Source organism: Neisseria sp. HMSC065C04, from assembly GCF_001815375.1.
GTDB classification, from domain to species: Bacteria; Pseudomonadota; Gammaproteobacteria; order Burkholderiales; family Neisseriaceae; genus Neisseria; species Neisseria flavescens_D.
This window is the reverse complement of the sequence record NZ_KV820396.1, coordinates 189172-232508: the sequence shown is the minus strand read 5'-3', so window position 1 is coordinate 232508 and position 43337 is coordinate 189172. Positions and strand designations below refer to the sequence as shown.

The 43337-nt window shown below is 49.6% G+C and carries 40 protein-coding genes, 1 tRNA gene and 2 pseudogenes (1 of these 43 running past the window's edge); 30 read left to right on the top strand and 13 right to left on the bottom strand.

Annotated elements, in window-relative coordinates; translation table 11 throughout:
- Window positions 1-315: 315 nt before the first annotated feature.
- Together HMPREF3022_RS03510 and HMPREF3022_RS03505 are read right to left on the bottom strand one after the other, a co-directional pair.
- Window positions 316-391 (bottom strand) — tRNA-Asn (locus HMPREF3022_RS03510).
- A gap of 138 nt (window positions 392-529) precedes the next feature.
- The gene (locus HMPREF3022_RS03505) at window positions 530-1021 is read right to left on the bottom strand and encodes a hypothetical protein (protein WP_049330947.1); all 492 of its coding nucleotides are present in this window, start codon (window positions 1019-1021) and stop codon (window positions 530-532) included.
- Window positions 1022-1201: 180 nt separating this feature from the next.
- On the opposite strand from HMPREF3022_RS03505, the gene dapF reads away from it, so the two are divergent.
- The 4 genes from dapF to HMPREF3022_RS03485 all read left to right on the top strand — a co-directional run bounded on the left by dapF (window position 1202) and on the right by HMPREF3022_RS03485 (window position 4346).
- Window positions 1202-2053 (top strand): diaminopimelate epimerase, encoded by an 852-nt coding sequence (gene dapF, locus HMPREF3022_RS03500; protein ID WP_049330948.1) that lies wholly within the window; start codon window positions 1202-1204, stop codon window positions 2051-2053.
- A complete protein-coding gene (locus tag HMPREF3022_RS03495; RefSeq protein WP_049330949.1) occupies window positions 2050-2652 on the top strand; it encodes a hypothetical protein in 603 nt (200 codons plus the stop codon). Before dapF ends, HMPREF3022_RS03495 begins: the two co-directional genes overlap by 4 nt.
- Window positions 2653-2758: 106 nt before the next feature.
- The gene (gene cysK / locus HMPREF3022_RS03490) at window positions 2759-3691 is read left to right on the top strand and encodes a cysteine synthase A (protein WP_141756489.1); all 933 of its coding nucleotides are present in this window, start codon (window positions 2759-2761) and stop codon (window positions 3689-3691) included.
- Between the two features lie 145 nt (window positions 3692-3836).
- Window positions 3837-4346, top strand: coding sequence for a membrane lipoprotein lipid attachment site-containing protein (locus HMPREF3022_RS03485; protein ID WP_049330952.1), 510 nt, complete (start codon window positions 3837-3839; stop codon window positions 4344-4346).
- 821 nt (window positions 4347-5167) lie between these two features.
- Here HMPREF3022_RS03485 and HMPREF3022_RS03480 read toward each other — a convergent pair.
- Complete coding sequence (locus HMPREF3022_RS03480; RefSeq protein ID WP_049329785.1) at window positions 5168-5551, bottom strand: YkvA family protein; 384 nt, start codon at window positions 5549-5551, stop codon at window positions 5168-5170.
- A gap of 463 nt (window positions 5552-6014) precedes the next feature.
- Between HMPREF3022_RS03480 and sdhC the strand changes: the two genes are divergently transcribed.
- The 16 genes from sdhC (at window position 6015) to HMPREF3022_RS03400 (ending at window position 21970) form a co-directional block, all read left to right on the top strand.
- Window positions 6015-6392: a succinate dehydrogenase, cytochrome b556 subunit gene (gene sdhC / locus HMPREF3022_RS03475; RefSeq protein WP_003686156.1), complete on the top strand. Its 378-nt coding sequence runs from the start codon at window positions 6015-6017 to the stop codon at window positions 6390-6392.
- Window positions 6386-6727, top strand: a complete 342-nt coding sequence (gene sdhD / locus HMPREF3022_RS03470; protein ID WP_003678837.1) for a succinate dehydrogenase, hydrophobic membrane anchor protein — start codon at window positions 6386-6388, stop codon at window positions 6725-6727. Before sdhC ends, sdhD begins: the two co-directional genes overlap by 7 nt.
- A 2-nt stretch (window positions 6728-6729) precedes the next feature.
- The gene (gene sdhA / locus HMPREF3022_RS03465; RefSeq protein ID WP_003686011.1) at window positions 6730-8493 is read left to right on the top strand and encodes a succinate dehydrogenase flavoprotein subunit; all 1764 of its coding nucleotides are present in this window, start codon (window positions 6730-6732) and stop codon (window positions 8491-8493) included.
- 119 nt (window positions 8494-8612) lie between these two features.
- On the top strand, window positions 8613-9320 hold the full coding sequence (locus tag HMPREF3022_RS03460; protein ID WP_003678833.1) for a succinate dehydrogenase iron-sulfur subunit: 708 nt from the start codon (window positions 8613-8615) through the stop codon (window positions 9318-9320).
- 3 nt (window positions 9321-9323) lie between these two features.
- Window positions 9324-9572: an FAD assembly factor SdhE gene (locus HMPREF3022_RS03455; RefSeq protein ID WP_003678830.1), complete on the top strand. Its 249-nt coding sequence runs from the start codon at window positions 9324-9326 to the stop codon at window positions 9570-9572.
- Window positions 9573-9696: 124 nt separating this feature from the next.
- Window positions 9697-10980 carry a citrate synthase gene (gene gltA / locus HMPREF3022_RS03450; protein WP_003686103.1) on the top strand — a complete coding sequence of 428 codons (1284 nt, stop codon included), beginning with the start codon at window positions 9697-9699 and terminating at the stop codon, window positions 10978-10980.
- 209 nt (window positions 10981-11189) lie between these two features.
- Window positions 11190-14018 carry a 2-oxoglutarate dehydrogenase E1 component gene (locus HMPREF3022_RS03445; RefSeq protein WP_070765140.1) on the top strand — a complete coding sequence of 943 codons (2829 nt, stop codon included), beginning with the start codon at window positions 11190-11192 and terminating at the stop codon, window positions 14016-14018.
- A 99-nt stretch (window positions 14019-14117) separates the two neighbouring features.
- Window positions 14118-15299: a 2-oxoglutarate dehydrogenase complex dihydrolipoyllysine-residue succinyltransferase gene (odhB, locus tag HMPREF3022_RS03440; protein WP_070765139.1), complete on the top strand. Its 1182-nt coding sequence runs from the start codon at window positions 14118-14120 to the stop codon at window positions 15297-15299.
- A 258-nt stretch (window positions 15300-15557) separates the two neighbouring features.
- The gene (lpdA, locus tag HMPREF3022_RS03435; RefSeq protein ID WP_049330955.1) at window positions 15558-16991 is read left to right on the top strand and encodes a dihydrolipoyl dehydrogenase; all 1434 of its coding nucleotides are present in this window, start codon (window positions 15558-15560) and stop codon (window positions 16989-16991) included.
- A 124-nt stretch (window positions 16992-17115) separates the two neighbouring features.
- Window positions 17116-17403 (top strand): hypothetical protein, encoded by a 288-nt coding sequence (locus tag HMPREF3022_RS03430; protein ID WP_004519272.1) that lies wholly within the window; start codon window positions 17116-17118, stop codon window positions 17401-17403.
- 17 nt (window positions 17404-17420) lie between these two features.
- Window positions 17421-18641, top strand: coding sequence for an ADP-forming succinate--CoA ligase subunit beta (sucC, locus tag HMPREF3022_RS03425; RefSeq protein ID WP_004519273.1), 1221 nt, complete (start codon window positions 17421-17423; stop codon window positions 18639-18641).
- A 10-nt stretch (window positions 18642-18651) separates the two neighbouring features.
- A complete protein-coding gene (gene sucD / locus HMPREF3022_RS03420) occupies window positions 18652-19542 on the top strand; it encodes a succinate--CoA ligase subunit alpha (RefSeq protein WP_002221113.1) in 891 nt (296 codons plus the stop codon).
- 191 nt (window positions 19543-19733) lie between these two features.
- The gene (locus HMPREF3022_RS03415) at window positions 19734-20168 is read left to right on the top strand and encodes an ElaB/YgaM/YqjD family protein (protein ID WP_036491523.1); all 435 of its coding nucleotides are present in this window, start codon (window positions 19734-19736) and stop codon (window positions 20166-20168) included.
- A gap of 109 nt (window positions 20169-20277) precedes the next feature.
- Window positions 20278-20685, top strand: coding sequence for a phage holin family protein (locus HMPREF3022_RS03410; RefSeq protein ID WP_070765138.1), 408 nt, complete (start codon window positions 20278-20280; stop codon window positions 20683-20685).
- Window positions 20666-20932, top strand: a complete 267-nt coding sequence (locus HMPREF3022_RS03405) for a hypothetical protein (protein WP_070765137.1) — start codon at window positions 20666-20668, stop codon at window positions 20930-20932. Before HMPREF3022_RS03410 ends, HMPREF3022_RS03405 begins: the two co-directional genes overlap by 20 nt.
- A gap of 225 nt (window positions 20933-21157) precedes the next feature.
- Complete coding sequence (locus HMPREF3022_RS03400) at window positions 21158-21970, top strand: phosphatidylserine decarboxylase (protein ID WP_070765136.1); 813 nt, start codon at window positions 21158-21160, stop codon at window positions 21968-21970.
- Between the two features lie 84 nt (window positions 21971-22054).
- On the opposite strand, the gene znuD is transcribed toward HMPREF3022_RS03400, so the two are convergent.
- The 3 genes from znuD to HMPREF3022_RS03385 form a co-directional block, all read right to left on the bottom strand.
- Window positions 22055-24343, bottom strand: a complete 2289-nt coding sequence (gene znuD, locus HMPREF3022_RS03395) for a TonB-dependent zinc receptor ZnuD (RefSeq protein WP_070765135.1) — start codon at window positions 24341-24343, stop codon at window positions 22055-22057.
- A 218-nt stretch (window positions 24344-24561) separates the two neighbouring features.
- A complete protein-coding gene (locus tag HMPREF3022_RS03390) occupies window positions 24562-25044 on the bottom strand; it encodes a cupin domain-containing protein (RefSeq protein ID WP_070695332.1) in 483 nt (160 codons plus the stop codon).
- Window positions 25045-25144: 100 nt separating this feature from the next.
- The gene (locus HMPREF3022_RS03385; protein WP_070765134.1) at window positions 25145-26554 is read right to left on the bottom strand and encodes a leucyl aminopeptidase; all 1410 of its coding nucleotides are present in this window, start codon (window positions 26552-26554) and stop codon (window positions 25145-25147) included.
- Between the two features lie 158 nt (window positions 26555-26712).
- On the opposite strand from HMPREF3022_RS03385, the gene lptF reads away from it, so the two are divergent.
- From lptF to hflX, 4 genes are all read left to right on the top strand, one after another.
- Window positions 26713-27828, top strand: coding sequence for an LPS export ABC transporter permease LptF (gene lptF / locus HMPREF3022_RS03380; RefSeq protein WP_004519285.1), 1116 nt, complete (start codon window positions 26713-26715; stop codon window positions 27826-27828).
- On the top strand, window positions 27825-28895 hold the full coding sequence (lptG, locus tag HMPREF3022_RS03375; RefSeq protein WP_049330965.1) for an LPS export ABC transporter permease LptG: 1071 nt from the start codon (window positions 27825-27827) through the stop codon (window positions 28893-28895). The genes lptF and lptG overlap by 4 nt, the downstream gene beginning before the upstream one ends.
- 119 nt (window positions 28896-29014) lie before the next feature.
- Window positions 29015-30235 carry a glycosyltransferase gene (locus HMPREF3022_RS03370; RefSeq protein ID WP_283119037.1) on the top strand — a complete coding sequence of 407 codons (1221 nt, stop codon included), beginning with the start codon at window positions 29015-29017 and terminating at the stop codon, window positions 30233-30235.
- Window positions 30236-30279: 44 nt separating this feature from the next.
- Complete coding sequence (hflX, locus tag HMPREF3022_RS03365) at window positions 30280-31440, top strand: GTPase HflX (protein ID WP_070632119.1); 1161 nt, start codon at window positions 30280-30282, stop codon at window positions 31438-31440.
- A 68-nt stretch (window positions 31441-31508) separates the two neighbouring features.
- On the opposite strand, the gene HMPREF3022_RS11860 is transcribed toward hflX, so the two are convergent.
- The gene (locus tag HMPREF3022_RS11860; RefSeq protein ID WP_003678791.1) at window positions 31509-31634 is read right to left on the bottom strand and encodes a hypothetical protein; all 126 of its coding nucleotides are present in this window, start codon (window positions 31632-31634) and stop codon (window positions 31509-31511) included.
- Window positions 31635-31995: 361 nt separating this feature from the next.
- Here HMPREF3022_RS11860 and HMPREF3022_RS03360 point away from each other — a divergent pair, with 361 nt between their 5' ends.
- The gene (locus HMPREF3022_RS03360) at window positions 31996-34482 is read left to right on the top strand and encodes a heavy metal translocating P-type ATPase (RefSeq protein ID WP_070765133.1); all 2487 of its coding nucleotides are present in this window, start codon (window positions 31996-31998) and stop codon (window positions 34480-34482) included.
- Window positions 34483-34519: 37 nt separating this feature from the next.
- Window positions 34520-34960: a DNA polymerase III subunit chi gene (locus HMPREF3022_RS03355; protein ID WP_070765132.1), complete on the top strand. Its 441-nt coding sequence runs from the start codon at window positions 34520-34522 to the stop codon at window positions 34958-34960.
- 78 nt (window positions 34961-35038) lie between these two features.
- On the opposite strand, the gene HMPREF3022_RS03350 is transcribed toward HMPREF3022_RS03355, so the two are convergent.
- Entirely contained in the window at window positions 35039-36259 is a 1221-nt protein-coding gene (locus tag HMPREF3022_RS03350) for an aspartate kinase (protein ID WP_070765131.1), read from the bottom strand.
- A gap of 171 nt (window positions 36260-36430) precedes the next feature.
- Window positions 36431-37159: a ribonuclease PH gene (rph, locus tag HMPREF3022_RS03345; protein ID WP_070765130.1), complete on the bottom strand. Its 729-nt coding sequence runs from the start codon at window positions 37157-37159 to the stop codon at window positions 36431-36433.
- Window positions 37160-37298: 139 nt separating this feature from the next.
- Here rph and HMPREF3022_RS03340 point away from each other — a divergent pair, with 139 nt between their 5' ends.
- Together HMPREF3022_RS03340 and HMPREF3022_RS03335 are read left to right on the top strand one after the other, a co-directional pair.
- Window positions 37299-38186: a YicC/YloC family endoribonuclease gene (locus tag HMPREF3022_RS03340; protein WP_283119036.1), complete on the top strand. Its 888-nt coding sequence runs from the start codon at window positions 37299-37301 to the stop codon at window positions 38184-38186.
- Between the two features lie 205 nt (window positions 38187-38391).
- A complete protein-coding gene (locus HMPREF3022_RS03335; RefSeq protein WP_070765129.1) occupies window positions 38392-39342 on the top strand; it encodes a bile acid:sodium symporter family protein in 951 nt (316 codons plus the stop codon).
- Window positions 39343-39410: 68 nt separating this feature from the next.
- On the opposite strand, the gene HMPREF3022_RS03330 is transcribed toward HMPREF3022_RS03335, so the two are convergent.
- Window positions 39411-39956, bottom strand: coding sequence for a TIGR00645 family protein (locus tag HMPREF3022_RS03330; RefSeq protein WP_049330893.1), 546 nt, complete (start codon window positions 39954-39956; stop codon window positions 39411-39413).
- Window positions 39957-40151: 195 nt separating this feature from the next.
- Here HMPREF3022_RS03330 and HMPREF3022_RS03325 point away from each other — a divergent pair.
- Together HMPREF3022_RS03325 and HMPREF3022_RS11245 are read left to right on the top strand one after the other, a co-directional pair.
- Window positions 40152-40712, top strand: a pseudogene (locus HMPREF3022_RS03325) (TSUP family transporter); the annotation flags it as partial.
- Between the two features lies 1 nt (window position 40713).
- Window positions 40714-40875 (top strand): annotated as a pseudogene (locus HMPREF3022_RS11245) (IS3 family transposase); the annotation flags it as partial.
- 24 nt (window positions 40876-40899) lie between these two features.
- Here HMPREF3022_RS11245 and HMPREF3022_RS03320 read toward each other — a convergent pair.
- From HMPREF3022_RS03320 to HMPREF3022_RS03310, 3 genes are all read right to left on the bottom strand, one after another.
- Window positions 40900-41283, bottom strand: coding sequence for a CopM family metallochaperone (locus HMPREF3022_RS03320; protein WP_036491551.1), 384 nt, complete (start codon window positions 41281-41283; stop codon window positions 40900-40902).
- Window positions 41284-41524: 241 nt separating this feature from the next.
- A complete protein-coding gene (locus HMPREF3022_RS03315) occupies window positions 41525-43120 on the bottom strand; it encodes a peptide chain release factor 3 (RefSeq protein WP_049330894.1) in 1596 nt (531 codons plus the stop codon).
- A 213-nt stretch (window positions 43121-43333) separates the two neighbouring features.
- A protein-coding gene (locus tag HMPREF3022_RS03310; protein WP_049330895.1) for an NADH-dependent flavin oxidoreductase crosses the window boundary here: on the bottom strand, window positions 43334-43337 show its end. The gene runs 1139 nt beyond the window's last position; 4 of the gene's 1143 nt are visible here — the last part of the coding sequence; its start codon lies beyond the right edge, outside the window — the gene reads right to left on this strand; its stop codon occupies window positions 43334-43336.

Below are 43337 nucleotides of genomic sequence, written 5' to 3'. Positions count from 1 at the left end.
AGCCGAACGCAATGTCTCGGTCGTTTTAGACAATCCGTGTGTGAAATGATGTGCCAAATTTGATGGACAAGGCCGTCTGAAAAGATGCCGTTTATTCAAAAAACGAAACAGCCCGAAACCTGATTGAAAAAGGTTTCGGGTTGTTTGCACCTGTTCGCCAGACGAAGTGAGTAGGGCGCAAGGCGTGCCAGTTTGGCGGATAGAGACCTTGGCAAAGGTCTCATGAGGATTCAGGGCTTTCTTTGGGAAAGAACAATCGTTCCTTATTCTTATTGATGTAAAAAAGCCTGAACAGGAGTTCAGGCTTTTAAAATTTGGCTCCCCGACCTGGGCTCGAACCAGGGACCTGCGGATTAACAGTCCGTCGCTCTACCGACTGAGCTATCGGGGAATGGGGCGTATTATAATGGCTGGAAAAAATGTGTCAATCCATATTTTCAAGAAAATGGTGCAAAATATTTCAAATGTTTGAATGTTAAAAATATTTTGTAATCAAGTTTCACAGGCTTCCAGCCGTTTCAGACGGCCTTTAGTATTTGGCGTTAACCAATTTGCCGTTTTGGAATACTTGTTGCTGCATCACGGTGCCGTTGTAGGCGTAAGTGGTCAGCGAGCCGTTGCTTGGCGTGGCGCGGAACTGCATCAGTTGGTTGTGGCTGAGGACGTAGGGGTCCGTACGTTTTTGGCTGTTGTCGCTGTAAAAGTCTTGGACAACGTATTCGTTGTTGCGTTTGCTGATCAGTTGGCGATGGAAGCCGCCTTTGACTGCGCTGTTGCTGGGCGTACCGTGTGCATCAAAATAGGTCACAATTTGTTCTTCTGAGATACGGATGCCGTCTGAATCTGTGCCTTTGGTGGTTTTGGTTTTATCCAAGCCGACAGGGATGTTGATGGATGTACCCAGACCGACATGGCGGCCGATGCCGGTGCCGACGCCTAAACCGACGGAAACGCCGGGCGTGCCGACTGTACATGCGCTGAGTGAAGCGGCCAAAAGGGCAGGTAGGAGAACTTTTTTCATAATGTGTATCCTTGTAATAAGAAATGTTTGTAATGTTGGAAGTATAGTATTTTTGCGGGGTGGCTGGTGTTAGTATTGGTAAAAGGGCGCAAGGCCGTCTGAAAAACAAGATAGAAACGGATATATCATTCTGGTGTAGAATGTGCCGGAATAATGATTTAATAAGAATGTGAATGAATAATGAAAACTTTAAAATTTACGAAGATGCACGGCTTGGGCAATGATTTTATGGTGGTCAATGCCATCGAGCAGGATTTTGATCCGTTGGCTGCGCCGCTTGCCCAATGGGCAGACCGCTATCGCGGCGTGGGATTTGATCAGTTTTTGGTGGTGGAGAAGCCTTCTTCTGATGCGGTCGATTTTCGGTATCGTATTTTCAATGCGGATGGTCGGGAAGTAGAGCAGTGCGGCAATGGTGCGCGTTGTTTTGCGCGTTTTGTCGCGGATAAGGGTTTGACGGATAAAACGGAAATTTTGGTCGAAACGGCCAAAGGAATTATTGTGCCGAAGCTGTTGGATAACGGTTTGGTTACCGTCAATATGGGTAAACCGCGTTTCATGCCGTCTGAAATTCCGTTTGTGCCTGCGCATGGTGAAACGGAAGATGCGCTGACACATATTGTCTTGGTCGGTTTGGAATCTGTACCGGTAAGCTGCGTGAATATGGGTAATCCGCATGCGGTGATTTTGGTTGATGATGTTGAGGCTGCGCCGGTGGAGCATTGGGGCAGTGCCATTGAATCGCACGAGCAGTTTCCTGAACGGGTCAATGTCGGTTTTATGCAGATTGAAGATGAGTTGTCCGTCCGGTTGCGTGTGTTTGAGCGCGGGGTGGGGGAAACTCAGGCTTGCGGCACTGGAGCGTGTGCGGCCGTGGTGGCCGGCGTGCGCAATGGCCTGCTGAAAGCGGGTGCGCCTGTGCGTGTTACTCTGCCTGGGGGCGAACTGTTTATCAGTTGGGAAGAAGGCGGCGATGTGCAAATGACCGGCCCTGCTGAAACCGTTTTCGAAGGCGAGTTGCAGTATTCATGATGGTTTCTTTGGATTTTTGGTTTGCCATCGCGTATGCTGCGGTATCGTTGGCATTTATTTTTCGCGCACAGCGGTTTCAATGGCTTTGGGCTACGGTGTTGTTGTGGCTGGGGATTTCGGCACTGGGCGCGCGCTTGTTGCCCGGAATGTGGGGTTTTACGCATACAGGCCCTTTGTTCATCCCTCATTTTTATCTGACAATCGCCAGTATTTTCTTCTTTATTGATGACTGCAGTAAAACGGAAGACAAAAAGTTTTGGTCGGCAGGCGAATATGCCGGTTTGACCTTATTTGCAGTTTCCAATGTCGTCATGACTTTGGCTTTTGTTTTCTTGGCAGGCGTGGTTTATTTCATCTTGCCGCTGGCTGGCGCGTTTTTTGCATGGGCGGCCTTGCTGAAAATTTATGCCTTGAAACCGATTTATTGGTTTGTTTTGCAGGGCGTGTTGATGCTGGTGTTTTATCTGCACCGTGTGGTTGTTTGCAAGCAGCCTGCCTCTCTTTTCAGTATGCGGCAGATGTGGGCAGGCTGGATGGTTGCCGTCGTGATGCAGGCTGTGGTTGCTGTTGCATTGATTTTTGAGCGAAGTGGATATTGACCGCGCTTGAACCAAAAGTTATAAAGAAAGAAATTTTCGATATTGGTTTTTCAGACGGCCTGAGTTTAATATGCAGGCTGTATTACATCTAAATCAGGAGCAGGAAATGAAAATTGCAAATAATATTACCGAGCTGATCGGCAACACACCTCTGGTGAAACTGAACCGCCTGACCGAAGGTTTAAAAGCGCAAATCGCCGTAAAACTTGAATTTTTCAATCCGGGCAGCAGCGTGAAAGACCGTATTGCCGAAGCCATGATTGAAGCGGCCGAGCAAGCCGGTAAAATCAATAAAGATACCGTTATCGTCGAGGCGACCAGCGGCAATACCGGTATCGGTTTGGCAATGGTGTGCGCGGCCCGCGGTTATAAATTGGCGATTACTATGCCTGAAAGCATGAGTAAAGAACGCAAAATGCTGCTGCGTGCGTTTGGTGCAGAATTGATTTTGACTCCTGCTGCCGAAGGCATGGCAGGCGCTATTGCCAAAGCCCAATCTTTAGTGGACGAACATCCGGGCACTTATTTCATGCCGCGCCAATTTGATAATGAGGCCAATCCTGAAGTTCACCGTAAAACCACTGCCGAAGAGATTTGGCGCGATACAGACGGTAAAGTGGATATTTTCGTGGCCGGTGTGGGTACGGGCGGTACGATTACCGGCGTGGGCGAAGTGTTGAAAAAATACAAACCCGAAGTTCAAATCGTGGCTGTCGAGCCTGAAGCTTCCCCAGTATTGAGCGGTGGCGAGAAAGGCCCGCATCCGATTCAAGGTTTGGGTGCAGGCTTTATCCCCAGCGTTTTGAATACGACTGTTTACGATAGCATTTCCAAAGTACCTAACGAGGCAGCGTTTGAAACTGCGCGCGCTATGGCCGAAAAAGAAGGCATTTTGGTGGGTATTTCTTCAGGTGCCGCGGTATGGAGCGCATTGCAACTGGCCAAAAAACCTGAAAACGAAGGTAAGCTGATCGTTGTCTTGTTGCCATCATATGGCGAACGCTATCTTTCTACACCTCTGTTTGCCGATTTGGCATAATATAGGATTGTCGTTAAAAGGCCGTTTTCAGACGGCCTTTTTTGCGTATGGGCTTGAGATATCGTATGAAATCTGTTGTAATTCAGTTAATGAGCTTTGAATACCATTATTCAAAAGTTGGTTTCTTCAACGAATCATGCTTATAATGCGCATTATGAAAAAATACATTCTTCCTATCCTTGCTGTAGCGGCACTTGCCGGTTGTGAATCGATTTATGTTCCGACTTTGAAAGAAGTGCCAGTTCGACCAACCAACGTCAAAAAGCCTAAGGCTGATTCACAAGTTTCAGCTACCGGTTATCATTTGGCTCCTTCGCATTGGGCAGATGTTTCCAAGATTCATGATGAAGCACGTCGCTTGAGTACCCAAGTGAGCCAAGGTAGTCTGACCAAAGTTCAGGCTGCACAATATTTGAACCGCTTCCGTATCCAACAAGTGGGACGCAACTCTGTCGATGACAGTATGTACGAAGTTTATCTGCGTTCTGCCGTTGACAGCCAACGTGGTGAAATTACTACCGAGCAATCCAAACAGTATATCCAAGGTGCTTTGCGCGATTGGCAACAACGCTGGAAAAACATGGATACTAAGCCAAGCAATCCTGCGTTTACCAACTTCCTGATGGAAGTTATGGGTATGCAACCTTTGAAATAAAAAAGTCATAAACTGAGAAGGCCGTCTGAATATTCAGGCAGCCTTCTTTTTATATGTATGTGTGTCGTTGAATTCTATTTAATATTATGTTTTTAAAATTTCAAAACAAACAACAGCGTTTTTTCTATTTATTGACTACGGCTGTTTTTATTTCGGTCGTTATGGTTATATGGTCTTATGCATGGTCGAAATATTTTGATTTAGGAGCGAATGAGTCAAGAGAGGCTGTAGAGATTGCAGGATTGAGTCTGTTATTGCAGTTTTTTTTATGCCTACCCTATTTTTGTTTCAAGAGATATATTTTTACTTCTCTTGCGATTACATCGATTATTAATGGAGTATATCTGTATTTGTATTGGATGTCTTCTACGTCTCCCTGTTGCGGAGATATGGGGCAGGGTTTGATTACTATGCCGTATATGTTTATTTCAAGTGTATATTTCGTTGTTTCATGTGGGATTATTATTGACTATTTGTATTCTAAGAAGGTTCAAAAAATAGGAATTCATCATAAGTTGAGATATGATGGAGAAAAGGCCGTCTGAAACCTAGATTTTAGGTTTCAGACGGCCTTTTATTTTGCTGTATTGTAAACGTTGTTTGCCGATGCAACACAAGTCTGTCTGTTCTAGTGGTGCACGATATCGCCAGTAATAAACCTATAAGGTTTTTCGAAGTGAAACTCTTACACTGTGAGAGCTAAGGTCAGGGATTCACCCTAGCTGTTGTTAAGGTAGGCTGAAAGTGCAGAGTGGTTTTTCATAGGCGATTTAGGTGTATTTGAAGAAAAAGTGTGTCCGACTTGTGGTCGGTGCATGTTGTTAAGAACCAAACAGCTTGTCAGCCGCTTGACGGGCTTTTTCTTGAATATCTTCGGTCAGATAGTTTTTCATCTGAGAATAAACCAGCGCAATGACGGCAATGTCATCGCTGAAGCCAAATGGAATCAGAAGGTCGGGAATGCTGTCGATAGGGCTGAGGAAATAAACCAGTGCGCCGACAATAATCATTTTAGCCCGTTTGGGCGTGTGTTCGGATTCCCAAAGGTAATAAAGTGCATAAAGCTGTCGGACGACAGGTTTGCCCAAGCGGCCGGCAAAGCGTCCGAGTTTTTTCATAAAGCCGGATGTGTCCAAGTTTCGACGGCGGAAGGAGGGGATGTAGTCTTCCGGATCGGGTGTGTTTTGATGAGGGGAGTGTGTCATGATGCAGCTTCCTTATAAGGTATGGAAACATTGTTGTGTTGTGCTGTATTTTAGTCCATCTAGAGATGGATGAAATGTCTTTGAATGTATAACTATGTAAGAGTAGTGGTGATAATGCAATGGTAATAAGTTAAGAATGGCTTATGCCTTTGTAAAGATTAGGTATCAAGAGTGAGAATTTATCTCACAATAGATACAATTCTCAAACAATAATGATGTTGTCTTAAGTGCTTTGATGGGGAGATGGCTTAATTGCAGGAAAGTAACAGAAAAGGCTAAGCACACAAAAAAAAAAATCTAAGAATGATTGTTTGATTTTATTAGTCTTTTGGTAAAAATCATTAGAGCATTCATAAATTGCACTGTTCAAAATGAGATAAAACAGGTAAATTATGGTTTATGTAGCTTATTGTAGTGCTGAGCTATAGGTTTTGAGCTGATAATAAATCTAGAGGAACTGACCATGTCCGCCAAATCACGCCCGGTATTTTTGGAAATTCCGAATATCCGATTGCCCATACCGGGGATTGTATCTATTCTTCACCGTATCAGCGGCGTCGGCTTGTTTGTGATGCTGCCTGTTCTCTTGTATTTCTTCTCTGGAACGCTGGATCGCGAAGCGTCGTTTGAAGCATATCGTTCTGCTATCTCCAATCCGTTTGTGAAGCTGATCCTTATCGGTCTGTTGTGGGCATATCTGCACCACTTTTTCGCCGGTATCCGCTTTCTGTTTTTGGATGTACACAAAGGCTTGGAATTAAATACTGCCCGTGCTACTGCTAAAGTTGTATTTGCTTCTGCTTTGATTCTGACCGTCGTTTTGGGAGCTTTGTTATGGTAGAACGTAAATTGACAGGTGCGCATTACGGTTTGCGTGATTGGGCAATGCAACGTGCAACTGCGGTCATCATGCTGGTGTACACCGTGGTTCTTTTGGTTGTTTTGTTTACGTTGCCTAAAGAATATTCGGCATGGCAGGCATTTTTTGATCAAACTTGGGTAAAAGTATTTACCCAAGTGAGCTTCTTGGCTGTATTCCTGCATGCATGGGTAGGTATCCGCGATTTGTGGATGGACTACATTAAGCCTTTCGGTCTGCGTTTGTTTTTACAAGTTGCCACCATCGTTTGGTTGGTAGGCTGCTTGGTGTATTCAGTTAAAGTAATTTGGGGGTAAATATGGGTTTTCCTGTTCGCAAGTTTGATGCCGTGATTGTTGGCGGTGGTGGTGCAGGTTTACGCGCAGCCCTCCAATTGTCTAAATCCGGCCTGAATTGTGCTGTTTTGTCTAAAGTGTTCCCAACCCGTTCTCATACTGTAGCGGCTCAAGGTGGTATTTCTGCTTCATTGGGTAATGTGCAGGAAGACCGTTGGGATTGGCACATGTACGATACCGTAAAAGGTTCCGACTGGTTGGGTGACCAAGATGCGATTGAGTTTATGTGTCGCGCCGCGCCTGAAGCCGTAATTGAGTTGGAACACATGGGTATGCCTTTTGACCGTGTGGAAAGTGGCAAAATATACCAACGTCCTTTCGGTGGCCATACTGCCGAACATGGTAAACGTGCGGTAGAACGTGCATGTGCGGTTGCCGACCGTACCGGTCATGCGATGTTGCATACTTTGTACCAACAAAACGTCCGTGCCAATACACAATTCTTTGTGGAATGGACAGCGCAAGATTTGATTCGTGATGAAAATGGCGACGTAGTCGGTGTAACTGCCATGGAAATGGAAACCGGCGAGGTTTATATTTTCCACGCTAAAGCTGTGATGTTTGCTACCGGTGGTGGCGGTCGTATTTATGCTTCTTCTACCAATGCTTATATGAATACCGGTGACGGTTTGGGTATTTGTGCCCGTGCAGGTATTCCGTTGGAAGACATGGAATTCTGGCAATTCCACCCGACTGGTGTAGCCGGTGCTGGTGTATTGATTACCGAGGGTGTGCGCGGTGAGGGTGGTATTCTGTTGAATGCCGATGGCGAACGCTTTATGGAACGTTATGCTCCAACCGTAAAAGACTTGGCTTCCCGTGACGTGGTTTCCCGCGCAATGGCAATGGAAATCTACGAAGGTCGCGGTTGCGGTAAAAACAAAGACCACGTATTGCTGAAAATCGACCATATCGGTGCAGAAAAAATTATGGAAAAACTGCCGGGCATCCGCGAGATTTCCATTCAGTTTGCCGGTATTGACCCGATTAAAGACCCGATTCCTGTTGTGCCGACTACCCACTACATGATGGGCGGTATTCCGACCAACTACCACGGCGAAGTTGTTGTTCCGCAAGGTGAAGATTACGAAGTGCCTGTAAAAGGCCTGTATGCAGCAGGTGAGTGTGCTTGTGCTTCCGTACACGGCGCGAACCGCTTGGGTACCAACTCCCTGTTGGACTTGGTGGTATTCGGTAAAGCTGCTGGCGACAGTATGATTAAATTCATCAAAGAGCAAAGCGACTGGAAACCTCTGCCTGCTAATGCCGGTGAATTGACCCGTCAACGTATCGAGCGTTTGGACAACCAAACCGATGGTGAAAACGTTGATGCATTGCGTCGCGAACTGCAACGCTCTGTACAACTGCATGCCGGCGTGTTCCGTACCGATGAGATTCTGAGCAAAGGTGTTCGAGAAATCATGGCGATTGCCGAGCGCGTGAAACGTACTGAAATCAAAGACAAGAGCAAAGTGTGGAATACTGCGCGTATCGAAGCTTTGGAATTGGATAATCTGATTGAAGTAGCGAAAGCGACTTTGGTGTCCGCCGAAGCGCGTAAAGAATCGCGTGGCGCACACGCTTCAGACGACCATCCTGAGCGCGATGACGAAAACTGGATGAAACATACCCTGTATCATTCAGATACCAATACTTTGTCTTACAAACCGGTACATACCAAGCCTTTGAGCGTGGAATACATCAAACCGGCTAAACGCGTTTATTGATGAGTTTTCAGACGGCCTTTATCTTAAAGGCCGTCTGAAACCTAACCATACCCACATTGAACTGCTTGAATTCATAATACAAAATCATTGGGCAGTTTATGAGAAAAGGAACACTTCTCATGGAAAAAATGAGTTTTGAAATTTACCGTTACAACCCGGACGTTGATGCCAAACCTTATATGCAACGTTACGAGTTGGAATTGGAACCAACCGACGTTAAACTTTTGGATGCTTTAGTGCGCCTGAAAGCACAAGACGATACATTGTCGTTCCGCCGTTCTTGCCGCGAAGGTATTTGCGGTTCTGACGGTATGAACATCAACGGTAAAAACGGCTTGGCATGTCTGACCGATCTGCGCAGCCTGAAACAGCCGGTTAAAATCCGCCCTCTGCCAGGTCTGCCTGTTATCCGCGACCTGATTGTGGATATGACCCAGTTCTTCAAACAATATCACTCAATCAAACCTTACGTTGTAAACGACAACCCTATCGATGCGGACAAAGAGCGTCTGCAAACTCAGGAAGAGCGTAAAGAGTTGGACGGTTTGTACGAGTGTATTTTGTGTGCCTGCTGTTCGACTGCCTGCCCGTCATTCTGGTGGAATCCTGATAAATTCGTTGGTCCGTCTGGCTTGCTGAATGCTTACCGTTTCATTGCGGATAGCCGTGATACCATCACTAATGAGCGTTTGGATAATCTGAACGACCCATACCGTTTGTTCCGTTGCCACACCATTATGAACTGCGTAGACGTATGTCCTAAACACTTGAATCCGACCCGAGCCATCGGTAAGATTAAAGAGATTATGTTGAAACGAGCCGTTTAAGAAATGATGGTTTTTGACGATATTGCCAAACGGAAAATCCGTTTTCAAACCCGCCGGGGATTGTTGGAATTAGACTTAATCTTCGGTAGGTTTATGGAAAAAGAATTCGAGCACCTGAGTGATCAGGAGTTGTCCGAATTTTCCGAAATCCTCGAATTTCAAGACCAAGAGTTGCTTGCCTTGATTAACGGACATTCGGCAACGGACAAGAAACACCTGATTCCCATGCTTGAAAAAATCAGACAGGCATGACGTGTTATAGAGCTTGTTTGCGATGCCAATCCGAACAAGCTCTTTCCATACTGAGACCGTCTGAAAAAAAGGACCGTGCCGCTTGAGCGGCAACGAAAGCCCCAACTTACAAAGGAGTTTAAGAATGTCTAAATCAGTCAAGCTCACCACCCCAAATCAAGAGACCTTGGAACTGCCAGTATTGGAAGCAAGTATCGGCCATGATGTGGTTGATATTCGTACTTTGACTAAAAATACAGGTCTGTTTTCCTTCGACCCCGGATTCGTGTCAACCGCAAGTTGCGAATCCAAAATCACTTATATTGATGGCGATGAAGGTCTGTTGTATTACCGTGGTTATCCTATCGAGCAGCTGGCCGAAAAATCTGATTACTTGGAAGTTTGCTACCTGTTGATCTACGGCGAGCTGCCTACGCCCGAACAGAAAAAAGAATTTGATGCTACAGTCAGTCGCCATACTATGCTGCATGAACAGCTGACTTGGTTCTTCCGCGGTTTCCGTCGCGATGCGCATCCGATGGCGATGATGGTTGGCGTGGTTGGCGCTTTGTCTGCTTTCTACCAAGACAGCTTGGATATTGCTAATCCTGAACACCGCAAAATTGCGATTTACCGCTTAATCTCCAAAATTCCGACCATTGCGGCAATGTGTTACCGTTATTCCAACGGTTTGCCGTTCAATTATCCAAAAAATAACCTTTCCTATGCTGAAAACTTCTTGCACATGATGTTTGCCACACCGTGTGAAGAATACAAACCTAATCCAGTATTGGCCCGCGCGCTCGACCGCATCTTTATTTTGCATGCCGACCACGAGCAAAACGCCTCTACTTCGACTGTACGTTTGGCCGGCTCTTCTGGTGCGAATCCATTTGCCTGTATCGCTGCCGGTATCGCCTGTCTGTGGGGTGCTTCACACGGCGGTGCAAATGAAGCTGTGTTGAAGATGCTGGACGAAATCGGCGATGTGTCTAATGTTGCTGCATACATGGAAGGTGTGAAACAACGCAAATACCGTCTGATGGGCTTCGGTCACCGCGTATACCGCAATATGGACCCACGAGCCAACATCATGCGCGAAACCTGTTATGAAGTCTTGAAAGAATTGGGCTTGGAAGACAGTCCTAAATTCAAGCTGGCGATGGAATTGGAACAAATTGCACTGAAAGATCCATTCTTTGTTGAGCGCAAGCTGTATCCAAACGTCGATTTCTACTCCGGTATCGTCTTGTCCGCATTGGGCATTCCAACTGAAATGTTTACCGTTATCTTCGCATTGTCGCGCAGTGTAGGTTGGATTTCTCATTGGCATGAAATGATTAGCGATCCGGCACTGAAAATCGGTCGCCCACGTCAACTGTATACCGGTGCAGAACGTCGCGATTACGTTCCGGTAGATAAACGCTAATAGACAATACATTAATATATTGTTGAAAAGTCGTTTGAAAAAATCGAATTGCCGTTTTCAATGAGGTTGGTCGTAATTAATTAAGTTGATAGCAGGTAATTTGATTTGAAATAGGGTAGAATAAAGTGTCATTTCAGACGGCCTGAATTCCGTTCGGAGAACACGGGATTCTACCCTTTGTTTATATTTTAAAGAAAAGAGCTCACGCCATGATGGACGAAAAACTCAATTTCTCTTATCTGTTTGGTTCTAATGCGCCATACATCGAGGAGTTGTATGAAAAGTTTCTGGATAATCCGGAATCTGTCGATGAAAAATGGAAACAGTACTTTACCGATTTGAGTAAACAGCCGGGCGCAGTCGCTGTCGATGTTGCCCATACACCGATTCGTGAATCATTTGCCACTTTGGCTAAAAAGAAAATTGCCGCAGCCGTCGCAGGCGGTGTGGATGAGGCGATGATGAAAAAGCAAGTCAGCGTTTTGCGACTGATTTCTGCCTATCGTATCCAAGGCGTGGGTGCAGCCCAACTTGATCCGCTCAAACGTATTCCTCCTCAAAATATCGAAGCTCTCGATCCTAAATTCCACGGTCTGTCAGATGCCGATATGGCGCTTCAGTTCAATATGGGCGAGGGCGATTTTTCCGGTCAGAGCAAACTGCCTCTGTCCCAAATCATCAGCAACCTCAAACAAACCTACTGCGGTCATATCGCGGTAGAGTACATCTACATTCCAAATACCGAAGAGCGTCGCTGGGTTCGCAATTATTTTGAAAGCGTACTGTCTACACCAAGCTACAACGTTGAACAAAAACGCCGTATCTTGAAAGAAATGACTGCTGCCGAAACTCTGGAACGTTACCTGCATACCAAATATGTCGGTCAAAAACGCTTTGGTGTAGAAGGCGGCGAAAGCGCGATTGCCGGTTTGAACTACCTGATTCAAAACGCCGGTAAAGATGGTGTGGAAGAAGTCATCATCGGTATGGCACACCGTGGCCGTCTGAATGTTTTGGTTAACATTTTGGGCAAAAAACCGGCTGATCTGTTTGCCGAATTCGAAGGCCGAGCCGAAATCAAATTGCCTAGCGGCGACGTGAAATACCACATGGGCTTCAGCTCCGACATCGCCACTCCGCACGGCCCAATGCACGTTTCTTTGGCATTTAACCCGTCACACTTGGAAATTGTTAACCCAGTAGTGGAAGGTTCTGCGCGCGCCAAACAAAAACGTTTGGGCGAAAACGGCCGCGATAAAGTTTTGCCAGTATTGATTCACGGTGACTCCGCATTTATCGGTTTGGGTGTTAACCAAGCAACATTCAACCTGTCTAAAACACGCGGCTATACCACCGGCGGTACTGTTCACATCGTGATCAACAACCAAATCGGCTTTACCACTTCCGATACCCGCGATACCCGTTCTACCGTATACTGTACCGATATCGCGAAAATGGTTTCCGCTCCGGTTATCCACGTGAACGGCGATGACCCTGAACGCGTTTGCTTTGCCATTCAAGCCGCTTTGGATTACCGCAAAAAATTCCATAAAGACATCGTGGTCGACGTTGTCTGCTACCGTAAATGGGGCCACAACGAGGGCGATGATCCGACCTTGACCCAACCGATGATGTACAAAAAAGTATCGCAACACCCAGGTGCGCGTGCTTTGTACACCGAGCAACTGATTGCCGAAGGCGTGGTAACTCAAGCTGAGGCTGACGGTTACATCCAAGCCTACCGTGATGCTTTGGACAAAGGCGAACATGTTGAACAAACAACTTTGAGCAACTTCCAACGCACACAAATCGACTGGAGCAAATACCAAGGTAAAGATTGGCGCGAACACATTGAAACTGGTTTGCCTGCTGCAGATATTGAGCGTCTTACTGAGAAATTCACAGCCGTACCAGAAGGCTTTGCCCTGCATCCGACTGCAAAACGTGTGATTGAAGCGCGTAAAGCCATGGCATCCGGCAAACAAGCCATCGACTGGGGTATGGCCGAAACCCTCGCATACGCAAGCCTGCTGACTAAAGGTCATGGCGTGCGTATCTCCGGTGAGGACTCCGGCCGCGGTACATTCTCACACCGTCATGCCGTTCTGCACGATCAAAAACGCGAAAAATGGGACGACGGTACTTATGTTCCTCTGCGCAACATGGGCGAAGGCTTGGGAGAGTTCCTGGTTATCGACTCTATCTTGAACGAAGAAGCCGTGATGGCGTTCGAGTACGGCTTTGCCTGCTCCGCTCCTGACAAGCTGACCATTTGGGAAGCTCAATTCGGTGACTTCGCCAACGGCGCGCAAGTGACTATTGACCAATTCCTGTCTTCAGGTGAAACCAAGTGGGGGCGCTTGTGCGGTCTGACCACCATTCTGCCGCACGGTTACGACGGTCAAGGCCCTGAGCACTCTTCTGCACGCGTAGAACGTTGGTTGCAACTGTGTTCTGAGAACAATATGCAAGTCATCATGCCGTCTGAAGCGTCGCAAATGTTCCACCTCTTGCAACGTCAAGTCTTGGGTTCATACCGCAAGCCGCTGGTGATTTTCATGTCCAAACGCCTGTTGCGCTTCAAAGGTGCAATGAGCCCGCTGGAAAACTTCACTGAAGGTTCGACTTTCCGTCCGGTTATCGGCGATACAGCCGAACGCGCAAGCAACGACAGCGTGAAACGCGTAGTATTGTGTGCCGGTCAGGTTTACTATGACTTGGAAGCTGGCCGTACCGAGCGTAAACTGGAAGATGATGTCGCTATCGTCCGCGTTGAGCAGCTGTATCCGTTCCCATACGACGAGGTTAAAGCTGAACTGGCGAAATATCCGAACGCAAAATCTGTGGTTTGGGCACAAGAAGAGCCGAAAAACCAAGGCGCGTTCTACCAAATCCGCCACCGCATCGAAGACGTTATCAGCGAAGAGCAAAAACTGTCTTATGCCGGTCGTCCAAGCAGCGCATCGCCTGCGGTGGGCTACTCAAGCAAACACATTGCTCAATTGAAACAATTGGTTGAAGACGCTTTGGCATTGTAAACCAAGTAGCATTCCGTCTGAGTCTGCTCAGGCGGAATGCCCATATGCAGAATTAAAAACACACAACAGGCCGTCTGAAAGGGCCATTGGAGACACAAAATGATTATTGATGTAAAAGTACCTATGCTGTCTGAAAGCGTATCTGAAGGCACGCTCTTGGAATGGAAGAAAAAAGTTGGCGAAGCAGTTGCCCGTGACGAAATCCTGATCGATATCGAAACTGACAAAGTGGTTTTGGAAGTACCTTCTCCACAAGCCGGCGTATTGGTTGAAATCGTAGCTCAAGACGGTGAAACCGTTGTTGCCGACCAAGTTTTGGCGCGCATCGATACAGCTGCTACTGCCGCTGCTGAAGCCCCAGTCGCCGCTCCTGCAGAAGCTGCCCCAGCTGCCGCTCCTGCTGCTGCACAAAATAATGCCGCTATGCCTGCTGCCGCCAAACTGGCTGCCGAGACCGGTGTTGACGTGAACGCATTGCAAGGTTCCGGCCGTGACGGTCGCGTATTGAAAGAAGACGTACAAAATGCCGCTGCCAAACCTGCCGCAGCTGCTGCTCCTGCTGTTGCACTTCCTGCCGGCGCACGTCCTGAAGAACGCGTACCAATGAGCCGCCTGCGTGCCCGTGTTGCAGAACGCCTCTTGGCTTCTCAGCAAGAAAACGCCATTCTGACTACATTCAACGAAGTCAACATGAAACCAATCATGGACTTGCGTGCGAAGTACAAAGAAAAATTCGAGAAAGAACACGGCGTGAAATTGGGCTTTATGTCTTTCTTCGTTAAAGCCGCTGTTGCCGCCCTGAAAAAATACCCGGTTGTGAATGCTTCTGTTGACGGCAAAGACATCGTATACCACGGCTACTTCGACATCGGTATCGCGATTGGCAGCCCACGCGGTTTGGTTGTGCCAATCCTGCGCGATGCTGATCAAATGAGCATTGCCGACATCGAACAAGCAATTGTTGATTACGCGAAAAAAGCCAAAGACGGCAAAATCGCTATCGAAGATCTGACCGGCGGTACATTCAGTATTACCAACGGCGGTACTTTCGGTTCTATGATGTCTCCCCCGATTATCAACCCGCCTCAATCTGCGATTTTGGGTATGCACGCCACTAAAGAGCGCGCTGTGGTTGAAAACGGCCAAGTTGTTGTCCGTCCAATGATGTATCTGGCTCTATCTTACGACCACCGTATCATCGACGGCCGCGAAGCTGTATTGACCTTGGTAGCCATTAAAGATGCGTTGGAAGACCCAGCTCGCCTGTTGTTGGATCTGTAATCGTTTCAGACGGCCTTTTATTTGTTAATGAAAAGGCCGTCTGAATTTTTATTTAGATGTAGCGTAATGTAGTATCGTGCTACAATAGGCTCAACGAACGATTGAGGCCGTCTGAAACATTTGATTCGAATGAATCGACAGATATGGACTTTCAGACGGCCTTTTCTTAAAACCATCAAAACGCAGTCATTCAAAATAAAAAAGAAACAAAAAGTATCGTTTTTATTTTGAGATACTGCAAAAGCAAAGGATGACACGATGTCTCAATATGATGTAGTAGTGATTGGTGCTGGCCCGGGCGGATACGTTGCCGCCATCCGTGCCGCGCAACTGGGTTTCAAAACCGCTTGCGTCGACGCAGGCGTTAACAAAGCAGGCAATGCCCCTGCATTGGGCGGTACTTGCTTGAACGTAGGTTGTATCCCTTCTAAAGCCCTGTTGCAATCCAGCGAACATTTCCACGCTGCGCAACACGAGTTTGCCGAACACGGTATCACTGTCGGCGACGTAAAATTCGACGCGGCCAAAATGATTGAGCGCAAAGATGCCATCGTAACCAAACTGACCGGCGGCGTGAAATTCCTGTTCCAAAAAAACAAAGTAACCAGCCTGTTCGGTACTGCTTCCTTTGCCGGTAAAAATGGCGATGCTTACCAAATCGAAGTCGATAACAAAGGCGAGAAAACCGTTATCGAAGCCAAACACGTCATCGTAGCCACCGGTTCCGTACCGCGTCCGCTGCCACAAGTCGCTATCGACAATGTGAACGTATTGGACAACGAAGGCGCATTGAACCTGACCGAAGTGCCTGCCAAACTCGGTGTAATCGGTTCCGGTGTGATTGGTTTGGAAATGGGTTCCGTATGGAACCGCGTGGGTGCAGAAGTTACCATTCTTGAAGCCGCGCCGACCTTCCTGGCTGCCGCCGACCAACAAATCGCCAAAGAAGCCTTCAAATACTTCACCAAAGAGCAAGGTCTGAGCATCGAATTGGACGTGAAAATCGGCGACATCAAATCTGAAGGCAAAGGCGTTTCCGTTGCTTACGAAACTGCTGCCGGCGAAGCCAAAACCGAAGTATTCGACAAACTGATCGTTGCTATCGGTCGTATTCCAAACACAAAAGGCCTGAACGCCGAAGCCGTAGGCTTGGAAAAAGATGAACGCGGCTTTATCAAAGTAGATGGCGAATGCCGTACCAACCTGCCTAACGTATGGGCAATCGGCGACGTGGTTCGCGGCCCAATGTTGGCACACAAAGCCAGTGACGAAGGCGTTGCCGTTGCAGAGCGCATTGCCGGTCAAAAACCGCATATCGACTTCAACAACGTACCGTTTGTTATTTACACCGATCCTGAAATCGCTTGGGTGGGCAAAACCGAAGAGCAGCTCAAAGCCGAAGGCGTGGAGTACAAAAAAGGTACTTCAGGTTTCGGTGCAAACGGTCGCGCATTGGCAATGGGCAAAGCCAAAGGTACGGTTAAAGTGTTGGCAGATGCCAAAACCGACCGTATCTTGGGCGTACACATGATTGGCCCGGTTGTCAGCGAATTGGTTACCGAAGGCGTGACTGCGCTCGAATTCTTCGCCAGCAGCGAAGACATCGCCCGCATTATCCATGCCCACCCAACCTTGTCCGAAGTGGTTCACGAAGCTGCATTGGCGGCCGACAAACGCGCTTTGCACGGTTGATAGACATTAAGGCCGTCTGAAACTTTTCAGACGGCCTTAAGGCCTCCGACAAATTGAATGTTTCGAGAGCTTCGTTTTCTGATTTATAATTCCGTCAGACAAACAAACAGCATTTACATTCATTATGAACAAAGAAATAGTCGGTATTTTCTTTATACCGATGGGCATCATCAGCATGTGTATGGCCGCATTGTGGCAGATGTATGTGATGATGACCGAAACTTATACGCTCAACCGTTTCAAAGATAAAGAATTGGTTTGGCGCGTGGCATTGTTGTTTATCAGTTTCAGCCTTGCCGTTTATCTGCTCTGCCCGAATTCGCGTAAAAAAGGCATCGTCTTTTTTATTCTCGGGGGAGGCGGCGCAACCATGTATCTGCTGGCGCGGATGTGGTTGCCCTTCAGTAAATAGTAGGGCTGTCTGAAAATATGGGATTGGCCGCAGGGCGATTCCTAAAACCCACTCACCTTAAGGAGAAATCCATGAATTTACACGAGTATCAGGCTAAAGAACTGCTGGCTAGCTACGGTTTGCCCGTACAAGGCGGTATTTTGGCACACAACGGCGAAGAAGCCGCTGCAGCTTACGACAAATTGGGCGGCAAATTCGCTGTTGTCAAAGCACAAGTACACGCCGGCGGCCGCGGTAAAGCGGGCGGCGTAAAAGTCGTTAAAAGCCGCGAAGAAGCTAAAGAAGTGGCTGAAAGCCTGATTGGCACCAACTTGGTAACTTACCAAACCGATGCCAACGGCCAACCTGTCAACAGCGTTTTGGTTTGCGAAGACATGTATCCGGTTCAAACCGAGCTGTACTTGGGCGCAGTGGTTGACCGTTCTACCCGCCGCGTTACATTCATGGCTTCTACCGAAGGTGGCGTGGAAATCGAAAAAGTTGCTGCCGAAACTCCTGAAAAAATCTTCAAAGTAACCGTTGATCCGCTGGTCGGCCTGCAACCTTGCCAAGCTCGCGAAGTTGCCTTCCAACTGGGCTTGAAAGACAAACAAATCAACGAGTTCGTCAAACTGATGACCGGCGCGTACAAAGCGTTTATCGAAAACGACTTCGCCCTGTTTGAAGTAAACCCATTGGCAGTTCGCGAAAACGGCGCGCTGGCTTGCGTAGATGGCAAAATCGGTATCGACAGCAACGCGCTCTACCGCCTGCCAAAAATCGCTGAATTGCGCGACAAATCTCAAGAAAACGAACGTGAGCTGAAAGCTTCTGAATTCGATCTGAACTATGTTGCTCTGGAAGGCAACATCGGCTGTATGGTTAACGGTGCCGGTTTGGCGATGGCCACTATGGACATCATCAAACTGAAAGGCGGCCAGCCTGCCAACTTCTTGGACGTCGGCGGCGGCGCAACCAAAGACCGCGTGGTTGAAGCGTTCAAACTGATTCTGGAAGACAAATCCGTTAAAGGCGTATTGATCAACATCTTCGGCGGTATCGTACGTTGTGACATGATTGCGGAAGCCATCGTGGCAGCCGTTAAAGAAATCAACGTCAACGTTCCTGTCGTTGTTCGTTTGGAAGGTAACAACGCCGAACTCGGCGCGAAAATCCTGAACGAATCAGGTCTGAAACTGACTTCTGCAGACGGCCTGAATGACGCAGCCGAAAAAATTGTTGCAGCCGTAAACGCCTAAGGAGAAAAGAATGAGCGTATTGATTAATAAAGACACCAAAGTATTGGTTCAAGGTTTCACCGGTAAAAACGGTACTTTCCACTCCGAACAAGCTCTGGCTTACGGCACTAAGGTTGTCGGCGGCGTTACCCCAGGCAAAGGCGGTCAAACCCACCTGAACCTGCCCGTGTTCAACACCATGAAAGAAGCCGTTAAAGAAACCGGCGCGGACGCATCTGTAATTTACGTCCCAGCTCCGTTTGTTTTGGACTCTATCGTTGAAGCCGTTGATTCAGGCGTAGGCTTGGTCGTTGTGATTACCGAAGGCGTGCCTACTTTGGACATGCTCAAAGCCAAACGTTACTTGGAAACCAACGGCAACGGTACCCGCTTGGTCGGCCCTAACTGCCCGGGCGTGATTACTCCGGGTGAGTGCAAAATCGGTATTATGCCGGGCCACATCCACACTCCGGGCCGCATCGGTATTATTTCCCGTTCCGGTACATTGACTTACGAAGCCGTGGCACAAACCACCAAACTGGGCTTGGGTCAATCAACCTGTATCGGTATCGGCGGCGACCCGATTCCTGGTATGAACCAAATCGACGCACTGAAACTCTTCCAAGAAGACCCAGATACCGACGCCATCATCATGATCGGTGAAATCGGCGGTACTGCGGAAGAAGAAGCAGCCGAATACATCCAATCCAACGTAACCAAACCTGTTGTCGGTTACATTGCTGGTGTTACCGCTCCTAAAGGCAAACGTATGGGCCACGCCGGTGCGATTATTTCCGGCGGTAAAGGTACTGCTGAAGAAAAATTCGCCGCTTTCGAAAAAGCCGGTATCGCTTACACCCGCAGCCCTGCCGAGTTGGGCACTACCATGCTGGAAGTGTTGAAAGCAAAAGGTTTGGCATAAGATTAAGTCTTTAAGCTGAATGGAAAAGGCCGTCTGAAGTTTTCAGACGGCCTTTTTTAAATTTTATTGGGTTGTTTTCATAATAAGCACTTAATTTTATTTAAATTAACGTTTATTTTGGAATAAACGGTTATAATTTATTAACAGATAAACAGTCTGTAACCATATCAACCTATATCAAGGAGAGAAGCATGAAAAAACACGATTTTGAAGCACGTCGCGAGGCTTTACTGAAAGACATCCGAGAAGTAATGGATGATGTGGAAGAGTTGTACCGCAATGGTGTTGAAGCCGGTTCGGAAGAGGGCAGCAAAGCTCGAGCCAAATTGGAAGAAAAATTGGCCGTGGCCAAAGAGCGCTTGAGCCGTTTTGAAGAAGAGGCCGGCGAACGTTTGCGCCATCATGCCGAGCGTGCGCGTGAAAAATACGAGCAGTTTGAAGAAGCGGCTCAGGAGCGTTTGAAAGAAGGCAAAGAGCGTTTTGCTGAATTTGAAGCTGATGCTGGTGCACGCTTGAAACGAGGTGCCAAACAAGCTGATGAAGTGGTGCATGAAAAACCATATTATGCAATGGGTTTTGCCGCATTGGCCGGTTTGGTTGTCGGTGTGTTGTTGAACCGTCGTTAATGTGAATATGTTAAGGCCGTCTGAACAGGCGTGTACATGAAATCATGGATTTCATTGCGCCGTGCAGACGGCCTTAGCCTTATTTTTCCTGGGAAAAAGGATAATCGAGATGGGAATTCGCCAGCGTTTTGAACATGGCAAGGCTTTGTTGAATCAGGGCGCGGATTTGCTGCTGCTGCGTTTGCAGGTATTGAGCTTGGATTTGACGCGTCAGGCGGAGAATGTGTTTCGTTTGGCGATATGGCTGGTGTTGTCCGGCGCACTGTTGATGGTGGGCTTGGTCGGTTTGCTATTTGGCTTGAACCGTGTGCTGTCGGATGTGGCGGCGTTGTGGGTATTTTTTGGCATTTTCTTCGTAAGCCTGCTGATTATTGCCGTATTGTTCCGCAAAGTATCGGCAGATTATCGGAAGCAGGGCAGTCGTGTGGCTGAAACCTTGCAGGATATTCGATCGGATATTGCGTATTTGCGCGGTGAGATAGATAAGGATGCGGACGATGAAGCAACAGGAGTATGAAGAAGCGCGCGAGCTGCTTCTTTTAGAAGCTAAGCTGGTGCGGCTGCGGATTGAAGCGGAAAATTTGAAACTGCGTAAAGAGGAAGAAAGAAAAATACGACAGGGCAATCAGTTGATTAAGCTCGCAGATGTGGCGTATCAGTTGAGTCAAACGCGTTTGCTGTCTCAACGTGCTTTGTTTTCTACATCGCGCCGTCGGCATTGGATTTGGCTGGTATTGGCGGTCATACTGGGTTTGTCGAGATAATCTAGGGCAGTGGTTTGGTCTAAATGATATTTGCAGCGAGTTGTTGGCTCGTGTGAGCCGCTTGTTGAGGACGCTGCGTCATTGTGTTGCCGAAACTGAAACTTTATCTATATTGAGTATTTTTTACAAAAGACACCGGCCTTCTGAACATTTCAGACGGCCTCAATGTTTGGAGTTTCAGATATAATGGCGGCAATTTTGAAATTATTAAATGAAGGATAAGTGATGAACCGTTTGTATCCCCACCCGATTATCGCCCGTGAGGGCTGGCCGATTATCGGCAGCGGTTTGGCTTTGAGCCTGCTGGTGTCGATGTGTTGCGGTTGGTGGTCTTTGCCGTTTTGGGTGTTTACCGTATTTGCCCTGCAGTTTTTCCGCGACCCTGCGCGTGAGATTCCGCAAAATCCTGAAGCGGTGTTGAGTCCGGTTGATGGTCGTATCGTGGTGGTTGAGCGCGCACGCGATCCGTATCGTGATGTCGATGCTTTGAAAATTAGTATTTTTATGAACGTGTTCAACGTGCATTCGCAAAAATCGCCTGTCGATTGTACGGTAACGAAAGTGGTCTATAACAAAGGCAAATTCGTGAATGCGGATTTGGACAAAGCCAGCACGGAAAATGAACGTAATGCGGTTTTGGCAACTACGGCTTCTGGTCGTGAAATTACTTTTGTTCAAGTGGCCGGTTTGGTGGCGCGCCGTATTTTGTGCTACACCCAAGCAGGTGCGAAACTGTCCCGTGGCGAACGCTATGGCTTTATCCGCTTTGGCTCGCGCGTGGATATGTATCTGCCTGTCGATGCGCAGGCGCAAGTGGCGATTGGCGATAAAGTTACCGGCGTCAGCACTGTATTGGCGCGTTTGCCGCTGACTGTGCCGCAAACTGAATCTGAGCCTAAAGCCGCAGCTCCACAAGCCGCGCCAGTTTCACAAGCTGCTCCAGCTGAAACAGTGGCAAGCCAATCTACCGAACAGCAGCAAATCGAAGCAGCGGCGGCTAAGATTCAAGCGGCTGTGCAAGATGTATTGAAAGATTAATAGTCAGTTTTAAATGATTGGCTAAAACAAGAAAAAGGTTTTCAGACAGCCGTCTGAAAACCTTTTTTGTTTGCCTGTCCGATTTTAAAACTTCACGTTCACGCCGCCGGTAAAGCTGCGGCCCATTTGCGGCGTATCAGAGAGGAAGCTGCTGTGGGCGTAAACGGATTGGTTGAGCAGGTTGTCGGCTTTGACGTACCAATTCCACTCGCCATAGCGCGTATTGCGGCGGTAGTTTGCACCGAGGTTGAGCATATGGTGTCCGGGCGTGCGCGTTTCGTAGCGGGCGAGTTTGTTTTGGGCGAACACGCGGTAGTAGTCCAAATTGGCATCGATACGGTCGGTCAGCGAGGCTTTCAGGTGGAAGCCGAGGCGCGCAGCCGGAACGCGAGGGGCGTTTTGGTCGTCCTGCGCGATGAAAGGACGGTTGCCGTAGGCGTCTTCCCTGCCGGGTAACGACGGAAGGTTTTTCAGACGACCTCTGACGTAGTCGCCGGACAGTCCGATGCGGTAGCGCGGCGTGGGTTTGAAGAAGATTTCGCCTTCCGCGCCGTAGAAGTCTGCGCCGGATTGGTTGTAGCGCACGAGCTTCATTTCGCTGTCGTCTTCGATGGATTTGGGGCCGCGTCCGTCGTTTAAGGTTTGGGCGTAAATGTAGTTGCCGAAGCGGTTGCGGTAGAGTGCCAGATTGTATTGCCAGCGGTCGCCTTCGTAGCCTAGCGCGAGTTCGATATTGTTGGAACGCTCTTTGTTGAGGTGTTTGTTGCCGACTTCAAAGGTGTTGGTGGCGACGTGCTTGCCGTGTGCGTACAGTTCTTGCGTTGACGGCAGGCGTTCCTGATGGGAGGCGGTCAGGCTGAGTTTGTGGTGTGGCGTGAAATACCAGTTGCCCGAAAGTGCGAACGAGCGGGCAGTTTGGCGGTGTGCGCCGAGGTCGGGTAGGGGTTGGTTGTAGTAGTTTTCCCGATCAATCAATGCTTTGTCGTACTGGATGGAGGCTTTTTGTTTTTCCACGCGTACGCCGCCCTCAAGCGTGAAGTTGTCCCAGTTTGCCTGTTCTACACCGAAAAAGCTGTAATGGCGGACATTGTTGTCAATCAACATCGGTTGTTGGACGGTTTCGGGAATGGCAGAAAGCGCGCTGGATTTTTGTCCCAAATATTGCACGCCCCAGCTGCCTTTCAGACGGCCTATGGGTTGGTGGCGCAACTCGATACGGGCGTTGTGTGTTTTGTTGTTGAAGAAGTTTTCTACTGCATCGCCTGCTTTTTCGTCGTGGTGGTAGTCATTGCGGTTCAGATGTACGCGCAGGGCTTCAAAACCGGGGAGAGGCTGCTTCCATTCGGCGCGGAGTTCGTAGCGTTTGTTGCGCAGGTCTATCCAAGGTTTGCCGTTGTGGGCATGGGCGTGTGCATCATCGTCGTCGTGAAAGCCGCAGCTCAAGCCCGGATTGTCGTAATCGACGTCTTCTTCGGTCAATAGGTGCGGATAAAGCTGCAAATAGCGTTTGTTAATCAAGCTCTTTTGCCAGATGATGTCGGCGTGGCAGTCGTCGTAGAGATGGCTGTGGGCAGGCAGGCCGTAGCGGTCGCGACGGTCGCTGTACGCCACGCCGAGGAAACCTTTATCCCCAACCCAAGACAGGCCGATGCTGCCGGTTTTTGAATCGGCATGGCTGTCGGGTAGTCGTTTCAGACGGCCTTCTTCTTTTTGATAGCGCGGTACGGCGTAATCGCCCGATTTGCGGTACAAGCCTTCGGTATGCAGCACGAAGTTGTTGCCCAAACCGATATTGATGCCTGCAGATGTCAGTTTTTCCAAATTGCCGCTACTCAAACGCAATCCGGCTTCGCCCGATACGCCGTTTTCAGGCATTTTTTCGGGGATTTTGCCATCGGCAACATCGACCAAACCGGCCACATTGCCCGAGCTGTACAAAAGCGTAACCGGGCCGCGCAGGATTTCGACCTGTTGCGACAAGGCGCTGTCCACCATCAGGGCATGGTCGGGCGAGAAATCCGCCATGTCGCCCGTTTCGCCGTGATGGTTCAACACTTTAATTCGTCTGCCTGTTTGACCGCGAATAACGGGAGCGGATGCGCCGCCGCCGTATTGCGAGGCATGAATGCCCGGTACGCCGTCTAAAGCATCGCCCAAGTTGACGGCTTTTTGGCGCAAGGTATCGCCGGAGATGATTTTGTCGGAGGCGGTCGAAGTGTGCAACAGCCCCGAAGTGGCGCGCGGACGGCTTTTGCCGACGACGGTAACCTCTTCCAAGTCAACCGACTGCTCGGTTTCATGCGCTTGGGAGAGGATGGGGGTGCTGATTAAAAGAATAGATAAAACAATGGGTTTGAGTGTGGTTTGTGTCATTTTAGTTTCTCATCATATTTCGAAAGGCTGTTATTATATAACATTGCGTCATTTATATGATAAGATTTTTGAGAAAAAAGGCCGTCTGAAAACGAAGCGTGGTTTTCAGACGGCCTTTAGCTTGTATGTAGGTTTAAATGAAAACGGAACAATCTCTCTGCAGCCTGGTTTGGGTAAGGCAGAAAGTCATGGCAGATTGTTTGCTTTCATTGAAAGCATTACTTGGTTTCGGCGGCTTTAGCGCCAGTGGTCTCTGCAATCAGATCAAGGAATACCAACGGTTTTTTGTCGATATTTTTGAGTGCGTGGGACTGTCCAGGGCGGGCGATGGTAATGTCGCCGGCACCGACTTCGGTTTGTTTGCCTTCGCTGTCGGTAAACAGGCCTTTGCCGGATACGATGATGTAAACGTCTTCATTGCCGGTATGTTTGTGCTGACCGATGGAAGCACCCGGCGGTAATGTGAGCCAGCCGATTTCTTTGAATGCGTCTTGGTCGGCGGTTTGATGGCGCGTGAAGGCAAAGTTGCCGAGCAATGGGCCTTGGCCTCCGGCTGCGTTTTCGCGGTTCCATTCTGCTAAGTCGGCTTTTTTGTACACTTGGATGCTGCGGTCGGTGGGGGTGGTTTGTTCGGCAGCTTGGGCGCTTATGGATGTGCCGAGCAGAAGGGCGACAGATAATGCGGCAAATAGTGGTTTCATGGTGGTTCTCCGTTTGTCAGGTTGAGTCAGATAATGCGGATTCCGTTTTCAGACGGCCTGCGGGGTTGAAATGTGTAACCCTGCAGGCTTCCCCCAAGTTTTATTTCACATTGCGCAGATAGTTCAACAATAAAGGAACAGGGCGGCCGGTCGCGCCTTTTTCACCGCCGGATTTCCATGCGGTACCTGCGATGTCGAGGTGTGCCCATGGATAGTCTTCGGTGAAGTAAGACAGGAATGTTGCGGCGGTAATCGTGCCTGCACCCGGCGTACCGATGTTTGGAATGTCGGCAAAGTTGGATTTGAGTTGGTCTTTGTAGGTTTCAAAGAGCGGCAGTTGCCATGCTTTGTCGTCCACGTTGCGGGAAGCGGTCAGCAGGCTGTCGACCAAATCTTGATTGTTGCCCATCACGCCGCTGACGTCATGACCCAAAGCGATGATGCACGCGCCGGTCAGGGTGGCGACGTCGATAACGGCTTTGGGTTTGAATTGTTCGGCGTAAGTGAGTGCGTCGCATAAAATCAGACGGCCTTCGGCATCGGTGTTCAATACTTCGATGGTCAAGCCTTTCATGCTTTTCACGACGTCCCCCGGTTTGTTGGCCGCGCCGGAAGGCATGTTTTCGCAGGTGGCGACGACGGCAATCAGGTTGATCGGCAGTTGCAGTTTGACGGCGGCGCAGAAGGTACTGATGACGGTTGCCGCGCCGCACATGTCGAACTTCATTTCGTCCATGTTCAGGCCGGGTTTGAGGGAAATGCCGCCTGTGTCGAAGGTAATGCCTTTGCCGACCAAGACGACGGGGGCGGCTTCTTTGTCGGCCGCACCGAAATAGCTCAGTTCGACCAAATATGGGTCTTCGACGCTGCCTTTGGCGACAGACCAGAACGAACCCATGTTTTCTTTAATGTAGTCTTTTTCAATGATTTTAGCGTGTGCGCCCAATTTTTCGGCTTCGGCTTTCGCGGTACGCGCGAGGAATTCAGGCGTGCATTCGTTGGGTGCGGCATTGCCCAAGTCGCGGCAGAGGCTTTGTCCGTAAACCTGCGCTTCGGCAACGCGCAGGGCTTCTTTGACGGCGGCTTCGTGTGCGCTGTGGAACACGGCTTCTGCAAATTTGGCCGGTTTGGCTTCTTTTTTGTAGCGGTCGAAACGGTAGGCGGCATTGCCGAACGCAATCGCAAACGCTTCGGCAACGGCTGCTGCTTGCGCTTCTTCAAAGGCGTGAACGTCCACATTGACCGTTTCTTGATTTTGCGCCCATTTGGCGGCTTCGGCTGCGGCTTTGTTCAGCGCGGCGCGGTCGGTTTTTTCGAGGCGGGCGACGGCAATGGCTTGCAAACTGTTGTCCGTCGGGATTTTGGTGTCGGCGAAATTTTGACCTTCTTCAAGGGAAGTGAAGAGGGCGAGGGCAGTTGGGTTGCTCAGTTGTGATGCTTCGGCGCAGACAAATAATTGCGCACCTGCCTGTTGAGCCTGCAAAGTTTCGGCTTTTGTGCTAAATTTCACGTTTATTCTCCTGATTGGAACGGTTGTCGGTTGTTCAGACGGCCTGTTGACCAACCGTCCGAACAGATGAAAATCATTGTACTCCATTTGTGTCATGCCGTCTGAAGCCTTATTAATAAATATAGGTTTCCCATAAACCATATACCACGCTCAATCTTATGATTTACCAAAGAAACTTTATTAAAGAACTTTCCTTTACCGCCGTCGGCATCTTTGTCGTCCTCTTGGCGGTATTGGTGTCCACGCAGGCCATCAACCTGCTTGGCCGCGCAGCCGACGGGCGTGTCGCCATCGATGCCGTGTTGGCTTTAGTCGGCTTTTGGGTAATCGGCATGACCCCGCTTTTGCTGGTGTTGACCGCATTTATCAGTACGTTGACCGTATTGACCCGCTACTGGCGCGACAGCGAAATGTCGGTCTGGCTTTCCTGCGGATTGGCATTGAAACAATGGATACGCCCGGTCATGCAGTTTGCCGTGCCGTTTGCCATTTTGATTGCCGTCATGCAGCTTTGGGTAATGCCGTGGGCAGAGTTACGCAGTCGTGAATATGCCGAAATTTTGAAGCAGAAGCAGGAGTTGTCTTTGGTGGAAGCCGGCGAGTTCAATAGCTTGGGTAAGCGCAACGGCAGGGTTTATTTTGTCGAAACCTTCGATACTGAATCCGGCATCATGAAAAACCTGTTCCTGCGCGAGCAGGATAAAAACGGCAACGACAACATCGTTTTTGCCAAAGAGGGCAATTTTTCGCTGACCGACAACAAACGCACGCTTGAATTGCGCGACGGCTACCGTTACAGCGGTACGCCCGGCAAAGCCGATTACAACCGCGTTTCTTTCCAACACCTCAGCCTGATTATCAGCACTACGCCCAAACTCATCGACCCTGTTTCACACCGCCGTACCATCCCGACCGCCCAACTGATTGGCAGCAGCAATCCCCAACACCAGGCGGAATTGATGTGGCGTATTTCCTTGACCGTCAGCGTTTTGTTGCTGTGTCTGCTTGCCGTGCCGCTTTCCTATTTCAATCCGCGCAGCGGCCATACTTACAATATCCTGATTGCTATCGGTTTATTTTTGGTTTACCAAAACGGGCTGACCTTCCTGCGCAATGCTGTGGAAGACGGTAAAATCCATTTTTGGCTCGGACTGCTGCCTATGCACATCATCATGTTTGTGATTGCCGTCGTCCTGCTGCGCGTGCGCAGTATGCCTAGCCAACCCTTCTGGCAGGCGGTTGCCAAAAGTCTGACATTGAAAGGCGGAAAATGAACCTGATTTCACGTTACATCATCCGTCAAATGGCGGTTATGGCAGTTTACGCCCTCCTTGCCTTCCTCGCTTTGTACAGCTTTTTTGAAATCATCAACGAAGTTGGCGATCTTGGAAAAGGCAGCTATAACGGCGCAAAATTGGGGCAGTATGTTTTAATGCAGATGCCTGCGCGCGCATATGAACTGATGCCGCTTGCCGTTTTGATCGGCGGCCTGATTTCTCTCAGTCAACTGGCCTCCGGCAGCGAGCTGACCGTTATCAAAGCCAGCGGCATGAGCACCAAAAAGCTGCTGTTGATTCTGTCGCAGTTCGGTTTGATTTTCGCCATTGCCACCGTCGCACTTGGCGAATGGGTTGCTCCCACTCTGAGCCAAAAAGCCGAAAACATCAAAGCTGCGGCCATTAACGGCAAAATCAGCACCGGCAATACCGGCCTTTGGTTGAAAGAAAAAAACAGCATTATCAACGTGCGCGAAATGTTGCCCGACCATACGCTTTTGGGCATCAAAATTTGGCAGCGCAACGATAAAAACGAACTGATCCAAGCGGCAGAAGCAGAATCGGCCGTTTTGAATCCTGATGGCAGCTGGCAGCTGAAAAATATCCGCCGCAGCATATTGGGCGAAGATAAAGTCGAGGTTGCCACTGCTGCCGAAGAAAACTGGCCGATTTCCGTCAAACGCAACCTGATGGATGTATTGCTCGTCAAGCCCGACCAAATGTCTGTCGGCGAATTGACTACCTACATCGACCATCTGGAAAAAAACAACCAAAATACCCAGGTCTATGCCATCGCATGGTGGCGCAAGCTGGTGTATCCCGTAGCCGCATGGGTGATGGCGCTTGTTGCCTTCGCCTTTACCCCGCAAACGACGCGCCACGGCAATATGGGCTTGAAACTTTTCGGCGGTATCTGCCTTGGTTTGCTGTTCCACTTTGCCGGACGGCTCTTCGGCTTTACCAGCCAGTTGTACGGCGTGCCGCCATTTTTGGCGGGCGCATTGCCGACGGTTTTGTTTGCACTGTTGGCGGTGTATCTGATACGTCGTCAGGAAAAAAGATAAGGCAAAATAAACTTCAGGCCGTCTGAAAGGCAATCTTCAGACGGCCTGAGTATTTTGTGTGCAAAAAACAAAATGCTAAAGTAAAATAATACCTTTCCAAACCAATGCGGCTATTGAAAATGTCCCAAACCATCTGCTTGAATATGATTGTCAAAAACGAAGCGGCAATCATCGAAGAAACACTGGCCAACATCACAGACCACATCAAACTTGACTACTATGTCATTAGCGACACCGGCTCGACAGATGATACTGCCGACGTGATCCGCCGCTTTTTCGATGCAAAGGGCATCGCAGGCGAGATTCATCATGATGGTTGGCAAAATTTTGCATACAACCGCAATCAGGCGTTGAAACACGCAAAAGGCAAAACCGATTATGTGTTGATTTTTGATGCGGACGACCGCTTTGAAGGCAAATTGGAATTGCCCGAGCTGACAGCCGACCGTTACCGCCTCCGCATGAGAAATGCCATGGGCAGCGTGGTTTATTACCGTCCGCTGTTGTTGCGCAATGACGGTACATTCTACTGGCGCGGCGTGTTGCACGAGTTTATCGAAACCGACAAACAAGATACCAGCGAAGCCACGCTTCATGGCGACTATACGGTTCTCAGCGGCCGTTTCGGCGCACGCAGCAATATGGCGAACAAATACCTGCTTGATGCCGTTTCCTTGGAAAAAGCGTTTTACAGCCCTGAAGATGAAGACCTGAAACCACGTTACGCCTTTTATGCGGCGCGTTCTTATTGGGATTCCGATATGCCCGAGCGCGCGAGTGAATGGTTTAAAAAACGTATCGAGTTGGGCGGTTGGATAGAGGAAGTGACGGTTTCTTACCAACAGCTGGGCGAGTGCTACAAATTAATGGGCAAACGCGATGAAGCCTTGGCAACTTGGTTGGCAGGCTACGATTACAACCCGCGCCGCGCCGAGTGCCTCTACCTTGCGCAAACCATGCTGCGTCAGGAAGGGAAATACCGCATTTCCCATGCAATCGGCCTGATGGCGAAACGTATCCCGTTCCCAAAAGACGATATTCTTTTTGTCCAAAGCAATGTTTATCAGTTGGACATCGATTATGAATTGTCGGTTACCGCTTATGCGGCCGGCGATTTGCGTCAAGGCTATGAGTCTTGCCGACACTTGCTCTTGCTTAATGTACGCGAGGAATTGACCACGGTGACCATGCAAAATATGTGGCTCTACCGCGAACACGCGCAAACAGAAACGCGTGAAGTGTTGGAGCAACTGGTGGCCGTCATGCAGCCTTATGCCGAGCAGGGCGGACGTTTGGCAGAAGTAACCGAATATTTCGCCGATATTTTGAAAAACCGTTAATCAGCACTTTGCCCCGGCCATAAGGCCGTCTGAAAGGAAATTTTTTGAGCAAGCGCAATCTGTTTTCCGTCGATAAATCTTTGGAAAAGCCCGAACGCGTCCTCTTGGTCGGCGTGATGCTGACGGCGGACTATTCCGGCGCAAACGAAACGCGCGAGCGCGGCTTTCAGACGGCCTTGACCGAAGCGGCAGAATTGGTAAACGCGGCCGGCGGTGATTTGGTTTCTATCGAAACTTCACGCCGCGATAAACCGCATCCGGCTTTGTTTGTCGGTACGGGCAAGGCGGAAGAGTTGGCGGCAGTGGTCAAGCAGCATGATGTCGGGCTGGTCGTGTTCAATCACGAACTCACGCCGACACAAGAGCGTAATCTGGAAAAAGAGCTTCAATGCCGTGTACTCGACAGAGTGGGTTTGATTTTGGCGATTTTTGCCAAACGCGCCCAATCGCAGGAAGGTAAGTTACAGGTGGAGCTGGCTCAGTTGAACCATTTGAGCGGACGGCTGGTACGCGGTTATGGACACCTGCAAAGTCAGAAGGGCGGTATCGGTTTGAAAGGGCCGGGCGAAACCCAGCTGGAAACCGACCGCCGCTTAATCGGACAAAAAATCACGGCATTGAAAAAACAGCTTGCCGATGTCCGCAAACAACGCGCCACGCGCCGCAAATCGCGCATGAGCGGCCGTCTGAAAACCTTTGCCATTGTCGGCTATACCAATGCTGGAAAATCCAGCCTGTTCAACCGCTTGACCAAAGCAGACGTATTGGCGAAAGACCAGTTGTTCGCTACTTTGGATACCACTGCGCGCCGGCTTTTCCTGTCGCACGAGGCGAGCGTGATTTTGACCGATACCGTCGGTTTCGTCCGCGATTTGCCGCACAAGCTGGTGTCGGCGTTTTCCGCTACTTTGGAAGAGACGGCGATGGCGGATGTATTACTGCACGTCGTTGATGCGTCCAATCCCGATTTTGAACGGCAGATGGACGATGTCAACGAAGTCTTGGAAGAAATCGGCGCGCATGAAATTCCGCAATTGGTGGTGTACAACAAAATCGATTTGCTGCCGTCGGGGATGCGTGAAGCAGGCATTTTGCGCGACAACTCCGGACACGCCGTCGGCGTGAATGTTTCCGTCGCCGAAAGTTTGGGCTTGGACGGTTTGCGCGAAGCGATGATTGAATTGGCCGTACAGCCAAGTGATTGATAGTATGGAATGAAACAAGGCCGTCTGAATATTCAGACGGCCTTACCGTAAAATTTTAAATCCGAGGATTATGCCGACAGAGGGCTTTTCTTTTTGAACACGCTTTCGTAAAGCATCCAAGCGGCGAGGCTCAGGTATACGGTGCTGGACAAAATGCCGATAACGGCGAAGATAGGCATAAGGCGATCAATCATGGTGAGGTTTCCCAATAAGTTAGTGTTATAAGTAAATGTGTGTTTTTTTATTTCCGTCTTCGCGGAATGCCTAAAGTATGCTGCTCAAATGGATTGAGGTCAATAAAAAATGTATTAGGATTTTTAAAAAAGTTCCATTTTTACATTAAAATAATCGGAAGTTTTTAAAGATAAACGGTATTTATATATTACCGTTCATCATTTGATAAACGGTCAATACTTTGTTTTCCATATTTTTTACAAAGTCCGACAGCCTGTTAATTCAAAATTGAATGAAAAGAGGCGGAAAAACGCTTTTTGCTAAAATGTAACACCCTGGGACGGTTGTTTCAGGCCGTCTGAAAAATAAATCGAATACATTATGACATCTTCCACACATCCCCAAAAAAACTGCTTCCATTGCGGACTTGAAGTCCCGGATCATCTGCATTTGACGGTTCGTTTTGAAGACGAAGAACACGAAACCTGTTGCGCCGGTTGCCAAGCGGTGGCGCAGAGTATTATTGATGCCGGTTTGGGTAATTATTACAAACAGCGTACCGCAGACGCGGAAAAATCTGAATTGCCGCCGCCGGAAGTGTTGTCGCAATTAAAGCTGTACGATTTGCTCGAAGTGCAGGCTGATTTTGTCGAGGTCGGCGCAGGGGATGAGCGCGAGGCGGTCTTGATGCTGGGCGGCATTACCTGCGCCGCGTGTGTGTGGCTGATTGAACAACAGTTGTTGCGCATGAAGGGCGTGGTGCGTGTGGATTTGAATTACAGCACCCACCGCTGCCGTGTGGTGTGGGATAGCGCCCACATCGAATTGTCGGACATTCTGCTAAAAATCCGCCAAACCGGTTATACCGCCGCGCCTTATGATGCGCAAAAAATCGAAGCGCAGGCGCAGAAGGAGCGCAAACAGTTTATCGTCAGATTGGCCGTGGCTGGTCTGGGTATGATGCAGACGATGATGTTTGCCCTGCCGACTTATTTTTACGGCGGAGACATCGAGCCGCTTTATTTGGAAATCCTGCATTGGGGCGGCTTTTTAATGGTGTTGCCCGTTGTGTTTTATAGCGCGTTGCCGTTTTACCGCGGCGCCTGGCGCGACTGGAAAAACCGCCGTGTCGGCATGGATACGCCGATTGCCATTGCCATTGTGATGACCTTTATCGCCGGCATTTACAGCCTGGCCACCAACGCAGGGCAGGGCATGTATTTTGAATCCATCGCCATGCTGCTGTTTTTCCTGTTGGGCGGGCGTTTTATGGAACATATTGCCCGACGCAAAGCAGGTGATGCGGCGGAGCGGTTGGTCAAACTGATTCCGGCATTCTGCCACCGTTTGCCGGCTTATCCGGAAAGCGAAGCCATCGAGGAAGCCGCGGTCGTCCGCCTCAATATCGGCGATACGATTGTTGTGAAACCCGGAGAAGTCATTCCGGTGGACGGTACGGTTTTATCCGGCGAGAGTGAAGTTAACGAAGCCATGTTGACCGGCGAAAGCCTGCCCATTGTGAAAAGGCCGTCTGAAAAAGTAACCGCCGGCACGCTCAACACCAGCAGCCCTTTAATCATCCGCACCGACCATACCGGCGGCAACACGCGCCTGTCCCATATCGTCAAACTGCTCGACCGTGCGCTGGCGCAAAAACCGCGTGCCGCCGAGTTGGCCGAAAAATACGCGTCCAGTTTTGTGTTTAGCGAGCTCTTGCTTGCTATTCCCGTTTTTATCGGCTGGGCGTGGTATGCCGATGCGCACACCGCCTTGTGGATTACCGTTGCCCTGCTGGTCATTACCTGCCCGTGCGCCTTGTCGCTTGCCACGCCGACCGCGCTGGCCGCTTCTACCGGTGCGCTTGCCAAAGACGGCATTCTTATCAGTGGCAAACAAAGCCTGGAAACGCTTGCCCAAATTGACGATATCGTGTTCGATAAAACCGGGACGCTGACCAAAGGGCAGCTTTCCGTCAGCCGTATGTTGTCCGTAGGCCGTCTGAACGAAGCCCAAGCCCTTGCTATCGCCCAAGCATTGGAACAGCAATCCGAACACCCCATCGCCCGTGCCATTTTGAACCATACGCTTTCAGACGGCCCTGTATCCGCGCTTGATGTAAAAGTGCAGCAACGGGTCAACCGTATCGGACACGGTGTCAGCGCGCAAATCGAATTTGATGGCGAAACCCAAGTTTGGACTTTGGGCAAAGCGGCGTTTGTTTCGGAAATTGCCGGTAATCTGCCCGAAGTCTTTGCCCATGTCGACCACACAGGCGGCATTATTTTCTTGGGCAATCAAAGCGGTTTTCAGACGGCCTTTTTGCTGGAAGACCAAATCAAAGACAGCGCCGCTGAAATGTTGCAAAACCTGAAACAACACGGCATCCGTCTGCACCTTTTAAGTGGCGACCGTCAGGCTGCCGTAGCCCAAGTCGCGCAAGAGCTGGGTTTGGACGCTTATTGCGCCGAAGCCACGCCTGAAGACAAGCTGGCTTATGTAGAAAATCTGCAAAAACAAGGACGTAAAGTCATGATGATCGGCGACGGTATCAACGATGCCCCCGTCCTTGCCCAAGCCGACGTATCGGCCGCCGTGGCCACGAGTGCCGATGTAGCGCGAGACGGTGCGGATGTGGTTTTGCTCAATGATGATTTGAACGTTTTGCCCGTGATGATGGAACAGGCACGCCGCACCCATCAAATCATCCGCCAAAACCTGACTTGGGCGAGCGCATACAATCTGGTTGCCGTTCCATTGGCCGTGTTTGGTTACGTGACCCCGTGGATCGCCGCGCTCGGCATGAGTTTCAGCTCGCTGCTGGTGTTGGGCAATGCCTTGAGATTATTGAAAACCAAAAAGGCCGTCTGAAAACGGCAAATCCATTGCCTAAACGAAAGAATACGCCATGCCTAAAGCCACTTTTTATACACACGTCACCCAGCCGGCCGCCTTTGCCTGCCGCCTGATTGCGCGCGCCATACGCGATGGCGGGCAGATTTTGGTGTGGTCGGATTCTGTTGCGGCAGTGCAGCAATTAGACGTTGATTTGTGGCAGCAGATTCCCGAAAGCTTTATTCCGCATGAAGTCTGGCTGCCTACCGACCCCATGCCGTCTGAAACGCCGGTATTGCTTGCATTTGGAAACTCATTGCCGAATATTTCGCAAGATTGCACGGTTTTGAACCTGTCTGCTGATTTCTGGAGTCAAGCCCCGGCCATTCCAAACCGTATCCTTGAAATTGTGGGCAACAGCTTAGAAGATTTGGCCGAAGCCCGAGACCGGTTCCGAGCGTATCGTCAGAGCGGATTTGAGATTGAGCATTTTTCGAGAGAAGGGAAGGATTGAGTATTGAAACAGCAAGGTTTTAATAAAAAAGGCCGTCTGAAACAATAAAGTTTCAGACGGCCTTTTGATTGGCTGGAATTAGTTGCCTAAGTCGAATGCTTTATGCAGAACGCGGGTAGCCAGTTCCATGTATTTTTCGTCAATCAGGACGGATACTTTGATTTCGGAAGTTGAAATCATTTGGATGTTGATGCCTTCTTCTGCGAGGGTGCGGAAGATTTTGGCGGCTACGCCGACGTGTGAACGCATGCCCAAGCCGACTGCGGAGACTTTGCATACGGTGTCGTCGCCGTCGATGTAAGCGGCGCCGATGCTGTCTTGGCGTTGTTGCAGGAGTTCGATGGTTTGTTTGTAGTCGCCGCGTGGAACGGTGAAGGAGAAGTCGGTTGTGCCTTCGCTGCCGACATTTTGGATGATCATGTCGACTTCGATGTTGGCATCGGCAACTGCGCCGAGGATTTGGTAGGCAACGCCGGGTTTGTCGGGTACGCCGCGTACGTTGATGCGGGCTTGGTTTTTGTCAAATGCGATACCGGTTACGGCTGCTCTTTCCATGTTGTCGTCCTCTTCAAAGGTAATCAGGGTGCCGTCGCCGCCATCTTGCAGGCTGCTAAGTACGCGCAGGCGCACTTTGTATTTTCCGGCGAATTCTACGGAGCGGATTTGTAAAACTTTTGAGCCGAGGCTGGCCAATTCGATCATTTCTTCGAATGTGATCGTGTCCATGCGGCGTGCTTCGGGTACGACGCGCGGGTCGGTGGTGTAAACGCCGTCCACGTCGGTATAAATTTGGCATTCGTCGGCTTTGAGGGCTGCAGCGATGGCAACGGCGGAGGTGTCCGAACCGCCACGGCCGAGGGTTGAGATATTGCCTTCGCTGCTGATGCCTTGGAAACCGGCTACGATAACGACTTTACCGGCGGCCAAATCGGCACGCATTCTTTCGTCGTCGATGTTTTCGATGCGGGCTTTGGTGTGGGAAGTGTCGGTTTTGAGGGCAACCTGCCAGCCGGTGTAGCTTTTGGCGTCAACGCCAATGTCTTTCAGGGCCATGGCCAGCAGGCCGATGGTCACTTGTTCGCCGGTAGCGAGAACGACGTCGAGTTCGCGCGGATCGGGATGCTCTTGCATTTCGTGCGCCAGTGCGACCAGTCGGTTGGTTTCGCCGCTCATGGCGGATACGACGACTACGATGTCGTGTCCTTCGGCGCGGGCTTTGGCGACACGTTTGGCTACGTTTTTGATGCGTTCGGGCGAGCCTACTGATGTGCCGCCGTATTTATGTACGATTAACGCCATGTTTCGTGCTTTCTTGTGGGGGTTGTCGGGCAGCTTGGTTTGCTGGAAAAAGGGTTATTATTACTATTTTTTACATGGAATTCAAGGATAGAACGCGCTTTTTTGAGTAAATACGCATAAAGGGGTTTGGTTAAAAAAGGCCGTCTGAAAGTTTTCAGACGGCCTTGCTGCTTATCGGGCTAAAAGGGCGGCCTGCTGGTGTTGAACCAATTCGGCAATGCCTTTATGCGCGAGGGCAATGAGTTTGCCCAATTCTTCGATGCTGAACGGTGCGCCTTCGGCCGTACCTTGGATTTCGATTATTTTGCCGGACGCGGTCATGATGATGTTGACGTCGCTGTCGCAGCCTGAATCTTCAGGATAGTCCAAGTCTAAAAGCGGTACACCGCCCACCACGCCGGCGGACACGGCGGCAACCGCTTCACGGATTGGGTTTTCGCTGATAAGGCCGTCTGAAAGCAGTTTGTCCACGGCGATTTGCAGGGCAACGTAGGCGCCGGTAATGGAGGCGGTACGCGTGCCGCCGTCGGCTTGGATAACGTCGCAGTCAATCAGGATTTGGCGTTCGCCGAGTTTTTCCATATCGACGACGGCGCGCAGCGAGCGGCCGATCAGGCGTTGGATTTCTTGTGTGCGTCCGGATTGTTTGCCCGCGGCGGCCTCGCGGCGCATACGGGAGGCGGTGGAAGCCGGCAACATACCGTATTCGGCCGTTACCCAGCCTTGTTCTTTACCGCGCAGGAACGGTGGGACATTTTCGTCGATAGAGGCGGTGCAAATCACTTTGGTGTTGCCGCACTCGATGAGGCAGGAGCCGTCGGCGTGGGGGAGGAAGTTTGGGGTAATTTTGATATTGCGCAGGCTGTCGGCGGTGCGGCCGGTGCGGGTGTAGTCGCTCATGATGATCCTTTTGGGCGGAATGAAAAATAGGTTGCCTTGAATTATAGAGGAATTTGGCAGCAAAGGCCGTCTGAAAATCGTCGGTCGGGTGTGTTATAGTGTCTATACTTTCACTCGTATTTGGAAACGGAGTAAAACCATGGCTACAAGACGAACTATTCAAATCCACAGCATGACCGGCTTTGCCAATGCCGCAGGCGAATGCGGCGGCAAGCGGATTAATTTGGAAATCCGCGCAGTCAACCATCGTTATTTGGATGTCCAATTCCGTATGCCGGAAGAGTTGCGCTATTTGGAAGGCGCATTGCGCGAACAGATTGCCGCGGCCGTGGCGCGCGGTAAACTGGAATGCCGTGTTCAGCTGCAAGATGCCTCCTCGGGCGGACAGACTTTGGAAGTCAATCAGGATTTAGTCGCACAACTGGCGCATTTGAACAAAGAATGGCGCAAGGAACACAATTTCGGCAAGCTGAGCGTGGCCGACGTTTTGCGTTTCCCCGGCGTTTTGGCAGGTCAGAGCGAAGACTCTGAGGCCTTGGCGAAAGGTGTTAAAGATTTATTGACCAGCGCGTTGAAAGAGTTTACCGCCGCCCGCAAACGCGAGGGCAAAAAACTGGGCGAACATTTATTGCAACGTCTGACCGCTATGGAAGAGATTGTGGACGCTTTGAACGAGCTGTTCCCAAGCCTGCTGCAAGCGCATATGGACAAAGTCAAAACCCGTTTGGCAGAAGCTGTCGGCAATATCGACAACGACCGTCTGCAACAGGAATTTGCTTTGTTTATTCAAAAATCCGATGTGGATGAAGAATTCAGCCGTTTGCGCACCCATATCGCCGAAGTACGCCGTATCGTTACCGAAGGCAAGGGCAGCGCAGGCAAACGCTTGGATTTTCTGATGCAGGAACTCAACCGCGAGGCCAACACATTGGGCAGCAAAGCCATCGCGGCTGAATGTACACAAGCTTCGGTTGAACTGAAAGTCTTAATCGAGCAAATGCGCGAACAGGTTCAAAATATCGAATAAATTGATAATGAACAGATAAAACAAGGCCGTCTGAAAAGTTTCAGACGGCCTTTGTGTTGATATTGGGTGGAGTCAGTGTGGTTTGTTTTTAAACATTATTGGATGATGGATTTCCTGTTTCGTTACTGTAATTGCGCATAAGAGTTAACATGTGTTAAATTATGGCAATTATTGTCATGATAAAAACATACAAAGGAGTAAAAATATGAACTTTCTGACCGCTATCAGTCGGCAAATGACCCGCTTCACCGCCCTGATTATCGTCCTTGCCTCCATCATCGCCTTTATTGAGCCTGCCACTTTTTCATGGGTAAAAGGCGATACGCAAGTCGTCGTACTCGGCATTATCATGCTGGGTATGGGCATGACTTTGGGCAAAGAAGATTATCAAATTCTGGCGCAACGTCCGCTCGATATTTTTATCGGCGCAATCGCCCAATACACGATTATGCCCCTGCTTGCCATCGGCATTGCCAAAGCCTTTGACCTTTCGCCCGGATTGACGCTAGGTCTGATTTTGGTCGGTACCTGCCCGGGCGGTGTTTCGTCCAATATCATGAGTTTTTTGGCTAAAGGCGATGTTGCCTTTTCGGTCGGCATGACCACGGTTTCCACCGTCCTCGCGCCTGTGATGACGCCGCTGTGGATGACTTATTTGGTCGGACAAACCGTCGAAATGGACGGCTGGGGTATGTTCAAATTTATGCTGCTCGTTACCCTGTTGCCTGTCGTTATCGGCTCTACCGCCAATATCTTGCTGCATAAAAAACATTGGTTTGAAGACGTGCGCGCGATTATGCCTGCCGTTGCCGTTGTCGCGTTTGCCTGTATCGTCGGCGGCGTTGCTGCCGTTCACGGCCACCGTTTCGCTGAATCCGCCTTTGTTATGGTACTCGCCATCGCTGCCCACAACATCGGTGGCTACATCCTCGGCTATTACAGCGGCGCACTGACCGGCATGAACACCGCCAAAAAACGCACCCTTGCCATCGAAGTCGGTGTACAAAATGCCGGACTTGCCACCGGTTTGAGTGCTAAATTCTTCCCCGGTAATGCCGAGTCTGCCGTTGCCGCCGCCGTTGCCTGCGTTTGGCACTCTGTGTCAGGAACGATTTTGGGCAACTTGTTTGCCTGGTGGGACAAGCGTAAGCAATAAGCTGTAAACATTGCCAGATAACAAAAGGCCGTCTGAAATATTTCAGACGGCCTTTTGATTGCTTTTTATCAATGCGCTTTATGTGTCGTGCTGTACACGATTTTGTCCGTTAAAGCCATGGCGAGGGCGGAAATCAGGAAGCAGATGTGGGTAATACATTGCCACATGATTTGTTTTTCCGACAGATTGGCGGCGTTGAGGAAGGTTTGCAGCAGATGGATGGAGGAAATGCTGATGATGGACATCGACAGCTTAACCTTCAAAACCGAAGCATTGACATGACTGAGCCATTCGGGCTGGTCGGGATGTTCGTCAACATGGAGGCGGGAAACGAAGGTCTCGTAGCCGCCGACAATGACCATGGTCAACAGGTTGGCAATCATCACGACATCAATCAGGTTCAATACGGCGATCATGATGGTGTTTTCATCCATGATGCTGAAATTGGATACCAAGTGCCACAATGATTTGAGGAACTTACAGGCATAAATGACTTGGGCGATAATCAAGCCTATATAAATCGGCAGTTGCAGCCAGTGGCTGGCGAAAATGAAATGCGCGAAGATGCCCATTCGATCGTGGGCTGTGCGTTTGGTCGGGGTGGAATGTTCCATAAAATGTGTTGTGTGTAGGAAAGATAAGGGGCGGCATTTTAATGGAAAAGTTTTTAAGCTGCAATTTGAGTGGTTGAATTTAAAAAGAAAGGCCGTCTGAAAACAGGATATTGTTTCTTGTTTTCAGACGGCCTTGTAGGTTGTCAGGATAGGCAAATACGCGCAAAATCGCTTTGCTTTTTAGAGATGGACATTATGCTTGCAGATTTGTTTTTTTATTATCTGGTGTTGGTCGGCTTTGCCGCAGGGCTGATGGATGCAGCGGTTGGCGGCGGCGGGTTGTTGCAGATTCCCGGATTGTTCAACCTATTGCCAAACGCAACGCCTGTGGCCTCGGTGATGGGTGTCAATAAATTTGCTTCCTGCTGCGGAACGTTGACCGCGACGGGGCAATATCTGCGCCGAATCCCCGTACCGTGGAAAATGCTGCTACCTGCCGCGGCGTTGGCATTTGCCGCTTCATATTTGGGCGCGAAAACGGTGGTATATTTCCCTGTGCAATACATGAAACCGGCAATGTTGGTCATCATGATTGCCATGTGCCTGTACACTTTTTTGAAAAAAGACTTGGGGCAGACGGTGCGCACTGAAAAGCTGACGCGCCGCGAAACTTTATGGGGCTTATTTTTCGGCGCGTTAATCGGGTTTTACGACGGCGTGTTCGGGCCGGGAACGGGCAGCTTGCTGGCTTTTGTGTTCGTCCGCTTTTACGGCTACGATTTTCTGGCGGCGAATGCCTCGGCAAAGGTCATCAATTGGACGATTAAAAATGGAATGTTATTACGGTAAATGATTTGAGACGTTCTAACAACTGGAAAAAACGATTCATGAGTACATTCATTATTACAACCATGAGCGCATTCAGGGGAAACTAAAAGGACTGAGCTCTGTGAATTACAGAACTCAGTCCTTGAACTAAATCAGTCTAACTTTTGGGGTCAGATCATTTTACGGAGCTTTTTTTGTTGTGTGCTTTAAGCCATTTTTGCATTTGTTCAATTTCCGCTTGTTGTGCGTTAATAATATCCTCAGCAAGCTTACGCATCTCAGGATCCTTTCCGTATTTTAATTCAACTTCCGCCATTTTTACTGCGCCAATATGGTGTGGCAACATACCTGCTGCAAAAGCAACATCAGGATCTTTATATTGCGCAGCTGCCATCATGTCTTGATTCATTTGATTCATACCTTGCATTAATTCTTGTTGCATTGCAGAATCTGTCGACATTGGCATATTCATGTGTGCTTGATGCGGTTGTTCATTAGCTTGGGCATAATTTGAAATTGCAACAGCGCTAAGTGTGATAAAAGTCATAAGTTTTTTCATATTTTTCGCCTATGTGATAACTGAAGGAGCACAAATTATAAACTTTGACCTAAAGTTAAAGTCAACATTTATTCCGAAAATGTTTGGTGAGGTGCTAAAAGCTAAAATAAGACAATATTTGAGCTGCGTTACGGATTTATGTTGCTGCTGTGCCTGACCATTGGGAAGTTTGCTTGGGATTTATTGGGTTGATATCGAATGAAAAAAAGGCCGTCTGAAAGTTTCAGACGGCCTTTGTGTTTTACAGTTTAACCGAATGCTCGCGTGTTTCGTGGAACACGATATCCGGCCAGCGTTCTTGCGTCAGGTTCAGGTTGACGCGGTTAGGCGCGAGGTAGGCGAGGTTGCCGCCTGCGTCTATCGAAAGGTTGCCTGCGTTGGCTTTTTCAAATTCCGCCAGCTTTTTCTTGTCTTCGCACGATACCCAGCGTGCCGACCAGATGGATGTGCTGTCGAACACGGCTTCTACGCCGTATTCGTTGGCCAGTCGCGAGGTAACGACTTCAAACTGCAACACGCCGACTGCGCCCAAAATCAAATCTGCGCCGCTCATCGGCTTGAAGACCTGCACCGCGCCTTCTTCGCCAAGCTGTTGCAAGCCTTTTTGCAGTTGTTTGATTTTCAGTGGGTTTTTGATGCGGACGCTGCGGAACAGTTCGGGCGCAAAGAATGGGATGCCGGTGAACGCCAGTTGTTCGCCTTCGGAGAAGCTGTCGCCGATTTGGATGTTGCCGTGGTTCGGGATACCGATGATGTCGCCGGCGTAGGCTTCTTCCACCAGCTCACGGTCGTGCGACATGAAGGTTACCACGCTGGAGGCGGCGATTTCGCGGTTGATACGCAGGTGTTTCATCTTCATGCCGCGCTCAAATTTACCGGAGCAGACGCGCAAGAAGGCGATACGGTCGCGGTGTTTTGGGTCCATATTGGCTTGGATTTTGAAGATAAATCCGGAGAATTTTGGCTCGTCAGGCTCGACCATGCGCACGGTTGCGTCGCGCGGTTTCGGCGAAGGCGCCCAGTCAATCAATGAATTGAGGATTTCCTGAATACCGAAGTTGTTAATCGCCGAACCGAAGAACACGGGCGTGAGTTCGCCGGCGAGGAATTCGTCGAGATTAAACTCGTTGGAAGCGGCCTGCACCAATTCGATTTCGTCGCGCAACTGTTGGATTTCCAATGGAAAGCGTTGTTCCAATTCGGGATTATCGATGCCTTTGATGATGTCGAACTCGTGCGGCAGGCGCTCGCCGCCTGCGTCGAAGAGATAGATTTCATCGTTCAGGATGTGGTACACGCCCTTGAAGTTTTTGCCCATGCCGATCGGCCAGGTTACGGGCGCGCAGCGGATTTGTAGGATGTTTTCCACTTCGTCCAGCAATTCCAACGAATCGCGTACTTCGCGGTCGTATTTGTTCATGAACGTGACAATCGGCGTATTGCGCAGGCGGCAGACGTTCAAGAGTTTGATGGTTTGCGCTTCCACGCCTTTTGCCGCGTCGATGACCATCAAGGCGCTGTCCACAGCGGTCAATACGCGGTAGGTATCTTCGGAGAAGTCTTGGTGTCCCGGCGTATCCAAGAGGTTGACGGTGTGGTCTTTGTAGTCGAACTGCATCACGGACGAAGCCACGGAAATGCCGCGCTGCTTCTCGATGTCCATCCAGTCGGAGGTAGCGAATTTGCCGGTTTTCTTACCTTTTACCGTACCCGCGCTTTGAATCGCACCTGAAAACAGCAGCAGTTTTTCGGTCAACGTGGTTTTACCCGCGTCAGGGTGGGAGATGATGGCAAACGTGCGTCGGCGGCGCACTTGGTCGAGGATTTCTTGGGACATGGTTTTCTTTGCAAAAAGGTTCAGGCCGTTTTTTCAGACGGCCTGAAGGATATGGGTGTTGGAAAACAGGCTAAAATAAGGGCGTGTGCAACACGCCCCGCAATAGATTGAAAGATGCGGAATTGTACAAAAAAATGCTTGATAATTCAATGTTTGTACCAAAACAAAGGCCGTCTGAAAAGTTTCAGACGGCCTTTGTTTATGAATCGATGATTAA

Bases quoted from the DNA above. Each gene is read 5' to 3' on its own strand.
- HMPREF3022_RS03505 (WP_049330947.1), bottom strand. From the start codon at position 1,021: ATGAAAAAAGTTCTCCTACCTGCCCTTTTGGCCGCTTCACTCAGCGCA.
- dapF (WP_049330948.1), top strand. From the start codon at position 1,202: ATGAAAACTTTAAAATTTACGAAGATGCACGGCTTGGGCAATGATTTT.
- HMPREF3022_RS03495 (WP_049330949.1), top strand. From the start codon at position 2,050: ATGATGGTTTCTTTGGATTTTTGGTTTGCCATCGCGTATGCTGCGGTA.
- cysK (WP_141756489.1), top strand. From the start codon at position 2,759: ATGAAAATTGCAAATAATATTACCGAGCTGATCGGCAACACACCTCTG.
- HMPREF3022_RS03485 (WP_049330952.1), top strand. From the start codon at position 3,837: ATGCGCATTATGAAAAAATACATTCTTCCTATCCTTGCTGTAGCGGCA.
- HMPREF3022_RS03480 (WP_049329785.1), bottom strand. From the start codon at position 5,551: ATGACACACTCCCCTCATCAAAACACACCCGATCCGGAAGACTACATC.
- sdhC (WP_003686156.1), top strand. From the start codon at position 6,015: ATGTCCGCCAAATCACGCCCGGTATTTTTGGAAATTCCGAATATCCGA.
- sdhD (WP_003678837.1), top strand. From the start codon at position 6,386: ATGGTAGAACGTAAATTGACAGGTGCGCATTACGGTTTGCGTGATTGG.
- sdhA (WP_003686011.1), top strand. From the start codon at position 6,730: ATGGGTTTTCCTGTTCGCAAGTTTGATGCCGTGATTGTTGGCGGTGGT.
- HMPREF3022_RS03460 (WP_003678833.1), top strand. From the start codon at position 8,613: ATGGAAAAAATGAGTTTTGAAATTTACCGTTACAACCCGGACGTTGAT.
- HMPREF3022_RS03455 (WP_003678830.1), top strand. From the start codon at position 9,324: ATGATGGTTTTTGACGATATTGCCAAACGGAAAATCCGTTTTCAAACC.
- gltA (WP_003686103.1), top strand. From the start codon at position 9,697: ATGTCTAAATCAGTCAAGCTCACCACCCCAAATCAAGAGACCTTGGAA.
- HMPREF3022_RS03445 (WP_070765140.1), top strand. From the start codon at position 11,190: ATGATGGACGAAAAACTCAATTTCTCTTATCTGTTTGGTTCTAATGCG.
- odhB (WP_070765139.1), top strand. From the start codon at position 14,118: ATGATTATTGATGTAAAAGTACCTATGCTGTCTGAAAGCGTATCTGAA.
- lpdA (WP_049330955.1), top strand. From the start codon at position 15,558: ATGTCTCAATATGATGTAGTAGTGATTGGTGCTGGCCCGGGCGGATAC.
- HMPREF3022_RS03430 (WP_004519272.1), top strand. From the start codon at position 17,116: ATGAACAAAGAAATAGTCGGTATTTTCTTTATACCGATGGGCATCATC.
- sucC (WP_004519273.1), top strand. From the start codon at position 17,421: ATGGGATTGGCCGCAGGGCGATTCCTAAAACCCACTCACCTTAAGGAG.
- sucD (WP_002221113.1), top strand. From the start codon at position 18,652: ATGAGCGTATTGATTAATAAAGACACCAAAGTATTGGTTCAAGGTTTC.
- HMPREF3022_RS03415 (WP_036491523.1), top strand. From the start codon at position 19,734: ATGAAAAAACACGATTTTGAAGCACGTCGCGAGGCTTTACTGAAAGAC.
- HMPREF3022_RS03410 (WP_070765138.1), top strand. From the start codon at position 20,278: ATGGGAATTCGCCAGCGTTTTGAACATGGCAAGGCTTTGTTGAATCAG.
- HMPREF3022_RS03405 (WP_070765137.1), top strand. From the start codon at position 20,666: ATGAAGCAACAGGAGTATGAAGAAGCGCGCGAGCTGCTTCTTTTAGAA.
- HMPREF3022_RS03400 (WP_070765136.1), top strand. From the start codon at position 21,158: ATGAACCGTTTGTATCCCCACCCGATTATCGCCCGTGAGGGCTGGCCG.
- znuD (WP_070765135.1), bottom strand. From the start codon at position 24,343: ATGACACAAACCACACTCAAACCCATTGTTTTATCTATTCTTTTAATC.
- HMPREF3022_RS03390 (WP_070695332.1), bottom strand. From the start codon at position 25,044: ATGAAACCACTATTTGCCGCATTATCTGTCGCCCTTCTGCTCGGCACA.
- lptF (WP_004519285.1), top strand. From the start codon at position 26,713: ATGATTTACCAAAGAAACTTTATTAAAGAACTTTCCTTTACCGCCGTC.
- lptG (WP_049330965.1), top strand. From the start codon at position 27,825: ATGAACCTGATTTCACGTTACATCATCCGTCAAATGGCGGTTATGGCA.
- HMPREF3022_RS03370 (WP_283119037.1), top strand. From the start codon at position 29,015: ATGTCCCAAACCATCTGCTTGAATATGATTGTCAAAAACGAAGCGGCA.
- HMPREF3022_RS11860 (WP_003678791.1), bottom strand. From the start codon at position 31,634: ATGATTGATCGCCTTATGCCTATCTTCGCCGTTATCGGCATTTTGTCC.
- HMPREF3022_RS03360 (WP_070765133.1), top strand. From the start codon at position 31,996: ATGACATCTTCCACACATCCCCAAAAAAACTGCTTCCATTGCGGACTT.
- HMPREF3022_RS03355 (WP_070765132.1), top strand. From the start codon at position 34,520: ATGCCTAAAGCCACTTTTTATACACACGTCACCCAGCCGGCCGCCTTT.
- HMPREF3022_RS03350 (WP_070765131.1), bottom strand. From the start codon at position 36,259: ATGGCGTTAATCGTACATAAATACGGCGGCACATCAGTAGGCTCGCCC.
- rph (WP_070765130.1), bottom strand. From the start codon at position 37,159: ATGAGCGACTACACCCGCACCGGCCGCACCGCCGACAGCCTGCGCAAT.
- HMPREF3022_RS03340 (WP_283119036.1), top strand. From the start codon at position 37,299: ATGGCTACAAGACGAACTATTCAAATCCACAGCATGACCGGCTTTGCC.
- HMPREF3022_RS03335 (WP_070765129.1), top strand. From the start codon at position 38,392: ATGAACTTTCTGACCGCTATCAGTCGGCAAATGACCCGCTTCACCGCC.
- HMPREF3022_RS03330 (WP_049330893.1), bottom strand. From the start codon at position 39,956: ATGGAACATTCCACCCCGACCAAACGCACAGCCCACGATCGAATGGGC.
- HMPREF3022_RS03320 (WP_036491551.1), bottom strand. From the start codon at position 41,283: ATGAAAAAACTTATGACTTTTATCACACTTAGCGCTGTTGCAATTTCA.
- HMPREF3022_RS03315 (WP_049330894.1), bottom strand. From the start codon at position 43,120: ATGTCCCAAGAAATCCTCGACCAAGTGCGCCGCCGACGCACGTTTGCC.